Source organism: Flavobacterium quisquiliarum, from assembly GCF_019308285.1.
Taxonomy (GTDB): Bacteria; Bacteroidota; Bacteroidia; order Flavobacteriales; family Flavobacteriaceae; genus Flavobacterium; species Flavobacterium quisquiliarum.
This window is the reverse complement of record NZ_WWEM01000019.1, coordinates 115,343-165,296: the sequence shown is the minus strand read 5'-3', so window position 1 is coordinate 165,296 and position 49,954 is coordinate 115,343. Positions and strand designations below refer to the sequence as shown.

44 protein-coding genes, 1 tRNA gene and 1 pseudogene are annotated in these 49,954 nt (G+C 32.9%); 11 read left to right on the top strand and 35 right to left on the bottom strand.

The features are described 5' to 3' along the window. Positions 1-563: 563 nt before the first annotated feature. The 25 genes and pseudogenes from GSY47_RS08230 to GSY47_RS08110 all read right to left on the bottom strand — a co-directional run bounded on the left by GSY47_RS08230 (position 564) and on the right by GSY47_RS08110 (position 29,149). Positions 564-926, bottom strand: a complete 363-nt coding sequence (locus GSY47_RS08230) for a hypothetical protein (RefSeq protein ID WP_179002803.1) — start codon at positions 924-926, stop codon at positions 564-566. 139 nt (positions 927-1,065) lie between these two features. Next, on the bottom strand, positions 1,066-1,284 hold the full coding sequence (locus tag GSY47_RS08225; protein ID WP_179002802.1) for a hypothetical protein: 219 nt from the start codon (positions 1,282-1,284) through the stop codon (positions 1,066-1,068). A 183-nt stretch (positions 1,285-1,467) separates the two neighbouring features. Continuing rightward, positions 1,468-1,863, bottom strand: coding sequence for a hypothetical protein (locus GSY47_RS08220; RefSeq protein WP_179002801.1), 396 nt, complete (start codon positions 1,861-1,863; stop codon positions 1,468-1,470). Between the two features lie 143 nt (positions 1,864-2,006). After that, positions 2,007-2,354, bottom strand: coding sequence for a hypothetical protein (locus GSY47_RS08215; RefSeq protein WP_179002800.1), 348 nt, complete (start codon positions 2,352-2,354; stop codon positions 2,007-2,009). Positions 2,355-2,493: 139 nt separating this feature from the next. Beyond that, positions 2,494-2,988 carry a hypothetical protein gene (locus GSY47_RS08210; RefSeq protein ID WP_179002799.1) on the bottom strand — a complete coding sequence of 165 codons (495 nt, stop codon included), beginning with the start codon at positions 2,986-2,988 and terminating at the stop codon, positions 2,494-2,496. A gap of 153 nt (positions 2,989-3,141) precedes the next feature. Then, the gene (locus GSY47_RS08205) at positions 3,142-3,405 is read right to left on the bottom strand and encodes a colicin immunity domain-containing protein (RefSeq protein ID WP_179002798.1); all 264 of its coding nucleotides are present in this window, start codon (positions 3,403-3,405) and stop codon (positions 3,142-3,144) included. Positions 3,406-3,613: 208 nt separating this feature from the next. After that, positions 3,614-3,937 (bottom strand): hypothetical protein, encoded by a 324-nt coding sequence (locus GSY47_RS08200; protein ID WP_179002797.1) that lies wholly within the window; start codon positions 3,935-3,937, stop codon positions 3,614-3,616. A 708-nt stretch (positions 3,938-4,645) separates the two neighbouring features. After that, positions 4,646-4,993: a hypothetical protein gene (locus GSY47_RS08195; protein ID WP_179002796.1), complete on the bottom strand. Its 348-nt coding sequence runs from the start codon at positions 4,991-4,993 to the stop codon at positions 4,646-4,648. A gap of 243 nt (positions 4,994-5,236) precedes the next feature. Beyond that, on the bottom strand, positions 5,237-5,569 hold the full coding sequence (locus GSY47_RS08190) for a barstar family protein (RefSeq protein ID WP_179002795.1): 333 nt from the start codon (positions 5,567-5,569) through the stop codon (positions 5,237-5,239). A gap of 284 nt (positions 5,570-5,853) precedes the next feature. Further along, on the bottom strand, positions 5,854-10,926 hold the full coding sequence (locus GSY47_RS08185; protein WP_219071230.1) for a DUF4132 domain-containing protein: 5,073 nt from the start codon (positions 10,924-10,926) through the stop codon (positions 5,854-5,856). Positions 10,927-11,063: 137 nt separating this feature from the next. Further along, entirely contained in the window at positions 11,064-11,498 is a 435-nt protein-coding gene (locus GSY47_RS08180; protein WP_179002793.1) for a hypothetical protein, read from the bottom strand. A gap of 331 nt (positions 11,499-11,829) precedes the next feature. Further along, positions 11,830-12,864 (bottom strand): outer membrane protein assembly factor BamD, encoded by a 1,035-nt coding sequence (locus GSY47_RS08175; RefSeq protein WP_179002792.1) that lies wholly within the window; start codon positions 12,862-12,864, stop codon positions 11,830-11,832. A gap of 12 nt (positions 12,865-12,876) precedes the next feature. Next, positions 12,877-14,217 (bottom strand): hypothetical protein, encoded by a 1,341-nt coding sequence (locus tag GSY47_RS08170; RefSeq protein WP_179002791.1) that lies wholly within the window; start codon positions 14,215-14,217, stop codon positions 12,877-12,879. Positions 14,218-14,668: 451 nt separating this feature from the next. Continuing rightward, complete coding sequence (locus GSY47_RS08165) at positions 14,669-15,292, bottom strand: putative polyvalent protein kinase domain-containing protein (RefSeq protein WP_179002790.1); 624 nt, start codon at positions 15,290-15,292, stop codon at positions 14,669-14,671. 88 nt (positions 15,293-15,380) lie between these two features. Continuing rightward, positions 15,381-18,122, bottom strand: a complete 2,742-nt coding sequence (locus tag GSY47_RS08160) for a TrlF family AAA-like ATPase (RefSeq protein WP_246611288.1) — start codon at positions 18,120-18,122, stop codon at positions 15,381-15,383. A gap of 231 nt (positions 18,123-18,353) precedes the next feature. Then, positions 18,354-19,150: pseudogene (locus GSY47_RS08155) on the bottom strand (TatD family hydrolase). 213 nt (positions 19,151-19,363) lie between these two features. Next, a complete protein-coding gene (locus GSY47_RS08150) occupies positions 19,364-20,263 on the bottom strand; it encodes a phosphatase domain-containing protein (RefSeq protein WP_179002789.1) in 900 nt (299 codons plus the stop codon). A gap of 102 nt (positions 20,264-20,365) precedes the next feature. Beyond that, a complete protein-coding gene (locus tag GSY47_RS08145) occupies positions 20,366-21,550 on the bottom strand; it encodes a hypothetical protein (RefSeq protein ID WP_179002788.1) in 1,185 nt (394 codons plus the stop codon). A gap of 3 nt (positions 21,551-21,553) precedes the next feature. After that, entirely contained in the window at positions 21,554-22,831 is a 1,278-nt protein-coding gene (locus tag GSY47_RS08140) for a methyltransferase domain-containing protein (protein WP_179002787.1), read from the bottom strand. Positions 22,832-23,120: 289 nt separating this feature from the next. Continuing rightward, positions 23,121-24,137, bottom strand: a complete 1,017-nt coding sequence (locus GSY47_RS08135) for a T4 RnlA family RNA ligase (protein WP_179002786.1) — start codon at positions 24,135-24,137, stop codon at positions 23,121-23,123. Continuing rightward, on the bottom strand, positions 24,137-24,919 hold the full coding sequence (locus GSY47_RS08130) for a hypothetical protein (protein ID WP_179002785.1): 783 nt from the start codon (positions 24,917-24,919) through the stop codon (positions 24,137-24,139). Before GSY47_RS08130 ends, GSY47_RS08135 begins: the two co-directional genes overlap by 1 nt. A gap of 3 nt (positions 24,920-24,922) precedes the next feature. After that, entirely contained in the window at positions 24,923-25,693 is a 771-nt protein-coding gene (locus GSY47_RS08125; RefSeq protein WP_219071229.1) for a hypothetical protein, read from the bottom strand. 65 nt (positions 25,694-25,758) lie between these two features. Continuing rightward, positions 25,759-26,298: a hypothetical protein gene (locus GSY47_RS08120; protein ID WP_179002783.1), complete on the bottom strand. Its 540-nt coding sequence runs from the start codon at positions 26,296-26,298 to the stop codon at positions 25,759-25,761. 255 nt (positions 26,299-26,553) lie between these two features. Continuing rightward, the gene (locus GSY47_RS08115) at positions 26,554-28,794 is read right to left on the bottom strand and encodes a hypothetical protein (RefSeq protein WP_179002782.1); all 2,241 of its coding nucleotides are present in this window, start codon (positions 28,792-28,794) and stop codon (positions 26,554-26,556) included. A gap of 237 nt (positions 28,795-29,031) precedes the next feature. Further along, positions 29,032-29,149: transfer RNA gene (locus GSY47_RS08110), tRNA-OTHER, on the bottom strand. A gap of 289 nt (positions 29,150-29,438) precedes the next feature. Here GSY47_RS08110 and GSY47_RS08105 point away from each other — a divergent pair. The 8 genes from GSY47_RS08105 (at position 29,439) to GSY47_RS08070 (ending at position 39,680) form a co-directional block, all read left to right on the top strand. Then, on the top strand, positions 29,439-30,053 hold the full coding sequence (locus GSY47_RS08105) for an HD domain-containing protein (RefSeq protein WP_179002781.1): 615 nt from the start codon (positions 29,439-29,441) through the stop codon (positions 30,051-30,053). Between the two features lie 249 nt (positions 30,054-30,302). Next, positions 30,303-31,340 (top strand): helix-turn-helix transcriptional regulator, encoded by a 1,038-nt coding sequence (locus GSY47_RS08100; RefSeq protein ID WP_179002780.1) that lies wholly within the window; start codon positions 30,303-30,305, stop codon positions 31,338-31,340. A 221-nt stretch (positions 31,341-31,561) separates the two neighbouring features. Beyond that, positions 31,562-32,020: a MarR family winged helix-turn-helix transcriptional regulator gene (locus tag GSY47_RS08095; protein ID WP_179002779.1), complete on the top strand. Its 459-nt coding sequence runs from the start codon at positions 31,562-31,564 to the stop codon at positions 32,018-32,020. Between the two features lie 45 nt (positions 32,021-32,065). After that, positions 32,066-34,456: a 3-hydroxyacyl-CoA dehydrogenase/enoyl-CoA hydratase family protein gene (locus tag GSY47_RS08090; RefSeq protein ID WP_179002778.1), complete on the top strand. Its 2,391-nt coding sequence runs from the start codon at positions 32,066-32,068 to the stop codon at positions 34,454-34,456. Positions 34,457-34,567: 111 nt separating this feature from the next. Continuing rightward, positions 34,568-35,002, top strand: a complete 435-nt coding sequence (gene tnpA / locus GSY47_RS08085; RefSeq protein ID WP_317197915.1) for an IS200/IS605 family transposase — start codon at positions 34,568-34,570, stop codon at positions 35,000-35,002. A gap of 143 nt (positions 35,003-35,145) precedes the next feature. Next, a complete protein-coding gene (locus GSY47_RS08080; RefSeq protein ID WP_179002777.1) occupies positions 35,146-36,327 on the top strand; it encodes a thiolase family protein in 1,182 nt (393 codons plus the stop codon). Positions 36,328-36,553: 226 nt separating this feature from the next. After that, the gene (locus GSY47_RS08075; protein ID WP_179002776.1) at positions 36,554-38,359 is read left to right on the top strand and encodes an acyl-CoA dehydrogenase family protein; all 1,806 of its coding nucleotides are present in this window, start codon (positions 36,554-36,556) and stop codon (positions 38,357-38,359) included. Positions 38,360-38,585: 226 nt separating this feature from the next. Further along, entirely contained in the window at positions 38,586-39,680 is a 1,095-nt protein-coding gene (locus GSY47_RS08070; protein WP_179002775.1) for a glycoside hydrolase family 18 protein, read from the top strand. Positions 39,681-39,757: 77 nt separating this feature from the next. On the opposite strand, the gene GSY47_RS08065 is transcribed toward GSY47_RS08070, so the two are convergent. From GSY47_RS08065 to GSY47_RS08050, 4 genes are all read right to left on the bottom strand, one after another. Beyond that, positions 39,758-40,240, bottom strand: a complete 483-nt coding sequence (locus GSY47_RS08065) for a hypothetical protein (protein WP_179002774.1) — start codon at positions 40,238-40,240, stop codon at positions 39,758-39,760. A gap of 166 nt (positions 40,241-40,406) precedes the next feature. After that, positions 40,407-41,246 (bottom strand): transporter, encoded by an 840-nt coding sequence (locus GSY47_RS08060; RefSeq protein ID WP_218651392.1) that lies wholly within the window; start codon positions 41,244-41,246, stop codon positions 40,407-40,409. A gap of 42 nt (positions 41,247-41,288) precedes the next feature. Beyond that, the gene (locus GSY47_RS08055; protein WP_179002773.1) at positions 41,289-41,804 is read right to left on the bottom strand and encodes a DUF4251 domain-containing protein; all 516 of its coding nucleotides are present in this window, start codon (positions 41,802-41,804) and stop codon (positions 41,289-41,291) included. A 4-nt stretch (positions 41,805-41,808) separates the two neighbouring features. Then, entirely contained in the window at positions 41,809-42,246 is a 438-nt protein-coding gene (locus GSY47_RS08050) for an META domain-containing protein (RefSeq protein WP_179002772.1), read from the bottom strand. 214 nt (positions 42,247-42,460) lie between these two features. Between GSY47_RS08050 and GSY47_RS08045 the strand changes: the two genes are divergently transcribed. Continuing rightward, on the top strand, positions 42,461-42,988 hold the full coding sequence (locus GSY47_RS08045) for a superoxide dismutase family protein (protein ID WP_179002771.1): 528 nt from the start codon (positions 42,461-42,463) through the stop codon (positions 42,986-42,988). A gap of 109 nt (positions 42,989-43,097) precedes the next feature. After that, the gene (locus GSY47_RS08040) at positions 43,098-44,300 is read left to right on the top strand and encodes an LETM1-related biofilm-associated protein (RefSeq protein WP_179002770.1); all 1,203 of its coding nucleotides are present in this window, start codon (positions 43,098-43,100) and stop codon (positions 44,298-44,300) included. Between the two features lie 39 nt (positions 44,301-44,339). Here the strand turns inward: GSY47_RS08040 and can are convergent, their stop codons facing one another. The 4 genes from can to GSY47_RS08020 all read right to left on the bottom strand — a co-directional run bounded on the left by can (position 44,340) and on the right by GSY47_RS08020 (position 47,704). Continuing rightward, entirely contained in the window at positions 44,340-44,975 is a 636-nt protein-coding gene (gene can, locus GSY47_RS08035) for a carbonate dehydratase (RefSeq protein ID WP_109194404.1), read from the bottom strand. A 113-nt stretch (positions 44,976-45,088) separates the two neighbouring features. After that, positions 45,089-46,735 (bottom strand): SulP family inorganic anion transporter, encoded by a 1,647-nt coding sequence (locus GSY47_RS08030; RefSeq protein WP_179002769.1) that lies wholly within the window; start codon positions 46,733-46,735, stop codon positions 45,089-45,091. 84 nt (positions 46,736-46,819) lie between these two features. Then, the gene (locus tag GSY47_RS08025; protein WP_246611287.1) at positions 46,820-47,101 is read right to left on the bottom strand and encodes a hypothetical protein; all 282 of its coding nucleotides are present in this window, start codon (positions 47,099-47,101) and stop codon (positions 46,820-46,822) included. Between the two features lie 123 nt (positions 47,102-47,224). Beyond that, positions 47,225-47,704 (bottom strand): Dps family protein, encoded by a 480-nt coding sequence (locus GSY47_RS08020; RefSeq protein ID WP_179002767.1) that lies wholly within the window; start codon positions 47,702-47,704, stop codon positions 47,225-47,227. 107 nt (positions 47,705-47,811) lie between these two features. On the opposite strand from GSY47_RS08020, the gene GSY47_RS08015 reads away from it, so the two are divergent. Then, the gene (locus GSY47_RS08015; RefSeq protein WP_179002766.1) at positions 47,812-48,759 is read left to right on the top strand and encodes a LysR substrate-binding domain-containing protein; all 948 of its coding nucleotides are present in this window, start codon (positions 47,812-47,814) and stop codon (positions 48,757-48,759) included. 29 nt (positions 48,760-48,788) lie between these two features. Here GSY47_RS08015 and GSY47_RS08010 read toward each other — a convergent pair whose 3' ends face one another. Together GSY47_RS08010 and mnmD are read right to left on the bottom strand one after the other, a co-directional pair. Beyond that, positions 48,789-48,986: a hypothetical protein gene (locus tag GSY47_RS08010; RefSeq protein WP_073416676.1), complete on the bottom strand. Its 198-nt coding sequence runs from the start codon at positions 48,984-48,986 to the stop codon at positions 48,789-48,791. Positions 48,987-49,152: 166 nt separating this feature from the next. Beyond that, positions 49,153-49,815 (bottom strand): tRNA (5-methylaminomethyl-2-thiouridine)(34)-methyltransferase MnmD, encoded by a 663-nt coding sequence (mnmD, locus tag GSY47_RS08005; RefSeq protein ID WP_179002765.1) that lies wholly within the window; start codon positions 49,813-49,815, stop codon positions 49,153-49,155. Positions 49,816-49,954: the final 139 nt, after the last annotated feature.

Here is a 49,954-nt window from a genome sequence, read left to right as displayed (position 1 = left end):
TCTTTAAAAAGTTCGTCTGCATTTGTTTTTATTCCGTCTCTGTATTTTGCAGGTATTTTACTTCCGCAACGTTCAAACCATTCATTAAATACGGTTTTCCATTCTTGTACTTTATCTATTTTGATTAATAAATTTGCATCAACCGTATACTTTTTAGCAAGTATTACTAACATATCTGCTATTGCTAAGTTAATTCTGTTTCGGGCATTTCTTCAAGGGTATGAATTATTTGCTTGTGTTCGTCTGCTTCGTACCAGATGTTTAATTGTTCTATAAGGTTCATTGTTGTTTGATTATTTCGGTTACATCGTTTACTTTGAATTGTTTGTTTCTAATTTGTTTAAGCGTTTATTGTTGACTTTTTTATCAGAAAGTTTACTAAATAAACAGCTTTCTCCCTGCCGGCAAAAGCATCCTGTTGTGTACTTAAAAAACCGTTAATGATATGCAATAACTTTATTATCAGGTAAAAATATTAAAATCAAAAAATGGAAACAGCTTTTAAAAGTCATCACTTTATCAAAATAAGTTTTAATAATGGGAAAGAATTTACAGAAGAAGTGTTAATGCAGTTTCTTTTTATAAGTAGTATCAACAGCAATCGTATACTCTAAAACACCTTTGGGCAATTGAATGGTTTTTGTATAAAGTTTTGGTATTCCATAAAAGCCAATGTTAATTACATTTCCCGAATTTTTAGTTACAGTGGCAATGTTGGTAGCAACGCATATCGTATCAACAATGTTTCCTTTGGTTATTGTAATGTAATCTGGCGTTTCGGCATAAGCAGAAGAGTGATTAAAATGCTCAACTGTAGCATTGCCTATTTTGAAGGAACTTAGTACAGTTTTATCTGGTGTCATGTTAGGAACACAGCCACTCAAAAAAATGAATAGCAATACTAAAAGTAAAGTACTTTGCTTCATATTTTATTATTTGTTTGTATAATAGTCTTTTATTTTTTGAACGTTTGTTTTTTAAGAACCTTTGTGGAGTGGGGCGTTGGCTCAGACTATAAGTCGTCGCTATCAGTCACTTCAAACTTTATTTTTTTTTGTAAAAGTTCTATAAATTTTTTTTTTCACTTCTTGAAAACTCAGATGAGAACTGTATTTCACAATCACTTATATTATTTGGCTCAAAGAAAAACCATATCCATTTATTGTTAAAACTCAAAAGCAGTTCATTTGGTTGAAGCTCTTTTGTAAAAAAAGATGCAAATAAAGTAATGAGTTCCTTTTTATCAATATTTCTATTTAGTGTTATGGAAGTGCTTTTTGACATGTTCTTATTATTTAATTAATGCAACAGCTCCCCAAAGCCTTCCCGAACAAGTAACTGTTATTTTTTAGCATGCACAGCAATTGCTTAATTTTTGAAGGTTTGTTTTTTAAGAACATTAGTAGAGTGGAGGCTCTTTTAAAAACCTTAATTATGCTTAAAATGAATACATGTTTTCTGCGGAAATTAGCTTTCTTCCCAATGTGATTCATTAAAATTTATCACAGTGTTATTAAAGAAATCGTATAAAATTTCTACTATTGTTCCTAAATGGATAAGATTACGATTTCTTATTTCAGTATAATGTCCAAAGTAATAATAAACAAATACTTCTTCTTTGGTTACTTTGCGATTATATACTACAAAGTTAGACCCGCCATTTAGGTTGTTTACGTATTCTAAAAAGATGCCTTCGGGATAACCTAATCCAATATTTAAATAAACATTTTCCCCTCTATCAATTACTAAAATTTCTTTTTTGTCCGAAAAAAATAACTCATTATGTTTATTCAGCAAAAAGGAAACAAACTTTACTGCCCTATCAATTTCAATATTATTGTTTTCGCCAACCTCAATCTTCATGTTGTTTATATTTTTTATATTGATTTCCTGCTTCCCAAAGTCTTCCCGAACAAGCAACTGTTATTTTTTAGCATGCACAACAATCGTTTAATTTTTGAAGGTTTATTTTTTAAAGAATGCTTTGTGAAGCGGGAGATTTACTTTTACATAAATTCTACTAAAAGACCTTTTGAACTCACATACAATGGGCTTTTTATATCTTCTGCATGTATTTTGAATAACTGAAATCCTTGTTCTATATCAAAATTCAAGTTTATCGTTCTTTGCTCTTGTATATCTGGTATTTCGAAAACTATCGTTTGTGTATCAGTTTTCCATTCGTACAAAATTTGCATAAAAAACACATCCATAAAAGTAATAACAATATCATGTCTATCACTAAAACTAGTTTTTCCACCAATACGTAAATTCCCTTTTAGTTCAATAATTTCAAAATCACACCACTGATTATTTTTTAAAAAATTATTTATTTTATCAATTTCTTCTTGCATATTTCTTTCTTAAATCTTGTAATATTTTGACAACAGCCCGCTCCCCGAAGTCTTCCCGAACAAGCAACTATTATTTTTAGCATGCACAGCAATCGCTTAATTTTTGAAGGTTTATTTAAAGAACACTTTGCGGGGCGGGTTATTTTTCTTCGTGATCGAATGGGTGTTCTATTATCGAGATTTTAGTTATATCGTTAAGCTGAATAATGACTTCAATTTTTGCATCCGACATACAAATCAGTTTGTTATCTATAATTTTTGCACTTACTATCGGGTTCGAAAATGTAAAAAATATCCCCCAGATCAAGTCGCCATTTTCGTCTGTATGTGCTACAAATCCGTCGCTTCCCATACCTCCATCGCCAAATACTATTTTTCCATTTCCGTAATTTATTTCACCATCAAAAATGTCAACACATACCCAAGCATCACCTCCATATTTTTCTACGCTTTCTATTGTTGTATCGCACAAGGGAGACCAATATCGTTTGCTTGTATTATTTTCAGTATCTGTTAGCAGGTAAGTGTTTGCGATAATAATATCGCCGTTAGCAAATGATATACCGTCTATTAACGGTAGAAATCCTTCTTTCCATTTGCTTTGTATGTAATTTGTTTTGTTGTTTATTGACATCTCTTATTTTTATATTGTTGTTTATTGATAGAATATCTCAACTGCACCGCTCCTCAAAGTCTTCTCCAAACAAGCAACTATTATTTTTTAGCATGCACAGCAATCGCTTAATTTTTGAAGGTTTGTTTTTTAATGAATGTTTTGTAGAGTTTATTATTCTTGTAACAAGGAAAATGCTTTTTCTGCCGACTTTCGGATATCATCTTCGTTTAAGTCCCTATCTTCTCTCAAACTGCTATCAATACAAAACATGTCAAGGTCTCCAAATAAAGAATCCAATATCAAATAATATCTTTCAGGAATATCATTTTCTTCATCTTTAAACATTTTTAGAAATAATGCCTCAAAAGCAAAAATGTCTATTTCATTTTTGATAAACTGGCTTATTAGAGCACGGTATTTTTCTATATTTTCCATAATTTATTGCATTGCTTCTTTCTGTTTCTCTACATAGTTTTCTAATAATGCCTGCTCCCCAAAATCTTTCCCGCACAAGCAACTATTATTTTTTAGCATGCACAGCAATCCCTTAATTTTTGATTGCTCTGGTTTGTGGCACAGTTTGCAAAACTGCGCTAACTTTTAAGAGAAGATTTAGCACATATCTAGGACGTCGGCTCACTAATTACCAATTTGAAACTTCGCCGTCTTCATCATTCACAGTAATAATGGTTCGCTCCCGAATCCAAGTCAAAAATTCTTTTATAGTATTTTCTATACTGGGTGGATGTGATGATATTTCAAGTAAAATAAAATCTGATGTAAAAATTATACGAACGTCATACAACCATCTCCTAGGTTCTTCTCTGTTTTCAAAACCCAGCAACCAATATTCATTAGTTTTTTCCATGACAAACGTTTCAAGTTGTTTTATCTTATCTATGATTAATCCTGAATGAATCTTCATCCATTCCTTATTCAATGCATTAATATAAAATTCTGCTGACATGTTTTTAGTTCTTTTGTAATTACAATTCCACTTTATAAAAGCACGTAATCTGCAAGATTACTTTAAAGCTCCCCGCTACCGCACGAAATGAAATTCGGCGGAGCCAATCCTTTCGTGAGGTATGTTTCAACTTAGTTCCTCAGGGTTATAAAAATTTACAATTACTACTCATTTTATATATTAATTCTTTATAAAAAAACAGACTTTGAGTAGCATACTGCCACACGAAAGGAATCGTGCAGAGCCTGTCCAATACCTTTTTTATAAATGTTGTCATTTTGAACTATTCTAATTTTTTATCTAAAAAGCAAAATCTGATAAAAATGTAAAAAGAAAAACACAAAAACAGCTTTTAAAAGCCATAATTGTGTTGAAATAAGTTTTTTATATAAAATAATTTATGCCCTAAGAAACAGGGAATTGACAAAGTAATGCTATGTTATCTGTTTACGAAAAGTTTATTAGACCTGACAGGTTTTAAAAAACCTGTCAGGTCTAATCAAATATCTAATTACGCATACGTCTTATCAATCTGACTCAAAATAGTCGGATCCTGAATTTCATTGTCTTTGGCAAACAACAAAACCCGATAGCGCATTTACTATCCGTGCTCGTTCCAATTGGCAAATCTTACTTAATTCTCATAGGTTTTTTTCTCTCTTTGTCGATATACTTTACGGGCACGAATTGCAAATCCGCGCGATCGGGTTAGGGATTACTAATTGCTTCTACAACAAGTTCTCTTATTTTTTCCAGACAAATGACATTGCTTTTTAAAGTAGGATAATTTTCAATATCAAAACCTTTTATTTCATGACCATTCCATTTGCCTTCTACTATAAAAGGAGTTAAAATTCTTTGTTTTTCAAAAGGATTCGGATGTATCTTTTTCCCTTCAGTTAACTGAGTTGCAAATCCTATAATAAAAAATTCTATTGAAGTAAAATCAAATTGAATATCATCATCAACTTGCGTGTTATTTAAAACAGTCATATTATTTATTTCACTTTTTAATCTTTCTATTATTTCGTCAGAGGCAACAGTACTTTTTTTCATATATCAATGTTTTTTTTAAAACTGATTGGCATTAAATTATTTTATTTCTTCATAATCATTTGGCAATATGAAAAATCTTAATTGTTTTGATGCCATAAAAAATATTTAATTATCAATCCCCCAAATTTTCCCAAACAAGCAACTGTTATTTTTTAGCATGCACAGCAATCGCTTAATTTTTTAATGTTTGTTTTTTTTAAGAATGCTTTGTAGAGCTCATGGGCATGATTACTCGTCTAAATCTTAAAGAGGGCATAATAACAAACTTGGTTTATTACCCCATGATATTTCTCTTTTATTTACGGACTCAATTGCAACTAAAAGATGATTAATTAATAGCTCTTTCTTGTACGGTAGATTTTTACATTCTAAAATTAGTATTTCATCTTTTCCCAAAGTAAAATCACACATTGTTTCGCCAATTTCTCCGACTTCTCTTAAATCAGACCAACAATCAATCAACGCATTAACATTCCCACCATAAAAACTGGGAAATCCAAATTTTTCTTTTATAGCTTTGTGCATCTGTTGCAAATCATCTATACTTGAAAAGTCAATTTCTATCTTCTTAATCATATTTACTATTTAAAATTTAACGCCAACCTAAACAACTATTTTTTTAGAATGTTTATTTTTAAAGAATGCTTTGGAGAACGAAATCTAATAAAAGTGTAAAAAGAAAAACACAAAAACAGCTTTTAAAAGCCATAATTGTGTTGAAATAAGTTTTTTGTATAAAATAATTTATGCCCTAAGAAACAGGGAATTGACAAAGTAATGCTGTACTAACTGTTTACGAAAAGTTTATTAAGACCTAACAGGTTTCAAAAACCTGTTAGGTCTATCTAAATATTACAATCTTAAGCATACGTCTTATCAATCTGACTCAAAACAGTTGGATCCTGAATTTCATTGTCTTTGGCAAACAATAAAACTTTAGACATAACCTCAGCCGATTTTGGATCGTCGTCTGCGAATGGCAGGAACAAACGTCCTCTGTGTTGCGAATGAATTGGCAATATTGATAAATATTTACCTGGAACCTGATGTACAACAGCACTTCCTAAATGAACGCTGTATTCTGCCAATTGTCCTTTTATGATGGCGTGGTTTCCGGTAATTTCTACATTCTTGATTTTGAATAAACGCAATGTTTCTCTCAATAAAACCGCTCTCATTTCGATAGAAGAATGACTCGCTTCCGGATCAACACCGCCAACATGTGCAACGCTTACTACTAAATCAATATCGCGCATTACTTCTGAGAAAATCCTTGGATTGATATCTTCAAAAGGAACGTTTTTATAATCCTTTAGAGAATGAAATTCAATCGTTTCCAAAGTCGGACTTTCTACATCGGCTGGCGAAAACCAATCTGCCAAAGCATACATTTTTACCTGATAGCCTTCTTTATGGAAAACTTTCTGCAAACCTTCTTCATAATCTACTTTCCAGCCTCTTCCTTTTAATAATGCCAAAGTCTGATTTGGCTGAACCTGATGTCCGGCGTAACGTCTTGAAATTGATTTTTCTTTTAACTCGTCTGGCGTTGGTACATATAATTCTCTGAAAATCTGTTTAAACGGCTGTTGTAGTTTATTATCAAAACAGTATTTCTGAAAATCTGTCCAAACATTATTTTTATGCAAATCAAAACAGTGTGCGATTCTAAAAGTCTGTTTTTCGTTTAACGAAATCATTTCTCCTAAAGCCGTTACCAGATTTCCATCTACATAAAAACCAATTTGATCTTTGTTGGAAATAAAAACCAGTTTTTCTAAATGTTTCGAAATAATAGGATGTTCGAACAGATTCTGCATTTCTGCGAACAAAAACTCATCTCCGCGAATCATACTTTCTTCCAAACCTTTTCGCGAACGTGTCCATTGCTCGCGCATCGTTTTACGGTAATTCGTCAGTTCGAGAATTCCTTTGTCTTTTTTGTATTTCGGCGGAATCGATTTTAATTCTTTATCTCCTTTAAAAGTAACCAAATCGGCTTTTCCTTCTTTATTGATGACCAAACTTATCGTTACATCATCTAACTTAACTTCCGTTTCTTTAGATAAAATATTCTGAATTTGTTTGGTTTCCATTGCCCAAGTCAAGCGAACAGGATCCGGATAACCCGCATTTCTGGCTAAGTTTTCCAAAGCCACACGAATTGCCAAAGCTTCGCTCGCCTGTTTCATCGAACCAAACTCTTTGCTTTCTTTTTTAAACTGCTGTAAATATTCGTAACGTGCCAAAATATCTTTCTCCGGACTTGCTTTGCTCAAAGGCACCAAACCGTAAACACGCAAATAATCCTGATCGCGTTTGTCTTTTACTTTTGCGGTAACTTCCCTGATTTTCAAATCGCCTGTAATCGTGTCTGCATACAAACGCGCGCGTCTGTGTCCGTTTCCGTCGGTTACATATTTAGCCGATTCGTACAGCATTTCCCATTTGGCTTTGCCTAATTTTTTATAGGCCGAAACGAACCAATCTTTATCAACTGCTCCGTCTTTAAAATCCTGTAAATCGATAGAAGAGAATTTCGCCATTTCGCTTTCCAATTCGGAATTTACAGCGCTGTAACTTGCTGTTTTAGTGTGCGCATGAAACCACCAGATTCCTTCATCCAGACCTTTCCAGTCTAAATAATTGCTGATAAACTTTTGCCATTGCGGAGCATAAATAGCAGTCTGAATCAATCTTTCTTCTGAGATTTTGGCTTTTTTAACGGCTTCATTAAAAATTTGCTGTGTATCTGATTCTAACGGATAACATCTTTTCAGTAAATAACTGAATAGTTTTTGTTTCGTCAATTCGGTATAACTCCACGAATAAATATAGCCTTTGTACAAACTTGCTTTTCCAAGCGCTGTAAGCATTTCGACCAAACGATTAATGCCATAAATTTTCTGAAAACTCTGCACCAAAGGCGTAACCGAAGTATTTGAATCGCCTCTTTTGACTTCGATATCCAAAAATGTTTCGCGGATTTTATCAATCATCGGAACAAGGAATGAGAACGTTTTAAGCAATTCTTCGCTTCCGTAATGTCTGTAATGTTTGCTTTCGCTGGTTAAAACCGAAATTCTTTCCGGTTCCAAAATACCTTCGTACAATTCGCCTTCGGTAATTAATTTTTGTTCAAAAGCGGTACAATATAAATGAATTGGCGGTTTGCAGTACGAAATGTTTCTTTCCAATCCGTTGAGTTGTCGCCATCTGTAGAGATTCCAGACTTTGTTTTCCTGTTCCGTAGTTAAATCGGCTAAACTGATTTTATTCAAATAAATATCAAAAAAGCCCTGATTCTGCCAGCCATTTCCACTATCCGAATTGTAATAATATTGGTCTTTTCCCGGTTTGTATTCAAACTCCAAAACAGACTGCGGAAGATCTGCATACAAAGTCGTACAAGCATCAATCAAGAAATCTGTTTCTTCTTTAAAAGCATATTTTAGCTTTAAAGCATTCAAAATATTCAAAATCGCATTGTCCCAATCGTAACCTCTTTTGTTGGGATGCGGTAATAATTCTTTATAATAAAAAATATGTTTTTCAAGAAAATCACGCCAGACTTTTCGGTCGCAATTGCTTACCAGCGTTATTAAAAACAAATCTCTTTCGTCTAATCCTGAATCCTGAAACCAGCCTGACCAAACCTCATATAAAGGATAATTTTTAGCCAAAGCTTCCTTGTCTTTTTCATCTTTCAGATTTTTTAATGTTCTGAAAGTATTTCCAAGCAAAACCGTTTGTTTACTGTTATCGTAGTTTTCGATTTCGTATTCATAATTTCGGTTTTCTTCAAATAATTGATACAGTTTCGAAATTTCATTTTTAATATGAGACATCGATTTTGAAAAACCATATTGCTGTGCTTTTACCGCTTTTGAATACAAAGAATCCGAAGCCGGTTTTGGCAATTCATAAGCTGAGACATGATTTGGCGTAAAGAAACCGTAACCATTTTCGGCGCTTAGAATATTTTTCTTTTGCGACGGTTCTAACTGCTGGATAAATTTGGTTTCTTTTTCGGTAATTTTTGGTCTTGCCGAATACGCTTTTACCCAATCGTTTACTTTATCGGTCAGTTTATTGTTGTTCTGCAACTGCAACATAATATCCAAAGCCGACATACGTTGTTCCATATCGCCTTTTTCTAGAATCGCATCTACAAAAGTGGTAATATTTTGCTCTTCCTGTTTCAGTAAAATCGACGTTAGGTTTTTCTTCAAATTGGAATTTTTACGTTTGTACAATTCCTGAAAAATTCCCAATTCGTCAGCTGTAAGCGTCAGATTGTTCAAGGTAGAAATTGCCGAAGCTACAAGCGATTCTCCCCTGTCTTTCAGGATTCTTAAAGCAAAACTTCTTTGGAAATCTGTTGGTGCTTTTTTCTCCTTTCCTTCATTACTTTTAAAACTGTAAAACGAATAACAGTAATAATCGCCCAGAATTTGGCGTGTCAGTTTTTCTCTTAAATTAATAGAAAAACTTTCGAACTGATTTAAAATAAGTTCCAATCTATCGTTGTGATCGCCAATTAAATTGATCGCCGACGAGTACAAAGTATCTTTTTCGAACTTCGCATTCAGCCATGAAAATACTTTTCCTTCAAAAGTTTTTTCTTTTACGGTTATCGTTTGTGCAAGATTGTAGACTTTATTGAAGAAATCCGGATAATCGGCATTTTCGATATAATATTTCGATTTGGTATTGGCATCCAAAAGTGCGTTCATTCTTGGAACGGCAAATGCCAAAACCTGAAGATTTTCGTCGTCTAAAGCTTTAAAATAAAGTGGCATTTCGATATACGGATCGTGTGTTTCTCCGGCAAATTTCAGCGCCAGACATTTCTTTTCTACCGAACCTTTTTCTACTAATTCATGCAGAAACGGAACGGTTTTCTCAACATCTAAAACGCCCTGAACCCAAAGCGCCATATAGGCTTCGTTATTATTTTTACTGCGAATGCCTGTCGGAATGGTTTCTTGATTCGAAAAATAACCGTACGCCAAATCCAGAATATTGCGAACCGTAGTTTCTTTTTCAGCATCCCAGCCCAAACCTGTCCACGTGTCGATTGCCCTTACCACCGATGAAAAACGGCTCAGTTTATTGTCGATAATCACTTTGATCATGTATTGCAAAGCGCCGATACTGGTTTCATCCAACGCTTCTAAAACCACCTGACGAAGTCCTTCCTGACGCTGTGCCGAAAGCAATAACTTTTCTACCAGTTCCCAGTTTTCTTTTTTCTCACTGTTTAAAAGCGCTTTGATGATATTTCGGGAAACTTTTCCCTGTGGGTCTTTATTGAAAATAATATCTTCAAACAGCTGATACAGATTCGCCTTATTCAAATCAAGTGCCGATGACCAAATCATGAATTGGTTGCCCGAATTTGAAATCTCCGTATCATAACGAATCTGATCTTCGATACTCAAATTATAATAAACCGTTTTCGAGTCCTGGTAATGGTATTTACTGGCTCCGTTTAACAACGAACGCAGAAAATTAACCTGATTGACCAGCAGATATTTTTTATGATTTGGCGCTCTAAAAGAGCGTCTGGAATACCCCGTTTGATACATTTTTTGCGGAAGTCTGTTCCATGCCTCTTTTACATAAACCGCATTTTCTTCTCCAAAAAAGAAAACCAAAAGATCGTAATAATTTTTATCGTCCCAAATGTTCTCCTTTATCAGCGCTGTAAACTTTTCGGCCTGTTTAGAACCCAGCGAAATATAATTGCTGTAATAATTGTCGTCCAGTTTAAGAAACTCCAAACCAAACTCAGCGACTTCTTTTTTGAGTTTTGATCCGGAAAATAATTTCGTAACCAGATTACTGTTTACAATTTCTTCCAATTCTTTCTTGAACCTCTTAATCGGATTCTCGATTGCTTTACTTTTTAATAAATCTTCAATTGTCATGTTTTTTTTATTTTAGATTTTAGTCCCGAAGCCTCGGGATAGATTTTAGATTGTTTCACATTGTCCTCCTGAGCGAAGTCGAAGGATTTACCCAACAGATGTTTGGAATTTGGAATTTAAAAAATTGGAATTTTCAACTACCAGTAGCTTCCCGCCAAAAAGGTCAATCTGATAAAAGTGATGGATTTGTTTTTGGATAAATCGATTTCCTCGGTTAAAGTTTCGAGCTGATCGTCGCCGTAGAAAACAGCGTACAAACCGTCTTCGAAAGCTACAATGGCATTTTCCTGCGCTTTGGCCAAATCAACTTTGTTGTGGTTGTAAAGTGCGCCAAAACCAACTTTTCCCGTATCGGTTAAAATGGGAAGGTAATTTTCTTTTGGAAGATGGATTTTGTCTTCGTCCTCAAACTCAAAAGAAGAAGAATGGAATAATTGTACCTGATACTCTACAATCGATTCGATTAGTTTTTGGGTCGTAATAACAGGATTTTCGATATCTAGAGCGATACTCTTTTCCTGAAGTATTGGATGTTTTTTCCCTAATTGTTTAACTGAGATGCTTATATTCATCTTTAATCGGCTTTTATTTTGAGGTGGTAATGTAAGAATTTTAAATCAGTTTATTCTTAAAATAATGTCTTTTAAATGTTAAAAAATCTCAGAATTAAAAGTACGATTTGATACTAAAAAAATACCCTGCAAATTGGTATTTGCAGGGTTTGGGTTTTTATTTGAAACCTGATGTTACTGATATATGCTAACTTTACGATAGCGCGGATTGCAATCCGTGCCTACAACAATTTGACACAATAAAGATCATTAAAACAAAATACAAACCAATCTTTGCGGGCACGGATTGCAAATCCGCGCTATCGGGTTTTTATTGGGATAAATTGCTTTGCTAAAATTTAGATGTAGTTGTTTCAGTTTTTTCTTCCTTTTTAGGAAAATAATCTAGTAAAAATTTGTATGCTTCCATAATTCTTTTTTCGTAGTTTCCTTCTTTATACTCTACAGCGCTTGTATTAAAATTTGTTGAGATAAAATCATAACCAGTTGGTTGATACAATGTATTCTCAAATACACTTAATTGTTTTGATTTTTTATTATCAAATGCTACTGAAGATGGTACCAAAATCATCGCATCAAAATCTTTTTGCGCATTTTTTTCTCTACTGTATATCTCCTTTGGATCTAATCGGTCTTCATTTTTTCTGTATGATATGTATCCAATTAGACGTTTTTTATCGCCATCATATTCAAAGAGTCCATCTGTCAGTAACTGTGCAACAGTTAACCCTGCATCATATTTCACGTTAAATTTGCTTAACCATAATTTACTTAAATCTAAATATATGGTTTGTCCTTTGCTATAATATAAATTAGATCCTCCATAATTTGTATGAAAGAGGGCTTTAGAAATGATACATAAAAAATTTTCATTTAATGATATTTCTCGTTCAATTTTGATTATTTTATCATCATTATAAGGATACTCGGGAAATTTCTTAAAACATTCATTTAAAAAATTAACTGCGTCTTGTGGTGTGCGGTCTTTTTGATAAGCAAGTTCCTCTGTTTTTCTTTTAAAATATGCCTGTATCTCTAAAATTTCTTTATATTTTTCAGGAGGATATGTGGTTTTATTAGTTATTTTAAAGAATTCACTGCAGAGATTGCTTAATTCGAGATTCTCTTTGTAATTGTCAGGTTCATTCTTAAACGAACTTTTTAAATAAAGATAAAGTACTTTAGGAGTCCATTTGTCCATTTTTTGATAAAGGGTCTTCGATTTTGCTATGGCCTCATTGTAATTGGAGTTATTATAAGCATCTTCTGCCTGCTGGTAAAGGATTTTTGCATCGGCATCACTTAGCTGGGCATTAATACAAACGCAGTATAGTAATAATAATGTGCTTAAAATTGTTTTTTTCATGTTGTCTATAGTTTAATTGTTCCAGAAATCTTTATCTGTTTTTTGGGTAGTTGTGGTTTCATTTATAGCTAAAAAACTATTGTCAATGTTGGCAGTTGGATCTGCATTTTTAATTTGATTCAGCGCATTATTTACTTCGGTTTTGTTAATAAAAAAACCTAAAATATATTTTTCGCCTATTACATAACCATTGGAATTGGTATAGCTGACATCTGTAAATTTAATTTTGTTTAACATGTCATTTTTAAACATCCATGTATTATCGCTGTATTTGTTTAGGGTGTATGTTCTAACAGTAAGTTTAAAAGTTTCAGGATTTCTGTCATAAGTTATATAGTAAACTTGGTTTACATTATTGGGGATTTCAGATGTTTTTCTATTTATCATGTATTTTCCAATACATTTTTTATCCATGTCACTTTGGGTTTTATAAGTATAATTTGCGTCATCTATTTGAAGCTGTGTTACTTCTTCATTTTCTTTAGCTTCTCTGGTTTCTCGTTCAGCAGTTTCTCGCTGTTTTTGTTCTTCCTGAATTCTTTTTCTTTCTTCACGTTCTTCTCTCTCGGCTCGTTTTTGTTCTGCATTTTGCATAAAGAGATTGCCTAATTGCTGTATTCCGTCTGTAACAGCATCAGCATTACGACGGTTATTTTGTACTTGTGTGTTGTAGTTGTTTAAGATGGCGTTTGTGGCATTGTAGTTAGAACTATTACTGTTGCTATTATTGTTATTGTACGTACTGCTGGTAGAATATCCTGCAGAAGAGTTGCTGTTGGTAGCGGGTTTGTTTGCGGTACTGGCTGTACTGTAAGTTGTTTTTGTACTGTTGGAAGAAGAGCCAGAAGCACTGCTTTGCTGTTTTGAAGCATTATATTCGGCAATTGTTTTATTGTTAATATAAGTTTCGTTAATGCCTTTTTCTTTGTCGTAAACAATTCTGTAATAATCATTGCCTTTGTGGTAGCTTACTTCGACCCTGACAACTTCTGTAACAGATTTGAACGTATGCCAGTTGCCTTGGTTGATGTATCTGCTATTTGCACTAATTTCATTAGAAGCCGTACTATAATCGCCTTTAATGGCTGTACCGTCGCATTGTATACCGCTTAGCGTTAAGGAGATGCTTACCGGAAAAGGAAAAGTGTGTTCAAGAGCAATTTTTGGCCAGCCACAAATGCTAGATGAACTGCATTTCGAGAATTGAACGACATAATAAATAGTGCCTTCACTATTGTAAATGGCTCTGGCAGGATTGCTCCATGACATATTACAGCCATTATCTTGTGCATGTACTATTTGACCTGCAACACAAAGCAGACCAAATAAAAAGTTTGATAATTTTTGTTTCATTGAAAAGAAAGTTAAGTTAGCAGTTGATATATCATTAAAAAAAGTCTTCTCAAAAAACGAGAATGACAACCATCGATTTGTCTAAACAAAAAGTTTTAAGATCTAGTTTTTGGTTAGCGTATGGGTTTGTAAAGGATACAAACAAAAAGGTCTGCAGTGCAAAAAAAGAAAATATTTCAAGCTACAGACCATTTTTTATTCCAAAATGAACTATATAAAAATATAGTAAACGTAAATTCAAAATATCCTGTAAAAGTTTTAATTGTATCAGTATAAGTTTTTATGAATCGAAATACTTGAATTTGTATTACTGAATAATCGTTATGAAGTGATTTTAATCCAAAAAACAAAAGCCACTTCTTTTAGAAATGACTTTTGTTTTTTTATTGTGGGAAGGGATTGCAAATCTGCGTTATCCGTTAAACGAAATATTTAATAAAATTGGGTTTATTTATAAATAAAATTGTTCTGTGATGTAGAAAACGGTGTCGATAAATTTTAAAGTTCCGTCTTGGGTCAATACATTTTCATCATGTAAATCTTCTAAAATGATTCCAAGTTCTGGATGAAAGTAATCATTATTTCTTTTATTAATAAAACCTGAGTTTTCTAGAAATAATTTTACATTAATTAATTCCGTTTTTTCAGTGGCAATTACAAAGTTTTGTTCTACAACTGCGTATAAACCGTTTTCATTTTTATAAAAACCCAAAAGTTCATAAGCAGTATCAGGGAAGAAATAATTATTTAAAAGTAGGTTATTAAAGTAATCTTCCCAAGATGCGTAATAAATACTATCATTTAGTTTGAGAACTTTTCGTTCATCTTTAAGATAAACTAACTGCTCTGCTCCACTAGAGAAAAAATTTTCAATATTAATATCCGTAATCCAAAGTGAATTTACAGTTGCAAATTCCTCAATTAAGGCTTTTTCTTGTTTTTTGAAGTCGATTCCTTTTTCAGCCAAAGAGCCTGTTCCTTTGCCATTTTTAAGGTAACTGGTGGTTGCTTGGATATTTGCTCCATGCTTAACTTGGCTCTTTCCTGAAATGATATTTTGTAGTTCATGTTTCATGAAGTTTATAATGCAAATGTAAGGAAATTTAATTGTGTGATTTACTTTCTGAAATTACATAAAAAAATAAGATTTCATATAGACTATATTAAAATCCATATTTTTTTTCTCTTTTTTTGAATGCTTCTTTTCCTCCCTCAACTATATCTGCAATATGTTCTCTAATTCCCATACTTTTTAAAATATCAGTTTCTTTTAATACTTTTTCAAAAGTATTTTCAATTGAACCATTTATTAAATCAAATTTAAACTTACTTGAAGTATCAATTTCATTCTGTCCCTTCTGATTTGCTATAATTACATTTTCAGCATCTGAATTAACAACTATATTTGCGTTATGAGTAACAATGATAATTTGTCTTTCTAATTTTTTATTCTTTAAATAAGAAACTAAATCTAGGGTTATTGATCTATTATCTAAATTATCTTCAGGTTGGTCAATTAAAATGGGGGCTTTAGATTTACTTAAACCAATTATTAGCATTAAAATCACAAAACTCGCTTTTCCTGTAGACATTTCTCCTAGTTTATCATCTCTATAAGTTATTTTCCAATAATCAAAGAAATAATCCTCAAGTAATTCTTTTATGGCTTGCATTTTACCATACTTTGCCAAAATAAAATAATCTCCATTAATTATGTCAATAAATATTTTTTCAATTTCTCCAATAATATCGTTAAAATTTGTTGGCGAAGTAGCTTTATTAGTTTCCTTTAAAATAGTATAGTTATTATATGATGCTTTTCTACCATCACTAACTTCATATAAGTTTTTAGCAAATTTCGGGAAATTAAATTGTGCTATTCCATCTATTTTTAAACCATCTCCCTCCAACTCTAAAGTTCTATGCTTTAGTTCATTTATAATATTATTATATTCATCAAAATTTTCTTTAAATAGTTTAAATATATCCTTTCGACAATTTTCAATTAGTGCTTTTTTATCTAATATAGCCTTATTTAATAAAGCAATATCTGCCAATAGTTTTTTATCATCAATAATTGATTGATTTAAAATTTCAATCTGTTTTTTCAATTTTTCATTTTGCTGGTATGGCTCTAATTCTTTTGTTAAAACTCCTCTTTCCTCATTAATTGAAATCAAATTATTTTTTAAAAGATTTTCATTTTTAAAAGTTCTCTTCCCTGTTTCATCAGTTTGAACTTCAATTTCTTCAAATATTTTTGAGATATTTAAATATATATCATCAATAAATGACAATTTATTGATATAGTATTGTTTGCTATTTTCTGTTTTAATTTTTTCTACAAATTCTTTCTTCTTTTCTAATATTTCATTTGAAAGCTTTTTTAAATCAGATAAACCAGAATTAATATTAGCAAAATCATCGTTAAAATTATTTTTACGTACAGTGTTAAATTCAAGCTTACTTTGAATTTCTTTATACTTTAAAATCTGCTCGTCACTTAATCCGGATTCTTTATTTAATTTTTCTACATTTTCAGTATTAGATTTAATATTTTTCTCAAGAACTTCTTTATTTGACTTAGTTTTCAACTCAGATTCACTCTTCGCTACCTCTTCTAAAAGTTCAAAATATCTATTTAGTAAATCATCTCTCTCTTTATCATTTTGTTTTACATTTCTAATAAATTGATCATACTTCTCTTTTGAATCTTGATCTTCGTTAATCAAATCACGAACTAATTTGTTTAAGGATTTTCCTTTTTTATTTATGTCTGGCTCAGCTAATTTTACCAAATAATTTTGTGGAATATATTTAATATCTGGAATAATCGAATTCTCTTCTGAATTACGAAACATTTCTTGCGAAATTCCTGCATTAGTTGTAATTTCAAAATTGAAATCAGAATCGATTGATTTTAAATTATATTTTTCTTCTAAATTTTCATTTTTTAAAATAGTATCATCAACTAATAATGTCTTTGCAATAGAATAAAGAAAAATTGATTTTCCTGAAGACTTTCCGCCTATTATAACATTTAAATTTGGGTTTAAATAAATTTCATTATCGGTAAAAACTTTATTCGATGAGATAAATTTAACTTTATTTATAATTACTTTATCTTCCTTAAAATCTGGTTTGTCATTTTGTATTTTGACTCTTTGTTCTGGCTCATAGCATATCTGTTTTAATCCTTCAAAAGTTGGATTAGCTTTTATCCAAAGATTTTGTTTCACAATATAATCCGTAATCTTATGGTTATCCGAACAAATTATCATTGGTAATTTAAATCCTAAATTAGGAAATACTATATTATTATAACTTGTTTGATCAACTTCTTTTCCTAATTCAAAAATATCTATATATCCCTTTACTAAACCAACTTTTTGAGCTATCTTATCAGGTAATGAATTCGTTATATTTTCAAAAGTATTAGCTTTAGTACCGGCATGTACTGAAACTAGTCCTCCTAGCTCATGAATCAGTTTAGAGGTTTCCTTAAAATCACATTGAATATTGGCATCTCCACCAATAGCTTGTATATCTGTTTGAGTTATCTTACATGTGGATTGTAATTTTATCCATATATCTGTTAATTCCTGTTTATTTAGTTTCTCTGAAAAAATACCAATGTAATGAATAGATTCACTTCCTCCCAATTCAGCTCTAAATTCTATTCCGGGTAAAACAGTTATATTTTTATTTTTTCCAATATTTTGAAGATCAATAATTTTTTCCACGTCAATTAAATGATGGTCAGTAATTGCGATTACCGAAATATTATTGTTTTCTAATATTTCAATAATTTTTTCATTAGTTATTGACTTATCTTGATAATCATAAGAAGATGGAGTATGAAAATGCAAATCCCATTTTCTCCATTCTGAACCTCTATTACTCATAATTGTCTTATTTTTATTTATAAAATTTGATGCTAATTAGAATTAAATATCAAATGTGGCATAAATTTTAATTACTTCTTTACGGTTTTCCATAATCCGTACAGTTGTAAAATTTTGCTTCTTGTCAAATATATACAAACAAAAAGCCTTCAAACCAAGTACAAACACCTGATTTAAAAGCCAACAAATAAATACCTAACAGGTTTCTAAAACCTGTTAGGAAAACAAAACCTAAATCCCAAAAAAGCTTTTAGAATTCCTACTCGTTTCCTCCGCAACTTTAGCCAAAGTAATTCCTTTAAACTGTGCGATGGTTCCGGCAACATAGGGCAGAAAAGCAGGTTCGCAACGACGTTCGTGGTATTTCTTCAAGACACTGTTCGGGACATTTTTAGGAAGCATAAACGGCGCATCGGTTTCAATCATCATTCGGTCGAGCGGTACGTACTGAATGACTTCTTTTAAATGGCTGAAACGCTTGGCATCTGAAATCGCTCCCGTAAAACCCAGATAAAATCCGTTATCGAGATAGGTTTTTGCTTCCTGCAAAGTTCCCGTAAAACAATGCACAACGGCTTTTGGCAATTGCGGTAAATAGTCTTTGTACTATTCATAAAAGAATTAAAAGCGCTTCTTTCGTGCAAAAACAACGGTTTCTGAACTTCGATCGCCAATTCTAATTGGGCTTTATAACATTCTTCCTGTTTGTTTCGGGGCGAAAAGTCACGATCAAAATCGAGTCCGCATTCGCCGACAGAAACTACGTGTTTCAGTTGTAATAATTTCTTGAGTTTCGAAATACTCTGCGCATCGAAGCTCTTCGCATCATGCGGATGTATTCCTGCCGTAGCGTACAACACGCCCGGATACTGTCTCGCAATCTTTGCAGATTCTTCGCTGTTTCGTACGCTGGTGCCTGTGAGTATCATTTGCGATACATCGGCGTCGAGCGCGTCTTGTACGACATCGTCTATGTCGTTTTGGAATTGTTTGTTGGTTAAATTAATTCCGATATCTATGTAATTCATGTTTTTTGTTTTTTGCCACTAAGGCACTAGGACACAAAGTTTTTTATTCTTTGTGTTGGTTATTATTTTTTTAAGTAGCTAAGGTTCTGAGAGGCTAAGATTCTAAGTCTTTTCTCTCTGTCGTCTTAAATTATTTTTTAAGCGTAATATTTGTCATAAATGACAAACGTTGCCTCAAATTCTTCGCGAACTTTGCGGTTAAAAACCTTAAGATTAAAAATCTCCGTAATAAACTTGAAAACAAGGCAATTTTAAGTCATTTCTCCAGGTATCCACTACTTGATTTCTGTCGTCTAATACAAATTCTACAAAGTATTTATCTTTGATCGATTCGTTATAGATTTCGGTTTTGATGATCGAATCTTTTCGGCTGTCTTTGGTTTTACGCATGATTAGGTCGTCGTATTCGATTTCGTGTTTTTTAAGGAAACGCAAGGTTGGTTCTTTGTATCGGTCTTCTCTTCCTGAAACCAAAAGTATTTGATATCCTATTTTTTTGTAATTCTTCAACACATTCGCCACCGGATTGTTGAGCTCGTCTTCATCACATTTGCTGGCATCAAAAGGATTTCTTCCGTTCATTAGCGCAAGCGTTCCGTCAAGATCACAAATAATCGCTTTTGGCAAATCTGGGTTTTGAGCGCAATACTCCAAGTTTTTTTCTACTTTTTTTATCGGACTAAAATCAAACTTTTCTTTGGTTTTCTGCAATTGGTAATACATGTTTTCGATTACCTTTTTTGGCACTTTTCGGTCTCTTTTGTTATTTCGGCTAAAAAGTTCTTCCAATGGCAAATCAAACATTTTGAATTCGATATTGGCCATTTCTGAAAATTCAGTAACCGGCTGTTTTAGGTATTCTGCTTTAACGTTACAAGTATCCAGAATTACATTCCATCCATTTGAAAGCAGGGTTTTGGTCTGCACATTTATAATTTTCGAAATCATATTTTCAACCGATGGATCCATCACTTCCTGAAATTGAGAAAACCTGATTTCATCACGACTAATTCGCATGGTTTTGGCTTCAGTTCTCACTTTCCATTCTGCAAACGTACTTTTTCCTGATGCCGGACAACCGACTAATATCGTTAATGTTGGTATCTTTTTCATTTTATTTTTTTTAAGTCGTAAAGTCCAAAGTCTAAAGTCATAAAGTTGATTACAAAGTTAATATTGGCAATGTCTTTTGACTTGCGACTTTACGACTAAATTTTACAATCTTGGATCTAATGTTTTTTCTATTTCTTCATTATTGATTCTCTTCAAAAGAAGCAAACGCATTAAATAGTTTTCTTCTCCTAAATCTTTATAAGGAATCTGAAGCATTTTCTGGTTGATTTCCCAGCCGTTTATAGACTGTTCCAGCTTCTTTTTTACGTTTCTTTTATCCAAATAATAATCAAAATCCTGATGGAAATTCACTCCGTAAATCATCGTCAGGTAATTGTTATTTCTGACTTTAAAACACGGTGGCAAACCTTTAATGTAGTTCTGAACCGGTTTAATCATGATTCCTTCTTCGTTTGCTTCCGTCAGTTTTTCGAAAAAAGCATACATTTCTTTTAGCTTTTCTTCTTTATTGGAAGCTGTAATTTCCAAATGCAAAAACGGATCATCGTTAATCAATTTGTAAGTCAGATTGCTGTTTGGTACTATTTCCTCGCCCGAAATTTTTACTTCTTTTAAAATCGTAAACGGTTTAAAACAGATTTCCCCTTCTGTTCCAAAAGTATCAATCTGATTTTTGAACACGTTTAATGACTCTTGCTGTTTATTCAAATCCGGAATTTTTAATACCTGCAAAGCATCATACTGACGGATAATATGCATTTTATGCCTGCCTGCAAATTCCTTTCTGGAAAGTTGTTTTTTATCTGAAACATAAGCTGTAAAGTCCTGATCGTTTTTGACACTACTTAATTTTTCAATCAATCCCGAATCTTTTAAATAAGAATTGTGTGTCTGCAAAGCCTCATAATAACCTATAAATTCTTTTTCGATTAATCCGGCTCCCAAAACTTTCCATGGCAACAATTCAGAGGCAATCAAAAGGATTTCGAATTCAGGGAAATCAATTAGCATTTTGGCATGTAAATCTTTCAGGCTATCAATCGCTTTTTCAATGTCAATATGATCTATTTTGTGGCCATTTCTCGAAACGAAATAGGTTTCTTCAATATTTCTTTTTAGATAAATGGTGCAGTACGAACCCATGTATTTCTTTTGAACTACAAATTCGTTAACACCGTTTTCCATATAATACTGAATCGCTGTTTCGATGCTTTCAATCTCATTTCTTTCTTTATTTTTTGGCGCAGGCGAAATGGTTGGCGAAAAATCATTGATTTTATTTTGGCAAAACCACTCTATTCTGTTTCTTACTTTATAGTCTAACATTTTTTACTTTTTTTGAATGATTACAGCGCTTGTTGGGTAAACTCCTTTTACACAATCTCCTACTCCATGAAATGTTTTCGGATTTGGAAAAATTTCATTTATAAACGTTACAAAGGCTGCATTTGATAATTCGAAATCATGATCGTCGTGTCGAAATTCTTCAGTCAATTCGTAATTTACATTAAAAGCCTTGTCTGGCGTTGTAACAAACAATTGGGTAAAATTTGTATTGTCTCTAATCCAGATCAACAACTCTTTTGCATCTTCAACCGAATTGTGTTCAATCACTTCACTTAAAATAATTTGTCCTTCAAAACCTTTAAGTTCTTCCAGATTTTCTGTCCAGATTAAATTGTCTGTTCTTTCTGATTCCTGAATTTTATCGGCAATGTGCTTAAAATCAACTTCGTCATACGCATAATAATCCGCTGTAAATCCTTTTTTATGAAGCATTTTGTAATACTGCAATTCGCCACAGCCAAAGTCTAAAACAGCTTCATCAAAATTAATTTTACCACAGATAAATTCTTTTCTGGACTGATGCGTGTCTGTAAATCCAAACTGAACTTCGTTATCAAAATAGGCTTCCAACTGCGGTTTAAATTTCTCAAACTGTACTGGAGAACGCATAATTCTTTTTATGAAAAGATAAAAAACAAAGTACGGAACACCGGTAAGATTCGTAAACATGGTTATATGCTTTTGAATAAAATAATCATCAATGAAGGTGTACACCGCATATTTGTTGGTAAAATGGGTAAATAATGCCACCAACGAAAACTTCTGCATGGCCTCTCTTACCGTAGATCCTTCGATTTTTAATTCGAAATTGTTTCCTATTTTATGAACCAGCGTAATTCCGTCTATGTATTTTGACAAAAGGTATTTTTCGTTTTTATACCAGTTGGAATCTATAAAAAAAGTTGGAACCTCTATTGTACATTTCGCTGTATCCACTTCATCATAGTTTTTCTCTAACCATGGAATCACTGTTTCGTCTAAAACTTTATTTTCTTTATACAAATGATTGAAAAACTCCGTCATCATGTTCAATGCCAATAACGGACTGCAATAGCTTTGAAAATCAATTTGATTTCCTTCTTCCGGCAGATAGCTGTTTTTACCGTCCAGAAAAACACAGTGATATTCGTTTTCAGCGATTACATTTCCAATTACGATTCCGTTTTTCAATTCCTTCAAATAAAGCCCCTGGTCTGTATTTGGGTTTTTATAAAGAATATCTAAAAAGTATTTATTATCTGATTTAAGTTTAATAATCATGGTTTTTTGTTTTGTTTGACAAATATAGTTTTGTCACTGCGCAGTTATTTTGCGCAGTTTGAAATTAATTTTTAAAAAGTGCACACGATGTGCAAATTTTTATATTGATACTTCTCAAAGTCCGCCTAATTAGACGCGGATTTTACAGATTCGCTAAAGCGAAGACACGGATAAAAACGGTTTTTTTAATAATTTAAACAGAAAATCAGTTTTAATCCGCGTTTTTACGAAGTGAATCCGTTTTATCCGCGTCCAATTTTTAGTCTGTTTAGACAACAGTCATATTTTTTTATTCTTCTTCTCTATTAAAAGGTTTTTCAAACTTCGGACGAATCATTTTCCAGATGGTTTCTGAATAATCTCTCTCGTCCAGCATTCCAAATAAAACATTTGGATATTGACAGGTTAGGAAATAAAAAGCGGTTTCTTTTCGGGATTCTAAAACTTTGAAATCCAATTTGCATTGCTCTTCAATCGCTTTAAATTCTTTTTCCAAATCGGCTTTTGTCTGCTTAACCCAGCTGAAAAATTCATCAGGAACACGTTCCAGAATTTCTTCCATTGATTGCTTTGTTTTTAAATATTCCCAGATATTCAAATTCGAAACCTGAGTAATAATTCGGTGCAAACGCAGGTATTCGTCAAATTTAATTTTTACACGGAAATTGTTTGCATATTTGATAATGAAACCTTCTTTGTTGGCCAATTCCATTTCTTTTAAAGTCTCAATATCTTTAATTCCGTGGTATTTTTCAACAACAGGAAAACCAATATCTTCCAACGGAAATTCTTCTGCTGAATTGGTATCAATAATCGCCAGCAAAACCAACTCTTCTGATGCTCCGTAATCTAAAACAATACGGTTTTCAGGATAAATAATTTCGAACAAATAGGTTTTGGTTTTATCCAAAAGCGACCATGAATCTTTATATTTTCCGTGAAGCATTTCATTTGCTTTATCTGACTGTTCGCTGGCAAAAGAGCCTCTGCTGGCCATAAAAGGAACATTTTCTATCCAGTATAAAATACCCAACGAGCCGTCCATTTTATCGTAAACTTCAAAAGGGGATTCTGGAAGAACCTGATTTTCTATTTCGCCTAAGTTGAAAAACTTTGGAAAAGGTCTTGCCACAACATTTAAATCTTTATCTAAAATAAGACCACGACAAGCAATGGTAATTTCGTTCCAAACTCTCTCAAATTGGGCATTTTGAGTATAATTATAAATGTACAAATCGTGTTCAGGGTGTTTGTTTACCCTTACATAGTTTGCCGAAATCATTTCTTTTAAAAGTGTTGTATTCATTAGTTCTTTCCTTTGAACAAAGATTCAAAAGCTACTGCGCAGTTATTTTGCGTAGTTAAAATTGTTTTCTTCTTATATCTATATTCAAACGTCTTTTTCATGTTTAAACTTCTTGTTTTCAGTAATTCAACGAAATATAAAAGTCCTTTTTGTAAATCGTTTAAATTGACGTTTTCTTCCCTGAAAAGATATTTTCGCAATTCTGGAAAATGTTCTGCAATTTGATTTTTAGTGTACAGTTCTTTGTTTTCCTGAAGCGCCATGCATTGTCCTAACTGAAAAGCGATTGACTTTATAATGTCATTGTTATTTTTTCCTTTTCCGAAAGAAATAATTTTAGTTAAATCGAGTTTTTCCAGAACATTAATTTTTTCAGAGAGATTACCTTTTAAAGCATTTTTTACCAAAACTCGGTACTCGGTTTTGCTTACAAAAGACAAAATTATTCGGGTGCTTCTTAAAAATTTCAAATCTACATCACGCACCAAAAGTTTTACAATTTGATTCTCTTGTTTTTGTTTATGAAAATCATACGTATAAAATAAGGCGTTATTCAACTCGTCGGTAGTGCCTTTGTAAACTTCTGTTAAGTGTCCGTTTTTACAAACGGCAAGATTGGCATTGATTACTTTTTCAGGAAAAAATGAAACTATTGATTGACTTAATTCTTTTGATAAAGCCAGTTTTCCTACAATCGTTTCTGGTATTTTTTCAATAAAGAAAACCAAATCGACATCGAGCGAATTTTCAGATCCGAATATTTGATAAATTGATGGTTTCATTTTTTAATATTTTTCGTTTAGCATATCGATGCATTCATCATTACAAGTCAGAAAACCATTTACTGATTGAAACTCTCCAAAATTGCTAGTCAGTTTTAGCCAATAATGAACATATTGTTGTAAAATTTCTTTTTCTTTTACAGTGATTGTTTTTCTATAAATAAAAGCTTCCAAATCACTAAAATGGCTGACAAATTTCTTTTTAGTATATATTTCTATATCATTTTCAATGAGTGCAATATTTTGTCCTATGTAAAAAGCAATGATTTTCCAAATATCAATATCATCAGTATTCTTTTGATTAAATTCTGAAATAGAAACAAAATCTATATTCCTGAGAGCTTCCAATTTCAGATTAAAATCATGAATTCCTTTTAAGATTGGTCGAATCTTAGTTCTGTATTCAGTTCTCGTCAGCATAGTCAAAACGGTACGTACAGCTTTATAAATAGCTAATGTTTTATTTCTAACATGTTTTTCTTTTACCAGCAATTCATGATTTTGTTCATGTAGAGAATACGTTTGCAACAATGCATTATTAAGAGAATCAATCCATGATTTTGTATAAATGGTATCTGAAATTTTTCCATTTTCAATCACAGCTAATGTTGCATTCCAATTCAGATCATACTCTTTCAAAAGCGCCAATACCTTATTTTTTCTGTCCTCCTGCTTTTCAGGCATGTCTTCTTTTGAGATAATAATGATTACATCCTGATCTGTAGAATCGTCGGAACCATAGAAATAATAAGGATATGGCAAATTAGGTTTCATTATAAATTATTTTTAATTGGTAATGTAAAGGTTATGATCTGGTACGCAGTTATTTTGCGTAGATTTTAAAATCGTAAAAGTTCATATTTCAAATATTCCCTCAAATTATATCCAAACATAATAATATCGGCACCCCAGACAGAAATAACTGGCGATAGATATTTATCTTCAAAAACCACGAGAACACGATGATGATGCATTGGTATGTATCCTACTATTTTTGAAACATCAAAACCAGCCTCGGTTAAAACACTTTCCGCTTCAATTTTATTATCATTAAGCTCCTCAATGATCCATCTCGATTTTTCATAATCTTCAGGATATTGATAAAAGAAATGATCCTCAGAATATTCTATATCTGACTCATCCTCCGGATTAATTGAAATGGTTGGTCTATCTAAATTAGAAAAAAGCAAAAGCATTTCTCTATATTCCCAGGGAAAATCAAATCCAAATAATATTTGCAATTGATCAATTTCTTTTCTGCTGATACCGTTTACAAGTTTGCTATCAGGTTGAATTTGAAATCCGTAAATGTCATTGTAAAGTTTTATTTTTTGAAGCCTCTTTTCTATTTTATATTTAAGGTCTTTGATTGTCATCATCTTTCTATTTTTTAACCTGAGTTCGATTATTATATGCTTTTAATTTACTTATTTTCAAACGTTTATATTACAGCGTTTTCCTGCAAGGTCTTTTTTTGACCTTGTAGGTATTGTTCTCTTGATATCCAGATACCTACAAGGTTTTAAAAACCTTGCAGGAACTAAAAAAATATTTTAAATCAACCAATTAATAATCGAACTCAGGTTTTTAAATAAAAACCACGAACTCAATTAAGAATCCGCGGTTTCTGTTTTTTAATCTATTAATAATTGCGTCACCACTGCTGGATTCATCGCCCATTGCGCTGTGTAAACCTCATCGGCAATTTCATTTTCGGTGATTGTCAAACCTTGAGCTTCCGCTTTAAGCTGTAACAAACTACCAATATTCAATTTGCTGTTTAGTTTTGCCAATAGCGCCTGAACGCCTTTGAAATCCAATCCACCAACAACCTGACCTCCGAAAGTCATCTCTAACCAAACGATTTCTCTTTTGGCTACATCCAACACTCCAAAAACCAAACCTTTGGCAACATTCTGCGTCACACGAACCTGATAATCTACACACGACGGATCGTATGCTACACCAGTTTTCTCCGAAATTTTCATCGGGTGTTTGCTGTTCATCCAACCTACAACTAGATTTGGCGTAATACTTCCGTTGCTGTACGCGTTGCAAGTAAAAGTTACAAATTTAGCTTTGGCTTTCGCCAATTCGTCGATGTTGATATTGATATATTCGGCTGTTCCAATTTTATTCGGAATGCTTCGGATATCACCGCTATGCTGACAACCTGTAGTCGTCAATCGGCTGAAAGAGCACATATCTAAGCTATCTTCATATGCAATCTGACAGCTTAAATCCATATCTAAATGCTGTGCTGGCAAATCTTTACCCCACTGCATAAACAATCGCACTTCGTTTCCTTCAACTGGGAAACGAGTTCCCATTAAAGCAACTGGTAAATCCTGAACTGTCTCGCTTCGGTCTCCTATAGAAACCGGAATGTTAAACAATTGCGGATCGATATAGATTGTTTTGTTGGTATTCGCAATTTTTGCAAATCGTTTTTTCATGGCCAAAAGACACAATTCTTCGATTTGATTTTTCATTGCTTCCAACTGAAAATCTTCGTACAACTTCAATAAAGCATTTGCTTCAATTCGTTTGTTTGTTCCACCCAAAGGTTTCACGCTTCTCTGCATGTTTTTATCAAAATAATTTTGAGCATACATATTTAATGTAAACACCAATCGAGCCGGAACTTTATCAATGATTTCTTCAAAATGGATGATTGTTTCATCAGCTCCAAACCATAGCATATTCGAGAATAAAGAACGCGCAAATAATCCTGGACGTTGTTTTAATAGCGCAAAAGTCTTATCGGCATCAAATTTCAATCTTGACGAATCTACTTTGCTTTGCCAAACATCGTACACTTGGTTGTAGAATACATCCATTAAAAAATTCAATTTCTCAAATCCTTTTCTTTTGCTGTATTCTGCCAAACGCAACGCTCGGATAAAACGAACCCACATTCCTCTTTTTGGATGCATCGTTTCGCACATTGTCTCCACTTCCATATCCATATTGTTCAACCAATTTGCGACCATCAAACATTCTTTTCGGGAATATTTAAGTTTCAAATCTTTTTGAGAAGCAATTCTTGCCTGAACACTTGTATCTAAAACACTATGGAAATGCTGTGCATTTTTTGATGTTCTTTTGATAATCGTTTTTGGCTCGATAATCTGAAGCATTCCTGTGTTTTTGTACCATAAGTATCGCAAGATATCTGTTGGCGTTTTCAAAAACTGAGACGCCTCTGCTTCTTTACCATTTTCGATCAAAAGATCGATAACCAGCATTAAAGTTTCCTTCATTGCTACTTCTGTTTTTGGTAAAGGCAAATATTGCATTGCCATTTTTAAACTATCTACCTGAGTAGCGTCTAAAGCGGTTTTAGATTGCAATAATGAGATATAGAAATCATTTAAATCTTTTTCTGACCACAATTCCAGCATTTTTAATTTGCTTCCTTGTCCGATATTTTCCAGTTTTCCAAATTCAAACGGAGTTCCACAGAATGGGCAACCGTTGTATCTTTCTAATGGAAAAGTATTATCAGGGATAATATGACCGCATTGTAAAGTTGTTCCGTTTTTAGTCTGGAAAACATTTCCGAAAAAAGTGATAATATGATCTACAACAGATTCGTTGGTTGGAATATTCCATTCTTTTACTAATGGCGTCCAGTTTTTATCGGTTCCTAGAACTTCTCTCAAAACTTCTAAAACCTCGATTTTATAAGTAGGGCTCACGTTGTTTAAAGCGTGAAGCAAAGATTCAGAAAATGTAAATCCAAGTTTTGAAACATTGGCTAACAAAACTGAAGTTGTTCCAGATATATTTTTAACGTTGTTTGCAATCATTTCTGACGGAATGAAAATAGCATTTTGACGTAAACTGATTTTTAATAATTCTTTTGTTTTCATTTTTTTTAATTTTTAAAATTTAGATAATTGCGTTTCTGAGTTCTACCTAAAAGATTTTGAAGTAAGAAACACTTGACCTGAAATTGGAGTGTAATGGATTAACTAACAAATTATCGGATTGGTAGAAGTAAGTTAATCTTGACCCTCGTTTTTTTTAATGATGATTTTAAAACTATGTTCGGATTCGAACCGAAAAGTAGCCGTTGTCTGAAGTAAGTTTTAATTGACCATTAATTGTGGAACAGGTGGGATTCGAACCCACGACCCGGACATTAAAAGTGTAAGAAGTAAATTTTGATTGACCTTTGATGGATAATTTCAAAACTACCTGCTCTAACCGCTGAGCTACTGCCCCAATTATGATTATAAAATAAAAAGGTAATCGTATAAGTGTATACATTGGAAAGTGTTTTCGAAGTAACTTAAACTTGACCTGTTTTATTCTTTTTTTATTTCTATGAACGTTTGTTTTTATTTCTGAACAAAGATTTTAAAACTAGTACGCAGTTATTTTGCGTAGTAAAATTTTTGTTTCATTTTTTTAGAAATACTATTTGTTTTATTTCTTGAGCAAAGATTTCAAAACTACTACGCAATTATTTTGCGCAGTAAAAAAAGAATTTTAAATTTGATTAAAAAACAAGATGAATTTAAAAGAAATTTATTCTGATTTACTATCTAATATTGGCTTTTCAAAGAATGAAATTCAGCATAACTGGTTGGATTTAGAAAAGGTATATTCCAAAAAATCAAGGCATTACCACAATCTCACGCATTTAAAAGAAATGATTGCCAGTTTTGAAACGTATCGTGATAAACTTCAAAATCCCGATGAAATATTATTTTCAATCTTTTATCATGATTTTGTGTATTCGGCTTCCAAAAAAGATAATGAACTCAAAAGTGCTGAGTTTGCGTTCGCTATTTTACCTGAAAATGTCAATCTAAATAAACAATTGGTCTTTAATGCAATTTGTGCTACACAACAACATCAACATAATTCTATTGAAGATATTAATTGGTTAATCGATTTTGATTTGAAAATACTCGCTAAAGATTGGGAAGATTATAAAATCTATTTTGAGCAAATTAGAAAAGAATATCGTATTTATCCTGATTTTCTATACAAACCCGGACGCGCGAAAGCGTTGAAACATTTTCTGGAGAATGAGTTTATTTTTCAGACTGATGAGTTTAGGAGTTTGTATGAGGAAAAAGCAAGAATTAATATTGAAAAAGAGATTTCATTATTAACGTAAATGCGTGAGGGATTGAGGCGGTATCCTTTTGTGAAATGAAATGGAACAAAAGATATAGCCGAAAGCCCGACCCGGAGGGGCACGCCCAAAATATATAACACGGAATTAATCTCTCAAAGTCGCAAAGTCGCAAAGTTTTGTTTCACGCAGATTAGGCAGATTTAAGCAGATTTTTAAAATCCTTTTAATCTGTGGCATAAAAAATAAAGTCTTAGCGTCCTCGTGCCTTTGTGGCAAAACAACAGAAAAATGTCACAAAACAAAAACGCCTTAATACGCTACAAAACGATTGACAAATGCCTTCAGAATAAATACAGGCAATGGACACTAGAAGATTTAATCGAAGAATGTTCTGAAGCTTTATTTGAATATGAAGGCAGACAAAACCCAATCAGCAAGCGAACGATTCAAATGGATATTCAGCTGATGCGTAGTGAAAAACTCGGTTATAATGCACCAATCGTAGTTTACGATAAAAAGTATTATAAATATGAAGACGAAGATTTTTCAATAACCGATATTCCACTGACGGAAACCGATATGAATGTTTTGACCGAAACAGTTTCGATGCTGAAACAATTTAAGGATTTCTCTTTATTTAATGATGTTTCTGATATTCTACAACGATTAGAGGACAAAATCTATTCAGAAAAGTCCAATACCAATCCTGTAATCTATCTCGATAAAAATGAAAAACTAAAAGGACTGCATTATCTGGATGAGATATATCAGGCGATTATCAAAAAAATGGTTTTGGTTATTACCTATAAATCTTTTAAATCCAGAGACGAAAGCAAATTTCATTTCCATCCTTTTATCTTAAAGGAATTCAACAACCGCTGGTTCTTAATCGGGAAGAAAAAAGCCTCACAGCCTATAACCAATTTAGCTTTGGACAGAATTATTTCTATTGATTACGATTTTAATCATCCTTACTTAGAAGAAGATTTTGATGCTGATGATTATTATAAGGATGTAATTGGCGTAACTGTGAATTCAGGATTAAAAGCAAGACGTATTGAATTATGGGTTGATGCTTCGAATGCTCCTTATGTAATCACAAAACCTTTGCATACTTCTCAGCGATTAATCAAGGAAAATGAAGACGGGAGCGTTATTATACATATATATGTAATCCCAAATTATGAAATGGAACGACTTCTATTAGGATTTGGAAGCTGTTTGGAGATTTTAAGGCCCGAAGGTCTGAGAAATCGTATGAAAAAGACTCTTCTAGATGCTATTTCACGCTACGATTCTGATGAACGAATTGAAAAAAATACATAATTTTTTACATAATAAAGAATTTAATGCTTTTTAAAAACCAAAAAGAGATTTTTACCGCATTAAAAATGTTAAAATACAAAAAAAGAATAGTATATTACACTTAAAATAAATAACCAAAACCCTCTAAATCAGGGATATTTTATAACTAACCAAAAAATTATTAAAAAATTATATGCATGCATAGTATTTTTTAGTTATATTTGAAATCGATATAGTTACCTATGAAAGACAAAACGATAGATTATATTTTAAGAGCAACTTGGCAGGCTGTTTCAAGAATGTACAATGAAGAAGCTGCTAAATACGATGCAACAATGGCAACGGGATTTGCTCTTTTAAGTATGGACAAAGAAGAAGGAACTCCATCAACCGCTCTAGGCCCAAGAATGGGCATGGAAGCAACTAGCTTAACCAGAACCTTAAAATCTATGGAAGAAAAAGGTTTAATAGTTCGCAAAAAGAATCCAAGTGACGGCAGAGGTGTTTTGATCTACCTGACCGATTTTGGAAAAGAAAAAAGAGATTTATCTAAAAATACAGTTCTGAAGTTTAATGAAAGCGTTAGAAAACATGTTTCAGAAGAAAAGCTGAATCATTTTATCGAAGTTTCTGAAATCATCAACGAACTGATTCACGATAAAAACATATTTAATTCAACAGAAAACACAGAAAAGGAATAGTCTAAAAAGTCATTCTTTTTCTCCTACAAACAAATAATAACAAGTATGAAACGCACAATTAAAAAAGTTGCTGTAATTGGATCCGGAATCATGGGTTCAGGTATAGCTTGTCATTTTGCTAACATTGGTGTCGAAGTTTTACTTCTTGACATCGTACCGCGTGAACTGACCGAAGCTGAAGCTAAAAAAGGATTAACACTTGAAAGTAAAGCCGTTCGCAACCGTGTGGTAAACGAACATTTGGCGAATTCATTAAAATCAAAACCATCACCTATTTACAGTCAAAAATTCGCAAACAGAATTACGACTGGAAATACAACAGATGACATGGCAAAAATTGCCAATGTTGATTGGATTATCGAGGTTGTTGTAGAGCGTTTGGATATCAAAAAATTAGTTTTTGAACAAATCGAGAAATTCCGTAAACCGGGAACTTTGGTTACTTCTAATACTTCTGGTATTCCAATTCATTTTATGAGTGAAGGAAGAAGTGAAGATTTCCAACAGCACTTCTGCGGCACACACTTTTTTAACCCTGCGCGTTACTTAAAATTATTTGAAATTATTCCTGGTCCGAAAACTTCTACTGAAGTATTGGATTTCTTAAACGAATACGGATCAAAATTCTTAGGAAAAACTTCGGTTGTTGCAAAAGATACTCCGGCGTTTATTGGAAACAGAATTGGTATTTACGGAATCCAAAGTTTATTCCACCTTGTAAAAGAAATGGGATTAACGATTGAAGAAGTGGATAAATTGACTGGACCAGTTATTGGTCGTCCAAAATCGGCTACTTTCCGTACGGTTGACGTTGTTGGATTGGATACTTTGGTACACGTTGCCAATGGTATTTATGAAAACTGTCCGAACGACGAACAACATGAATTGTTCAAACTTCCTGATTTCATCAATAAAATGATGGAAAACAATTGGTTAGGAAGCAAAACTGGACAAGGTTTTTATAAAAAAGTAGATAAAGATATTCTTTCTCTTGACTTAGATACATTAGAATACCGTGCTGCGAAAAAAGCAAATTTTGCAACTTTAGAATTAACTAAAACTATCGATAAACCTATCAATCGTTTTAAAGTTTTAGTTAAAGGAACAGATAAAGCGGGAGAATTCTACCGTAAGAGTTTCGCTGGAATGTTTGCTTATGTGTCAAACAGAGTTCCTGAAATCTCAGACGAATTATACAAAATTGACGATGCCATGAAAGCTGGTTTTGGATGGGAAAATGGTCCATTCGAAATCTGGGATGCCATAGGTGTTGAAAAAGGAATTGAAATCATGAAAGCAGAAGGTTTAGCGCCTGCTGCATGGGTTACTGAAATGTTGGCTTCTGGAAGCGACAGTTTCTATACTGTACAAGAAGGAGCGACTTATTTCTATAACATTCCGACAAAATCACAAGTAAAAGTTCCTGGACAAGATTCATTCATTATTCTGAACAACATTCGCGAAAGCAAAAAAGTTTGGAGCAATAGTGGTGCAATCATTCAGGATTTAGGAGACGGAATCTTGAACTTAGAATTCCAATCTAAAATGAATACAATTGGTGGTGATGTACTTCAAGCTATCAATAAAGCAATCGACTTATCTGAAAAAGAATATCAAGGTTTAGTTATTGGTAATCAAGCGGCGAATTTCTCTGTTGGAGCTAATATCGGAATGATTTTCATGATGGCGGTTGAGCAGGAATACGATGAATTGAACATGGCAATTAAATTGTTTCAAGATACAATGATGCGTGTTCGTTACTCTTCTATTCCAGTTGTAGTAGCACCTCACGGAATGACTTTTGGTGGCGGATGCGAAATGAGCTTACATGCTGACAAAGTGGTTGCAGCTGCAGAAACTTATATGGGATTAGTTGAATTTGGTGTTGGAGTTATCCCTGGAGGTGGTGGTTCTAAAGAAATGACTTTAAGAGCTTCAGATTTATTCCGCAAAAACGATGTGGAATTGAACGTTCTTCAAGAGTATTTCTTAACAATCGCTATGGCTAAAGTTTCGACTTCTGGATATGAGGCTTTTGATACTGGACTTCTTCAACATGGAAAAGACGTTATTGTAGTCAACAAAGATCGTCAGATTGCTGAAGCTAAAAAACATGCTTTGTTAATGGCTGAAGCTGGTTATACACAACCTATCAGAAGAACGGATGTTAAAGTATTAGGAAAACAAGCTCTTGGAATGTTCTTAGTTGGAACGGATCAAATGGAAGCTGGAAAATACATTTCTGAGCATGACAAGAAAATCGCTAACAAACTGGCTTATGTAATGGCTGGAGGTGATTTATCTGAAGCAACTTTAGTATCTGAACAATATTTATTAGATATCGAACGTGAAGCTTTCTTATCTCTTTGTACTGAGCGTAAGACTTTAGAGAGAATTCAATACATGTTGACTAAAGGTAAGCCTTTGAGAAACTAACCTCGTAGAGGTTACCTGTTTGTAGAAAAAATATAGCGATTTTGGTTCCAGCTCCGTAGGAGCGACCTGTTTTAAAAAAAAATTATGGCAAATACATATTCACAAATTTAGATTCAAATTGTTTTTGCTGTAAAAGGCCGAGAAAATTTGATTAGAAAAGATAACCGTGAAGAATTGCACAAATTTATTACAGGAATTATTTCAAATAGAGGACAAAAACTACTATCCATTTTTGCAATGCCGGACCACGTTCATATTTTGATTGGAATGAAACCAAACCTTTCAATATCTGATTTAGTTAGAGACATTAAAGCAGGTTCATCAAAATTTATTAATGATAGTAAATGGATTAAAACAAAGTTCAACTGGCAAGAAGGATTTGGAGCATTCTCTTATTCAAAAAGTCATTTGGACAACGTTGTAAAATACATTTTAAATCAAGAAGAAAATCATAAAAAACAAACATTTAAAGAAGAATATCTTTCATTTTTAGAAAAATTTGAAATTGAATATGATGAAAAATATTTGTTTGATTGGATTGAATAATAAACAGGTCACTCCTACGGAGTTTTTAACATAAAAAATCTAATTTTCTATAAACAGTAAGCCTCTAACGAGGCTGTCAAAGAGAAAATTAATTATTTTTTAATCAAAGGTTCAGAGAATTATCAAATAAAAAACAAAAACAAATGAAAACAGCATATATAGTAAAAGCATATAGAACAGCAGTTGGAAAAGCTCCAAAAGGTGTTTTTAGATTTAAAAGACCTGATGAATTAGCTGCAGAGACCATTCAGTTTATGATGGACGAACTGCCTAATTTCGATAAAAAACGTATCGATGACGTTATGGTAGGAAATGCCATGCCGGAAGCAGAACAAGGTTTAAACGTTGGACGTTTGATCTCTTTAATGGGATTAAAAGTGGAAGACGTTCCTGGTGTAACGGTTAACCGTTACTGTGCATCTGGATTAGAAACTATCGGAATGGCGACTGCTAAAATCCAATCAGGAATGGCAGATTGTATCATTGCGGGTGGTGCAGAAAGTATGAGTTATATCCCGATGGGAGGTTACAAACCAACTCCGGATTATAAAGTTGCGGCTGCTGGTCACGAAGATTACTATTGGGGAATGGGTTTAACTGCTGAAGCAGTAGCTAACCAATACAAAATCTCTAGAGAAGATCAGGATGAGTTTGCTTACAACTCTCACATGAAAGCTTTGAAAGCACAAGCAGAAGGAAAATTCGATAAACAAATCGTTCCGATTACTGTTGAGCAGACTTTCATCAATGAAAATGGTAAAAAAGAAACTAAATCATACGTTGTAAACAAAGACGAAGGACCAAGAGCAGGAACTTCTAAAGAGGCTTTGGCAGGTTTAAAACCAGTTTTCGCCGCTGGCGGAAGTGTAACTGCGGGGAACTCTTCTCAAATGAGTGACGGCGCTGCTTTTGTTTTAATCATGAGTGAAGACATGGTTAAAGAATTAAATCTTGAGCCAATTGCCAGATTAGTAAATTTTGCTTCTTCTGGTGTTGAGCCAAGAATTATGGGTATCGGTCCTGTAAAAGCAATTCCGAAAGCGTTGAAACAAGCTGGTTTAACATTAAACGATATTGAGTTAATTGAGTTAAACGAGGCTTTTGCTTCACAAGCTTTAGCAGTTACTCGCGAATTAAACATTAACCCAGAAATCGTAAACGTAAACGGTGGAGCGATCGCTTTAGGTCACCCACTGGGATGTACAGGAGCTAAACTTTCTGTTCAGTTATTCGATGAGATGAAACGCAGAGGTAATAAATACGGAATCGTGAGTATGTGTGTGGGAACTGGACAAGGTTCTGCGGGGATTTACGAAGTATTATAAAAAGTATTATTAAGTAAAGTATACGTTCAGTTTGTCATTTCGAGGAACGAGAAATCGCACTAGTAATTCGACAAAGTAACCATCTAGTTTGTCATTTCGAGGAACGAGGAATCTCCGCGACAATTTTCTGCAAAGTTTGTCAATCGTTGTAGAGCTACTTGCGGAGATTTCTCCTTCGTCGAAATGACAAGATTGAACAAAAACAAAATATAAAAAAAACATAATCATGGCAGATACAATCGAAAAAAACGTGACACGTGGTGGTCAGTTTTTAGTTAAAGAAACAAAATGCGAGGACATCTTCACACCAGAAGATTTCTCGGAAGAGCAGTTAATGATGCGTGACTCTGTAAAAGAGTTCGTTGACAAAGAATTATGGGCGCATAAAGATCGTTTTGAGAAAAAAGATTACGCTTACACAGAATCATCTATGCGTAAAGCTGGTGAATTGGGGCTTTTAGGAGTTGCAGTTCCTGAAGAATACGGTGGATTAGGAATGGGATTTGTTTCTACAATGTTAGTTTGTGACTACATTTCTGGAGCAACAGGTTCGTTCTCAACTGCTTTTGGTGCACATACAGGAATTGGAACTATGCCAATCACCCTTTATGGATCTGAAGAACAAAAGAAAAAATACGTTCCAAAATTAGCTTCTGGAGAATGGTTTGGTGCTTACTGTTTAACTGAGCCAGGAGCAGGATCTGATGCTAACTCAGGAAAAACTAAAGCAGTTTTATCTGAAGATGGAAAATACTACTCTATCACAGGTCAAAAAATGTGGATTTCGAATGCAGGTTTCTGTAGCGTTTTCATCGTTTTTGCTCGTATTGGAGATGATAAAAATATTACAGGTTTCATCGTAGAAAACGATCCTTCAAACGGAATTTCTATGAATGAAGAAGAGCATAAATTAGGAATCCGTGCTTCTTCTACTCGTCAGGTTTTCTTCAACGAAACAAAAGTTCCGGTTGAAAACATGTTATCTGAAAGAGGAAACGGTTTCAAAATCGCTATGAATGCTTTGAATGTTGGACGTATTAAATTGGCTGCGGCTTGTTTAGATGCTCAAAGAAGAGTTACTTCTGGAGCTGTAAAATATGCTAACGAAAGAATTCAGTTCAACACTTCTATTTCATCTTTTGGCGCTATCCGTTCTAAATTAGCTGAAATGGCAACTAATGCTTACGCTGGAGAAAGTGCTTCTTACCGTGCTGCAAAAGACATCGAAGACAGAATTGCTGCTCGTGAAGCAGAAGGAACTTCTCATCAAGAAGCTGAATTAAAAGGTGTTGAAGAATATGCTATCGAGTGTTCTATCTTGAAAGTAGCGGTTTCTGAAGACGTTCAATCTTGTTCTGATGAAGGAATTCAGATTTTTGGTGGAATGGGATTCTCTGAAGATACTCCAATGGAAAGTGCTTGGAGAGATGCCCGTATCGCTCGTATCTACGAAGGAACAAACGAAATTAACAGAATGCTTTCTGTTGGTATGTTGATCAAAAAAGCAATGAAAGGTCACGTTGATTTACTTGGACCAGCAATGAAAGTTCAAGAAGAATTAATGGGAATTCCATCTTTTGATACTCCTGATTTCTCTGAATTATTCTCTGAAGAAAAAGGAATCATTGCAAACTTGAAGAAAGTTTTCTTGATGGTTGCAGGAAGCGCTGTTCAAAAATATGGTCCTGAATTAGATGCTCACCAACAATTATTGATGGCTGCTTCTGATATCTTGATCGAAATCTACATGGCTGAAAGTACTATTTTGAGAACTGAAAAATTAGCAAAAGCTCAAGGCGAAGATAAAGTTCAAGAGCAAATTGCTATGGCAAAATTATACTTATACAAAGCGGTTGATATTGTTAACTTAAGAGGAAAAGAAGGAATCGCTTCTTTCGCTGAAGGTGACGAACAACGTATGATGTTAATGGGACTTAAACGTTTCACTAAATATACTAACCTGCCAAATGTTGTGGCACTTAGAGAAAAAATTGCAGAAAAATTGGTTGCAGAAAACACTTACTGCTTCTAATTACAAAATAGTTTTTAGCTTTTTAATTTGTTTAAACCCGCGCAAGTCCGAAACTACGCGGGTTTATTTTTTATTTTATCAAAAAAACAAAAGAACAAATGCACGCAATATTTTTGCAACTATTTGCAAAATTTTCGTTAAAATTGATTTTTTGATCTATATAAACGATTAATTATTGAACGTATTGCAGTATATTTAGCATTCCAAAAACGCTAAAAACAAAAAAATGAAACGAATTACCCTTATTACATTAGCATTAATGTGCATTAGCATCTCCAATACCTTTGCACAAAAAAATAAAAAAATGGATATTATTGCCTATTATACAGGCGATTCTCAACTTATTGACCAATATGAAGTTGGCAAACTAAATCAAATTATTTTTAGTTTCTGCCATTTAAAAGATGGAAAATTGACTGTTGATTCTCCTAAAGATTCCATTACAATTAAACATTTAGTTTCTTTAAAAGCTAAGAATCCGCAATTAAAAATTATTGTATCTCTAGGCGGATGGGGCGGCTGTGAACCTTGTTCAGCTGCTTTTTCTACTGCTGAAGGCCGCTTAAAATTTGCAAAATCGGTAAAAGAATTAAGTGATTCTTATAAAGTAGACGGTTTAGATTTAGATTGGGAATATCCTGCAATCGAAGGACTTCCTGGTCATTTATACCAAGCGGTTGACAAACCTAACTTCACTGAATTGGTTAAAATCTTACGTACTACGCTAGGAAAAAAATACGAATTGAGTTTTGCTGCTGGTGGTTTCCAAAAATATTTAGACGAATCTATAGATTGGAAAGCAGTTACGACATTAGTAAACCGCATCAATATTATGAGTTATGATTTAGTAAACGGATATTCTCAGGTTACAGGACATCATACTCCATTGTACAGTACAAATCCAAAAGAAGAATCTACAGACCGTGCTGTTGAATTTTTATTAAAACAAGGCGTACCGGCTGAGAAATTAGTAATTGGTGGTGCTTTCTATACTAGACAATGGATTAATGTTGAAAACATTAACAATGGATTATATCAGGCAGGAAAACACGTTGAAGGCGTTAACTTTAAAGATTACAGCAAAACTTATACAGAACCAAACGGCTGGAAATATTTCTGGGATGATAAAGCAAAAGCACCTTACTGGTACAACGCTTCAACTAAAACTTTTGCAACATCTGATGATCTTAAATCGATCAAAGCTAAAGCAGAATATGTAAAAGCTAAAAAATTAGGTGGTATCATGTTTTGGGAACTTACTTTAGACAGTTTCCGTGACGGAATGGTAAACGAAATTTACAAAGTAAAAACAGCTAAATAACTTAGTTTTAGAGTACAAAAAAAGGCAGTTATTTGAAATAACTGCCTTTTTCTGTTTTATACAATAGTAAAATTTTATTAAACTTTTGATTTGTCTAATTCTCCGATAAACGGAATAGCCTCTAATATTTCGCTTCTAATAATAGTCTGCAAATAAACTTCTAATTGAATGAACTTTGCAGCATTAATTGCCCCTATCGCTTTTTTAGCTTTTGAATAGGTTTTACAGTAAAGTTTTTCATAAGCAATATGATTTTTTAAAGTTCCTTTCGCCAATTCATCTGCTTTAGCATCAGTCAGAGTTTCATAATTGGCGGCATAATCATTTATTAATTGAAATTTGGTCTGACCTAATGCTTTTCGCTGTGTTTCATAATCATCGTAAACTTTAGCAAAAGCCGTAGATTGCGCATCTGAAAGATTCATATACTGTTTTACCAGCTCACTTTTCGATTTTCCGTAAACACTTTGTAAAACATCTACATCCTCTTTAAAAGAAGATTGTGCATAAGATGAAAATGAGGCAAGGGCCATAATAAGAATAAGACTTAATTTTTTCATAGTTCTAATTTTTAATTTGTTTTAAAAAATAATATGCATTACTCAAATATACTGATTTTTAACACATTAAAACTTATCAAACTAAAAAAATGAATATTGATATGCGAGAGATAAAGCGTAATAATTAAGTCCGTTATTAGTGTAAGCTCCAACATGATATTGCAATCTAACTGACTGACCTTTCTTTTGCAATAGGCGTAGAAAATGTCCCTCCTACTCGCCAATTATCAATCTGGCTATCATCAGCAACACCATCGGTTATTGTTTTTCCTCCAAAAAACCAATTCGTATTAAATCCAACCCACATTTGATTTTTGAAATAATAACTTGCATGAGCCTGAAGACTGTAAGTTGATTTCTGCTCCAACTTTTTTCCCATAAAGTCATTATTATCTGTATAAAACCAAATTCCTGCATAAGCTTCAGCATACAAATGGGCAAAACGTTTAGAAACTCCAATTTCCAGTTTAAATCCCCAACGATTTGTACCTATATTTACTTGTTTATCGTCATAATATTTTCCAGTTGGCACCGAAGTTACTAAACTGACTCCCAGAATAGTTTTCTGTTCAAAATTTCTAAACTCTGATTTATCAAGAGCTGGCGAGCCCAAAAGATTGATTCCGAATCTGATTTTCATATCTGCGAAACCAGTTCGGGAGCCCGTCAAAACATCTCCGTTTATTCTAGTTTGTGAGCCATCCATAAAAGTATAAGGAAGTGAAACCTGTACACGAGCCAGTTTATTGGACAAGCCAAATGTCCTTATATAATTAATAGCTAGATTGTGACTATGAAGTGTAAAATCCGTAATAGGTAGCGACGGATCTGTAAGTACATTTCCGTTCATGAAAAGATAACCTGCAGCAATTACATTTAAATCTTTAGGAACGTTAGCATAAACCCTTGGTTCCAAATCCTGGGCATAAGATGTAAATATTCCGTAAAAGAAAAGCAAACCGATTTGCCTTTTTTTCTCCAATAACCTAAAAATTCTTTTTATCATATAAAAACAAAGAAGTTAAGGCACATTTATATTGTTTTTACATTATTTACTTACTTCTTTTTTTGGAGCACTTATTAATCCATCATAATAAATTGGGGCTCTATTATTACTATTCACATTGAGTGTAGCTGTTCCGTTAAAGAAAATGGTAAAAAACAAATCATAAACATCATTCTTGCCTCGAACCGTCGCCTTTAGAATTGTGCTTTTCTTTTTATTCTCAATTTTAATGTTTTCCGGTTTTCCTTCGAACTTAATGCCTCCATCACTATTATATCCTACATTATAACCGCGACCGAAAAAAGGAAGATCACAAGTGGTATTTTCGGTATTAAATTTTAGAAAATAAGTATTGTAATCCAATTGTATCAATCTACCACCTTGTGGCGTAACTTTCTGTGCTTCAAAAACAAAATTTTGAGTATCTAAAAGTGATTGCACCTCTTTTTGTTTTTCGAGTTCTCTTTCCTGCTTAAGCTCTTTTTTTGTTTTTTCCTGTGCTGCAACAGATAAGCTTAAAGCCAAAAATAACATCAAAATAGATAGTTTCGTTTTCATAATACTATTTTTTAGTAAAGCGCATCATTGCAATATCTCCAGAAATAAAATTTAAAGTCTTACCATCATCTGTAATATCGTAAGAAGTTATTTTTTGAAGCGTTTTCATATAGGTTGTTTCTCCTTGACCGCCATCCAGACACATCATTTTAGTAACTGCCATTGGCTGTGTAAAATCAATTTTGTTTCCATCGACAACAAGTTTCCCTGTATAGTTATTACAACTGTTGTTTCCTGAAACCTGATTTTCTTTTGTATTAAAAACGATTGTTGGTTTTTTATTAGGAAATAGGCCGTCAAAGGTAATTCTTGGGCCGGTAATATAATTCAGTTCCCAAGTGCCGTCAAGTTTTGAAACATTGTCACTTTTTTTACTTTTAGCAGTATTGCAAGAAAGCAATATAGAACTTAAGAAAACGAGAGTAAAAATCTTTTTCATCATGACTTTAAATATTAAAAATGAATGAATTAGAAAAGTATGGCTTCTAAAAAAGAACAATGAAACCATAACGAATTTAAGCATTTTTTTTGGGTTTTGTGCTCAATCGATATTAAATTATAACGTATAGTTTGACTTTTTTTTAACTTTTAGAGTTAAAGTATTCCGTTATTTTATGTTAAATTTACTTAATCTTTAATTAAAAATGCCCGTAAATATGAAAAAACTAATCGTTTCTTTCGCTATAATTACAGCTTTAATCGTTGGCTGTAAGACAAATAACAAATCAAATGACGCAAAAACTCTAACTGTTGCTCTAGAACCAAAAAGCAATAGCAAAGTTGGCGGAACAGCTGTTTTTACAGAAAAAAATGGTAAAGTTACTGTCACTGCAAAAATAACAGGGTTACAGCCTGGAGTACATGCTATTCACATTCATGAAAAAGCAGATTGTAGTGCTGCCGATGGAAGTTCAGCTGGTGGACACTGGAATCCTACTTTCAAAAAACATGGAAAATGGGGAGTTGGAGAATATCATAAAGGAGATATCGGAAACTTTACCGCTGATGAAAAAGGTAACGGATCAATTACGCTGACTACAGATGAATGGTGTATTGGATGCGGAGACAGCAACAAAGATATTCTTGGAAAAGGTCTAATTGTGCACGCAGGAAAAGATGACTTTACAACCCAGCCAACTGGAGATGCCGGTGGAAGAGTTGCCTGTGCAGGAATCATCAAATAAGAAAAATCATAAATAACCACTATTTTTAACAAAATCTAGTGGTTATTTCATTTTAAATGAATTCTAAAACAAGAAAAAGACATAGCTTTGCATCAGCAAAATTAAGTCAATGATTAACCCATCAGCACCAGGCTGGATCGATAAGTTTTTTAGTGAACAGAAGTTTTCAGAAGCGATTCCTTTTGAAACAGTAGATTCGTTTTACTACAAAGTAAGAGAAACGGGATTTATTTATGGCCATATTATTGCAATAGATTCCCAGATTCCAATTACCATAAAAGGCTGGTTTAAAACCGAAATTTCTAAAGTTGCCTTACTCAATACACTCTATCATGTTTTTTGTTTAGAGAAAAGAAATTCAGAACCGACTCATTTTATTTCAGAAGTTTTAAAGTTTTACAAACAGATGAACCCAGAGGGATTTAATCTGTTTAAAATTTTATTGCCAAAAGACACTCCTTCCCTTTCTTTAGAAACTATTATCGACGAGAGAGTACAGACAAATGACAGTATCATCAGCAAAAACTTCTCACATTTGGTCACCAACGCACTATTGTTTATTGATGCTTTGGCTTTCAGACAATATTTAGAGCATGGAGAAATTCCAGAAAAATATCTAAAACGAATTGAAGAAACTGTTTTAGGGATCGTTGGGTTGGCTTTAAAAACCAAAACAGTAAAATCACAACATGATGACTTATTGATTAAACTATTTGAAGCCTCTATTCGATATTCAAAATTCTCAAAAGTAACAGTAGAAACTTTAGAGACTTTAAATTTGGATTATTTCAAAAACAGGCTGGAACAATATTATTTAATCGACATGGCCGGAATGGCTTTATGGAGTGATGGAGTCGTTGAAAATGAAGAATCTTATTTCTTATATGCTCTAGGCTCAACAATGGGGGTTCCTGATGATTTTGTAACGAAAAGCATGGACACAACCAATACTTTTATTACAACACATAAAAAGAAAATCCCTTATTTTAATTATTCCAATCCGGTTAAACATTTTTATGACCAAATGACGCATAGCGTTATAAAACTGATTGTTAGAAATAAAAACAGATTGATCAGGGAGATTATGCAGAGTAAGGAGCTTGTAGTTTTACTAGCTTACTCTACAACAAGAGATTTGGATGCCAAAGAAAAGAAGAAAGTCAAAAAACAGCTTCTGGATATTTGTAAAACCATTCCATCTCTGACTATATTTTTACTTCCGGGAGGAAGTTTGTTACTGCCGATATTAATCAAGTTTATCCCAACAATGCTTCCATCAGCATTTAATGAGAATTTAGACGAAAACGAATAAAAAAATCGCCTTTATAAGGCGATTTCTTTTTTATATCTATTAAAGATCTAATTGATAAACTGAATCCAGTTCTTCGTTTGAACTAATGGTTACATTCAAATCAGTTACAAAACCTGAATTTAAACCGTAAACCCAGCCGTGAACCATTAAATCTTGTCCGTTTTTCCAAGCATTTTGAACAATTGATGTTTTTGCTAAGTTATAGACCTGCTCTTTTGCATTGATTTCAACAAAAGCATTAAAACGCTCTTCTTCGTTCTCAATTGAATTCAAATATTTATCATGTAAACGATATTCATCTTTAATATGACGAAGCCAGTTGTCAATAATTCCAACAGACTGATGTCCCATTGCAGCTTTAACACCACCGCATCCGTAATGTCCGCACACGATAATATGTTTAATTTTCAAAACATTTACAGCATAATCCAAAACACTCAACATGTTCATATCAGAGTGAACAACCATGTTAGCAATGTTACGGTGAACGAAAACTTCTCCTGGTTTTGCACCAACAATTTCGTTTGCAGGAACACGGCTGTCAGAACATCCAATCCATAATAATGGCGGTTGTTGTCCTTTTGCCAAATCAGCAAAATAATTTGGATCTTTTGCTAATGAAGTTTCAACCCACTTTTTATTATTCTCTAATAACTGCTCATAAAATTTTCTCATTTTTTTCTTTTTTGTGTGGTAATTTCTTAGTTATAATAGTCTCAAAAAAAGAACTTGAGGTAAAGTTACCTAAATTTTGAGACTTCTTTTGTCTTAAAAGTGTCTTATTTTAATTATTCTCCTTTAACAACTTCTTTTTGAACTACTTCTCTTTTCGCTACATCATAATAATGTTCGATTGTAACATGATTATTATTATCTGGCGTATTCTCCAATTCATAAGCTTCTTTAAAGCCTTTTAGTTTTACTTTGATATTTTCATCAATGGCTCTGGTTTCTTTGAATTCGCGAATTAAATCCAAAACATCATGAGCAATATATTCTGTATCATGAGCATTAATTATAACCTTTGAATTTTCGGGTATTTCATTTAAAGTTTGCTTGATGGCTGCTTTATTTAAAAATGAAACTTCCTGCGCTAAATCAATATGAATCACATCTCCGTCTTCATATTCTTCTTTTTTGAAGTTATAAGCTCTTTTAAGATTTCCTCTCAAAACAAAAATGATACTGATAATAATACCCAACGCAACACCTTTTAGCAAATCTGTCGCAACAACAAAGACCAAAGTTGCAATAAAAGGGATAAACTGGTATTTACCCTTTTTCCAGAAATGCATAAAGGTTGCTGGTTTTGCTAGTTTATATCCCACCAAGATTAAAACAGTTGCCAAAGTTGCCAATGGAATTTTGTTCAAAATCATAGGGATAGATAAAACACTTATTAATAAAAGCACACCATGAATAATGGTAGACATTTTTGATTTTGCTCCTGCATTATTATTGGCTGACGAACGCACCACAACTGATGTCATTGGAAGACCTCCTAAAAGCGAACTTACAACATTTCCAATACCCTGCGCTCTAAGTTCTACATTGGTATCAGTATATCGTTTTTGAACATCCATTCGGTCTGAAGCTTCAATACATAAAAGTGTTTCAATAGAAGCGACAATGGCAATTGTAAGGGCAACTACCCAAACCTGCGGATTTGTAACCGATGCAAAGTTTGGCATAATTATAATTGATTTAAAATCATCAAAAGATTTTGGAACTGGCAAAGAAACCAAATGTTCTTTTGCAATTGCCAAAGTGCTTCCTGTTGATACAAATATTTCGTTTAAAACTACTCCGACTATAACAGCAACCAAAGCTCCTGGCACTAATTTTATTCTTTTTAGAAAAGAAACTCTTTCCCAGCAAAGCAAAATTGTAAGCGAAACCAAAGTAACTACAACAGCTCCTAATTGAATATGATTCAGAACATCAAATAAAAATGAAAAAGAATTACTTCCATCATTTTGAATAAAAGCCTGATCTCCTTCATAATCTGCATCGTAGCCAAAGGCATGCGGTATTTGTTTTAGGATAATGATAATCCCAATACCAGCAAGCATTCCCTCAATTACATTGGTTGGAAAATAGTTTGAGATACTTCCGGCTCTTAAAAATCCTAATGCTAATTGAATTAATCCAGCAATAAAAACAGACATTAAAAAAACATCAAAAGCTCCTAAATCAGTGATAGCGGTTAAAATAATAGCTGTTAACCCAGCTGCTGGACCTGATACACTAATATGTGACTGACTTAGATATCCAACAACGATACCACCCACAACACCAGCGATTATTCCAGAAAATAATGGTGCTCCAGAAGCCATTGCAATACCTAAACACAATGGAAGAGCGACCAAGAAAACCACTAAACCTGAAGCAAAATCAGATTTAAGGTTGGCAAAAAGATTGATTTTTTTTGTCATAACACAATACTAAAAAAATTATTCATAAAAGATTTGCCGCGTCTGTTGTTCAAATGCGGTTAAAGATCAAAATAATCGGAAGTATTATGCTAAATTGGGAGGTGGAGCAAAAATGCTCGGAGAAATATTGTCAAGTTTTACAATATTCTCAGAAATAATCGTTTTTTTCTCGATATAAACCGAAATGATAACTTCATGCTCAAGAATGGAAGGATGCATTACATTTTTAAGTTCTTTATGCACTTCCTCTTCTGCAATACTAAAAGATACAGCCGCACTATTCCCTTTCTTAATCGCCTGAACAATTGTCGGGGTCGATAAGAAGGCAATGAATATGAATAATAATATGCGGGCTACAAATTTCATCGAAACAAAAATAGCGTTAAACAAATAAAATCAAAGAGATTTTTATAGAAATTTAACAAAAACAAAAAAGCAGAACGCAATTTTTATGCCGTTCTGCTTCTAATTTATTAAAAAAACAAGATCTTAAAGAGTCTCTTCAAGCCATGCATTCATCATCCAGATTGTTTTTTCCTGCTCAGAAATAAAGTCACTCATCATAGAATTGGTTCCTTCATCGTTAATTTCATCCGATTTGTTTAATATCTCTCTTTCAATTTTTAATAAATCTGATAACGAATGAACAATTAACTGAACGGCTTTTTCATCGTTTGAAATATTTTTACCTACTGCCAATTTATTGTTTTTAATATAATCTTCAAAAGTATGTAATGGAGTTCCTCCAATTGTCAAAACTCTCTCCGCTATCATATCAATTTTTAGTTGTGCATCTGTATATAGTTCTTCGAATTTTACATGTAAATCAAAAAAACGTTTTCCTCGAATATTCCAGTGAATCCCTCTCAAATTTTGATAATACACCTGAAAGTTTGACAACAATACATTCAATTCTTTTACTAATAATTCTGATTCTTTTACAGGTAATCCTAATATATTTGTTTTCATAATCTGTTTTTTTACACTAATTTACTACAAATTTAAAGTAACTTAAAGAAAATTTATATAAATAAAAATTATATTTTCTTATTTTTGTATCAAAATTTATTATCAATATGACTATAACTCAATTACAATATGTGTTAGCTGTAGCCGAGCATAAAAACTTCACACTTGCTGCTGAAAAATGCTTTGTCACACAGCCTACTTTAAGTATGCAAATACAAAAGATCGAAGAAGAACTCAACATCTTAATTTTTGACAGAAGCAAAAAACCAATTCAGCTTACCGATATTGGTCAAAAAATAGTAAACCAGGCTAAAAATATTGTAAATGAAGCCGATCGTATCAAAGATATAGTAGAGCAGCAAAAAGGTTTTATTGGAGGGGAATTTCGTTTAGGAATAATTCCGACTATTATGCCTACTATCCTGCCAATGTTCTTGAATAACTTCATTAAGAAATATCCAAAAGTTAAACTTTTAATTGAAGAGTTAAATACAGAGGAAATCATTTTAAAATTAAAAAATGGTCATTTAGACGCTGCCATTGCCGCAACACCTTTAGAAGATGAGAAAATCAAAGAAATTGTATTATACTTTGAGCCTTTTGTAGCTTATATTCCTGAAGGTCATGCAAGTTTTCAAAAAGAAGAAATTGAAGTGGCTGATTTAAATTTAAATGAAATCTTATTGCTACAAGACGGACATTGTTTTAGAGACGGTATTTTAAATTTATGCAAAAGCGTTTCAGACGCTGACCAATCTAATTTCCAGATTCAAAGCGGTAGTTTTGAAACCCTGATTAAATTAGCAGACGAAGGCCTTGGCACAACATTACTTCCGTACTTGCACACCTTAGACTTAAAAGAATCCGATAAACTGAAACTTCGAAACTTTAAGGAACCAAAACCAGCTCGTGAGGTAAGTTTGATTTACCCTAAGAGCGAATTAAAAATGCAAATCATTGATGCACTCCGATCTACAATTGCTGGCGTTATAAAAGGTGCCATTGTTTTTCAGAATGTTCAAATCATTAGTCCGCTACAAAAAAAGCAGTCATAAAAAAAGGAGCCAATTAGGCTCCTTTCTTTTTATACTTTAATTAGTTGTAGACTTGGTTTTAATTCTGGCTTTTCAATTATGAAATTCAACAGCCATTCTTGTAATTGTTCCATTTCGTATGGTAACAGTGTTTTGATAGCTTTTTCTAACTCTTTGCAGAAAAGCACCGGATCGAAACTTACTCTTTCAAGTATTGATTTCGTGTAATCGAACATCATTTTTGACATAATAAAACAAGATTTTTGGGGGTTATCTCTATTTTTAAACTCGCACCAAATTTAAACATTAATCATATATAAAATCTCTTTTTAACTATTTTTTTTCAAAACTTTAGCAACGAATACGTTTTCTTAAAATAAATAAATCAATATAGAATCATTCTAAACAATTCATTTATACCTTCTTAAAGGCTCGAAACATTTCTCTTTTACCTGGAGGGCCTGCTAATTTTTCTACAATAAATCCAACTTCAATCATACTTCTTTTAACAACTCCGCGTGCTGCATAAGTAACAAGAATTCCGTTTGGTTTTAAACTATTGTACATTTTCTGAAAAATCTCCGTACTCCAAAGTTCTGGTTGAACCCTGTATCCGAAGGCGTCAAAGTAAATCAAATCAAAAGTCTCGAAATCGTTTATTTCGTGAAAAAATTGTTTTCTTTTAGTTAATAAGAACTGGTCGCAAATTTCTGTCTTTTGATTCCATTCTGTCTTATGCATTTTCTCGAAAATGTTCTCAAATTCCAATGCGTCAAGTTCTGCAACGTAATTCATTTCTAAAATTTCATCAGCATCAACTGGATAAGCTTCTACTCCAACATAATCTATATGCTGTTTTTTTCTAACAGACTCTAAAAAAGTAATAAAAGCATTTAAACCTGTTCCAAAACCAATCTCTAATACACTTACAGATTCATCAAATAATGAAAGTCCGTTTTTTATAAACACATGTTTTGCTTCCTGAATTGCTCCATGCTTAGAATGATAACATTCATCCCATTCTGGCAAACGAATTGTAGTTGAACCATCTAACGTTTTAATTATTTCTCTTTTCACTTTTTTCGAAATTTACAGTAGCTTATTATTGATTTTCAAGCTTTATTTACATTCAAAATTAGTCAAAACTAATGCGTAAAGCCTTAAAAAACGATACTTTTTTCATAAATTATTTATAAAAATCAATTAAATATTTGAG

What these genes read in the sequence shown, in the direction of transcription:
- GSY47_RS08195 (WP_179002796.1), bottom strand. Translation starts at nt 4,993, where the DNA reads ATGAAAAAAAGTACTGTTGCCTCTGACGAAATAATAGAAAGATTAAAA.
- GSY47_RS08225 (WP_179002802.1), bottom strand. Translation starts at nt 1,284, where the DNA reads ATGTCAAAAAGCACTTCCATAACACTAAATAGAAATATTGATAAAAAG.
- GSY47_RS08220 (WP_179002801.1), bottom strand. Translation starts at nt 1,863, where the DNA reads ATGAAGATTGAGGTTGGCGAAAACAATAATATTGAAATTGATAGGGCA.
- GSY47_RS08135 (WP_179002786.1), bottom strand. Translation starts at nt 24,137, where the DNA reads ATGAATACAACACTTTTAAAAGAAATGATTTCGGCAAACTATGTAAGG.
- GSY47_RS08020 (WP_179002767.1), bottom strand. Translation starts at nt 47,704, where the DNA reads ATGAAAACAAATATATTAGGATTACCTGTAAAAGAATCAGAATTATTA.
- GSY47_RS08145 (WP_179002788.1), bottom strand. Translation starts at nt 21,550, where the DNA reads ATGTTAGACTATAAAGTAAGAAACAGAATAGAGTGGTTTTGCCAAAAT.
- GSY47_RS08185 (WP_219071230.1), bottom strand. Translation starts at nt 10,926, where the DNA reads ATGACAATTGAAGATTTATTAAAAAGTAAAGCAATCGAGAATCCGATT.
- GSY47_RS08065 (WP_179002774.1), bottom strand. Translation starts at nt 40,240, where the DNA reads ATGAAAAAATTAAGTCTTATTCTTATTATGGCCCTTGCCTCATTTTCA.
- GSY47_RS08200 (WP_179002797.1), bottom strand. Translation starts at nt 3,937, where the DNA reads ATGTCAGCAGAATTTTATATTAATGCATTGAATAAGGAATGGATGAAG.
- GSY47_RS08210 (WP_179002799.1), bottom strand. Translation starts at nt 2,988, where the DNA reads ATGTCAATAAACAACAAAACAAATTACATACAAAGCAAATGGAAAGAA.
- can (WP_109194404.1), bottom strand. Translation starts at nt 44,975, where the DNA reads ATGAGAAAATTTTATGAGCAGTTATTAGAGAATAATAAAAAGTGGGTT.
- GSY47_RS08040 (WP_179002770.1), top strand. Translation starts at nt 43,098, where the DNA reads ATGATTAACCCATCAGCACCAGGCTGGATCGATAAGTTTTTTAGTGAA.
- GSY47_RS08075 (WP_179002776.1), top strand. Translation starts at nt 36,554, where the DNA reads ATGGCAGATACAATCGAAAAAAACGTGACACGTGGTGGTCAGTTTTTA.
- GSY47_RS08160 (WP_246611288.1), bottom strand. Translation starts at nt 18,122, where the DNA reads ATGAGTAATAGAGGTTCAGAATGGAGAAAATGGGATTTGCATTTTCAT.
- GSY47_RS08125 (WP_219071229.1), bottom strand. Translation starts at nt 25,693, where the DNA reads ATGAAACCTAATTTGCCATATCCTTATTATTTCTATGGTTCCGACGAT.
- GSY47_RS08180 (WP_179002793.1), bottom strand. Translation starts at nt 11,498, where the DNA reads ATGAATATAAGCATCTCAGTTAAACAATTAGGGAAAAAACATCCAATA.
- GSY47_RS08140 (WP_179002787.1), bottom strand. Translation starts at nt 22,831, where the DNA reads ATGATTATTAAACTTAAATCAGATAATAAATACTTTTTAGATATTCTT.
- GSY47_RS08070 (WP_179002775.1), top strand. Translation starts at nt 38,586, where the DNA reads ATGAAACGAATTACCCTTATTACATTAGCATTAATGTGCATTAGCATC.
- GSY47_RS08175 (WP_179002792.1), bottom strand. Translation starts at nt 12,864, where the DNA reads ATGAAAAAAACAATTTTAAGCACATTATTATTACTATACTGCGTTTGT.
- GSY47_RS08050 (WP_179002772.1), bottom strand. Translation starts at nt 42,246, where the DNA reads ATGATGAAAAAGATTTTTACTCTCGTTTTCTTAAGTTCTATATTGCTT.
- GSY47_RS08100 (WP_179002780.1), top strand. Translation starts at nt 30,303, where the DNA reads ATGTCACAAAACAAAAACGCCTTAATACGCTACAAAACGATTGACAAA.
- GSY47_RS08150 (WP_179002789.1), bottom strand. Translation starts at nt 20,263, where the DNA reads ATGAAAAAGATACCAACATTAACGATATTAGTCGGTTGTCCGGCATCA.
- GSY47_RS08090 (WP_179002778.1), top strand. Translation starts at nt 32,066, where the DNA reads ATGAAACGCACAATTAAAAAAGTTGCTGTAATTGGATCCGGAATCATG.
- GSY47_RS08205 (WP_179002798.1), bottom strand. Translation starts at nt 3,405, where the DNA reads ATGGAAAATATAGAAAAATACCGTGCTCTAATAAGCCAGTTTATCAAA.
- GSY47_RS08030 (WP_179002769.1), bottom strand. Translation starts at nt 46,735, where the DNA reads ATGACAAAAAAAATCAATCTTTTTGCCAACCTTAAATCTGATTTTGCT.
- GSY47_RS08230 (WP_179002803.1), bottom strand. Translation starts at nt 926, where the DNA reads ATGAAGCAAAGTACTTTACTTTTAGTATTGCTATTCATTTTTTTGAGT.
- GSY47_RS08045 (WP_179002771.1), top strand. Translation starts at nt 42,461, where the DNA reads ATGAAAAAACTAATCGTTTCTTTCGCTATAATTACAGCTTTAATCGTT.
- GSY47_RS08095 (WP_179002779.1), top strand. Translation starts at nt 31,562, where the DNA reads ATGAAAGACAAAACGATAGATTATATTTTAAGAGCAACTTGGCAGGCT.
- GSY47_RS08165 (WP_179002790.1), bottom strand. Translation starts at nt 15,292, where the DNA reads ATGAAACATGAACTACAAAATATCATTTCAGGAAAGAGCCAAGTTAAG.
- GSY47_RS08055 (WP_179002773.1), bottom strand. Translation starts at nt 41,804, where the DNA reads ATGAAAACGAAACTATCTATTTTGATGTTATTTTTGGCTTTAAGCTTA.
- GSY47_RS08060 (WP_218651392.1), bottom strand. Translation starts at nt 41,246, where the DNA reads ATGATAAAAAGAATTTTTAGGTTATTGGAGAAAAAAAGGCAAATCGGT.
- GSY47_RS08170 (WP_179002791.1), bottom strand. Translation starts at nt 14,217, where the DNA reads ATGAAACAAAAATTATCAAACTTTTTATTTGGTCTGCTTTGTGTTGCA.
- GSY47_RS08215 (WP_179002800.1), bottom strand. Translation starts at nt 2,354, where the DNA reads ATGCAAGAAGAAATTGATAAAATAAATAATTTTTTAAAAAATAATCAG.
- GSY47_RS08025 (WP_246611287.1), bottom strand. Translation starts at nt 47,101, where the DNA reads ATGAAATTTGTAGCCCGCATATTATTATTCATATTCATTGCCTTCTTA.
- GSY47_RS08015 (WP_179002766.1), top strand. Translation starts at nt 47,812, where the DNA reads ATGACTATAACTCAATTACAATATGTGTTAGCTGTAGCCGAGCATAAA.
- GSY47_RS08080 (WP_179002777.1), top strand. Translation starts at nt 35,146, where the DNA reads ATGAAAACAGCATATATAGTAAAAGCATATAGAACAGCAGTTGGAAAA.
- GSY47_RS08010 (WP_073416676.1), bottom strand. Translation starts at nt 48,986, where the DNA reads ATGTCAAAAATGATGTTCGATTACACGAAATCAATACTTGAAAGAGTA.
- GSY47_RS08190 (WP_179002795.1), bottom strand. Translation starts at nt 5,569, where the DNA reads ATGATTAAGAAGATAGAAATTGACTTTTCAAGTATAGATGATTTGCAA.
- GSY47_RS08115 (WP_179002782.1), bottom strand. Translation starts at nt 28,794, where the DNA reads ATGAAAACAAAAGAATTATTAAAAATCAGTTTACGTCAAAATGCTATT.
- GSY47_RS08105 (WP_179002781.1), top strand. Translation starts at nt 29,439, where the DNA reads ATGAATTTAAAAGAAATTTATTCTGATTTACTATCTAATATTGGCTTT.
- GSY47_RS08130 (WP_179002785.1), bottom strand. Translation starts at nt 24,919, where the DNA reads ATGAAACCATCAATTTATCAAATATTCGGATCTGAAAATTCGCTCGAT.
- GSY47_RS08120 (WP_179002783.1), bottom strand. Translation starts at nt 26,298, where the DNA reads ATGATGACAATCAAAGACCTTAAATATAAAATAGAAAAGAGGCTTCAA.